The organism is Klebsiella sp. MISC125, from assembly GCF_051131775.1.
Lineage (GTDB): Bacteria > Pseudomonadota > Gammaproteobacteria > Enterobacterales > Enterobacteriaceae > Klebsiella.
The window spans coordinates 1,717,115-1,772,594 of sequence record NZ_CP180448.1 but is presented as its reverse complement, the minus strand read 5'-3'; the positions used below and the strand labels follow the sequence as shown (position 1 = coordinate 1,772,594).

Below are 55,480 nucleotides of genomic sequence, written 5' to 3'. Positions count from 1 at the left end.
GCTGGCGACTGCCCTGCACCGGTCACAGCGACGCGCAGCGGCATCCCCACTTTACCCATGCCAACTTCCAGTTCATCAGCCGTTGCCTGAATTGCGTGGTGAACGTTTTCTGCCGTCCAGTCGCTGATGGCCGTTAACTTATCGCGCACCACTTCAAGCGGTTGACGGGCAACCGGGCGCAGATGTTTTTTCGCAGCATCAGCATCAAACTCAGCAAAGTCTTCATAGAAGTAACGACAGCTCGCCGCCATCTCTTTCAAAGTCTTACAACGCTCGCCCAGCAGTTTCACCAGCTCAGACAGCTGCGGGCCGTTACGGGTGTCGATATTTTCTTGCTCAATGTGCCACTGTAAATGCGTCGCGACATATTCCGGAGCCAGTGAGTTGATATAGTGATGGTTCAGCCACTGCAGCTTTTCGGTGTTAAACGCGCTGGCAGATTTGCTCACCGCCCCCAGACTAAACAGCTTGATCATCTCTTCACGAGAGAAAATCTCCTGGTCGCCGCTGGACCAGCCGAGGCGCACCAGGTAATTCAGCAGCGCTTCCGGCAGATAGCCATCGTCGCGATACTGCATAACGCTGACCGCACCGTGACGCTTGGAGAGTTTCTTGCCATCATCACCATTGATCATAGAGACGTGCGCATAAATCGGCACCGGCGCGTTCAGCGCTTTCAGAATGTTAATCTGGCGCGGGGTATTGTTGATATGGTCTTCACCGCGAATCACGTGGGTGATTTCCATATCCCAGTCATCAACAACTACACAGAAATTGTAGGTCGGAGAACCATCGGTACGGCGGATTATCAGATCGTCCAACTCCAGGTTGCTGAATTCGATAGGACCGCGGATCTGGTCATCAAAAACAACAGAACCTTCCTCCGGGTTGGCAAAACGCACTACGCAAGGCTCGTCATCTGCGTGATGTTCGTGACCATGGCGGCAGCGGCCGTCGTAACGCGGCTTATCGCCTTTTGCCATCTGCTCTTCACGCAGGGCTTCCAGACGCTCTTTAGAGCAATAGCATTTATAGGCCGTGCCCGCTTCCAGCATTTCATCAATCACGGCGTTATAGCGATCAAAACGTTTGGTCTGGAAGTACGGACCCTCGTCCCACTCCAGGCTCAGCCAGTTCATGCCATCCATGATGGCTTCAATAGCTTCCGGCGTGGAGCGTTCAAGATCGGTGTCTTCAATACGCAGCACAAACTCACCGCCGTGGTTACGTGCAAAAAGCCAGGAATAGAGAGCAGTACGCGCACCGCCAACGTGCAGATAGCCTGTTGGGCTTGGCGCGAAGCGAGTTTTGATTTTCATGAATTGGCCTTACGTTTGATAAAGATGCCGACAGGCGGCAGTGTTCGTTGGATTTTATAGGGCAATATTCTAACACTGTGGGCTGATTCCTCAATGTTGTTGGTGTTTCAACGTCACGCTTTGCTCTTTTTGTTTATAAATCATGCGCCATAGATGAGTTCGCGATCGTTTTGTTTAATTTTACGACGAACAAACAAATTATTTAGAAAAGGCGTTGACTCATTTTCAACTCTCCCTATAATGCGACTCCACACAGCGGGGGTGATTAGCTCAGCTGGGAGAGCACCTCCCTTACAAGGAGGGGGTCGGCGGTTCGAACCCGTCATCACCCACCACTACTTAACGTAGTCTCCGCCGTGTAGCAAGAAATTGAGAAGTGGGTGATTAGCTCAGCTGGGAGAGCACCTCCCTTACAAGGAGGGGGTCGGCGGTTCGATCCCGTCATCACCCACCACTTTCTCGCCAGCTGGATTTATTGCAATAAAATGAAGTACCGAAGTGGGTGATTAGCTCAGCTGGGAGAGCACCTCCCTTACAAGGAGGGGGTCGGCGGTTCGATCCCGTCATCACCCACCACTTCGGGTCGTTAGCTCAGTTGGTAGAGCAGTTGACTTTTAATCAATTGGTCGCAGGTTCGAATCCTGCACGACCCACCAATGCAAAAAAGCGCCCTAAAGGCGCTTTTTTGCTATCTGCAATATACAAGATTCGAACCTGCTGCAGGTTCGAGTCGAACGAAGAGAGACAACGGAGCCGCCTGCGGCGACGGCCCGAAGGGCGAGCGAAGCGAGTCATCCTGCACGACCCACCAATGCAAAAAAGCGCCCTAAAGGCGCTTTTTTGCTATCTGCAATATACAAGATTTGAACCTATATGATGGTGCTACGCTTATCAGGCCTCCAGTAAGTTGTAGACCCGATAACACGTTCGCACCACCATCGACGACTTAATTACCCCGTCAACGCTTCCACTAGCTTCGTCAGCGCAAGCGTCGCCTGAGACTCTTCATAGACGATATATAAATCAGCGGGAATACGCTCCTCCAGCGGACGAAATACAACGCCAGGCCAATTCATCTGCGCATAGCTATCCGCGATTAGCGTAATACCAATCCCCATGCTGATCATTGCCAGAACCGTTTGTGGTTCCATCACTTCACGAACAATCATCGGCGAAAATCCAGCAGTCTGGCAAACGCGTTGCAAAAATGCCCAGTCGGTATGGATCGAGGGCATGGTGACAAAATATTCATTTCGCAATGCCTCCAGGGGAACCACATCATAGGTAGTCAGGTGGTGTTCTTCCGGCATAGCGACCAGAAAAGACGATTCATGCAAACGTAAACTGGTAAACCCTTCCGTTGGCTCGGTGGCCATCCGCCAGATTCCCGCATCCAGCTCTCGCCGTTCTAGTAGCGCCATCTGCATCGCAGGCATTTTTTCGCGAAACAGCACCTCGACATTCGGATTATCCTTTAAAAAACGGTGCATCACGGGGCGCATTTTCCCCCACATTGCCGTCCCCACTACGCCAAGCTCAATACGCCCTGCTCCACCGCGTCCAATTTGCTCAACCCTTGCCAGCGCCTGATTGGCACTAGCCAGCAGGCGGCGAGACTCTTCCATCAGGATCTTACCTGCATGTGTTAACACTACGCTGCGGGAGTGACGAACAAACAGTAACGTACCAAGCTGCTGTTCCAGTTCTTTAATGTGAATACTCAGCGGAGGTTGCGACATATTCAGGCGAGCAGCAGCGCGTCCAAAGTGCAGTTCTTCTGCGACGGCAAGAAAATAACGCAGTAACTTCAGATCGGTACGATATGTGCGTTCCATCAATAATGCGCTCCTGAAGCGAAGGATAGTACGCAAAGTTACCACACTGTATCGCAGAAAATGAAACGGCGGGCACAGAGTTCCCGCCGTTGTAGAGGGTTAGTGGGCCAGCGATCTCTGCGCCAGCTTTTCAGGCTCATGTTTGTACCTGAAGAACAGCGCAAAAATAACCGCTAGTACCAACGAATAAGCCGCGAACAGTAGCCAGATGGTTTGCCAGTCTTTCACTCCGTCAACAGAGAAGTAATCCACCGCCATACCGCTTAAGATCGATCCAACCCATGCGCCAACACCGTTCACCATCGTCATAAACAGCCCTTGCGCACTGGCGCGAATGTTGGAGCTCACCTCCTGCTCAACGAATACCGACCCTGAAATATTGAAGAAATCGAATGCGCAGCCGTAAACAATCATCGACATCAGCAACAGTACAAAACCAAACGGAGACGGATCGCCAAAGGCAAAGAAACCAAAGCGCAGCGTCCACGCCAGCATGCTCATCAGCATCACCGTTTTGATGCCAAAGCGTTTAAGGAAGAACGGTATGGTAAGGATAAAACCGACTTCCGCCATTTGCGACACAGAAAGCAAAATGGAGGGATACCTGACGACAAAGCTGTTGGCAAATTCCGGGTTACGGGCAAAATCGTGCAGGAACGGGTTACCAAAGACGTTGGTAATTTGCAGCACGGCCCCGAGCATCATCGCAAACAGAAAGAAGATCGCCATGCGCGGATTTTTAAACAGGACAAATGCATCCAATCCTAGTTTACTGGCAAGCGTTGTTGCCTCCTTCTTCTCAGCCACCGGAATCTTCGGTAGCGTGAACGCATACATCGCCAGCGCCAGCGAAGCGCCTGATGCGATATACAGCTGCGCACTGCTCAATTCCAACCCCATGAGACTCACCGTCCACATGGCGACAATAAAGCCAATGGTGCCAAACACGCGAATCGGCGGGAAGGCGGTAACTGGATCCTGTCCAGATTGCGCAAGGCAGGAATAAGAGACGCTGTTAGACAACGCTATCGTCGGCATATAGGCCATTGCGTTAATCAGCATCACCCAGAACATCGTATCCGGGTCGGTGACGGTGGTGGCATACAGCAGCACCCCGGCGCAGACCAGATGACAAAGCATATAAGCGCGTTCGGCGCGTAACCATTTATCGGCAATAATCCCCATAATGCCGGGCATAATAATGGCTGCCAACCCTTTGGAGCTATAAACCATCCCGACGTTTGCACCAGTAAAGTCGAGAGTGTTTATCATGTAAGAACCCAGGGTCACCAGCCAGCTTCCCCAGATAAAATATTGCAAAAACGACATGACCTTTAATCGGGACGCAATACCCATTTTTCGTTCCTTGCCGTAGAGATAGGGTAAGAGAAAGACCCCGTGTACGGGGTCATTTTTATTATGAATTTCAGGCCAGCTTACGTAAGAAACCGCAGATAAGGTTGATAAAATTCTGACGAGAAAGTTCAGCCGCAGCCAGGGTTTGCGCGTGGGATAATTTCACATCGCCCAGGCCTTCAGCCAGGTTGGTGATAGCAGAGACCGCGACCACTTTCAGGCCGCAATGGCGTGCAGTAATCACTTCCGGCACCACCGACATTCCCACTACATCACCGCCGATAATCTGCATCATGCGAATTTCTGCCGCCGTTTCAAAGTTCGGCCCAGGATAGGAAACAAACACGCCCTCAGTAAGCGGAAAGCCCTCTTCTTTCGCAACGGTCTGCAGTACGGCGCGGTAATCCGCATCATAGGCATTAGCCAGAGAGAAAAAACGGTCGCCAAAGCGTTCATCATTCAACCCGACCATCGGCGTGCCCGGCATGGTGTTAATGTGGTCGTTTAGCGCCACCAGGCTGCCTGGCCCCACTTCAGGACGCAGAGAACCCGCCGCATTGGTGCAAAACAGCAGTTCACAGCCCAACAGCTTTAAGGTTCGAATGGCATCGGTCATGATGGTCATGCCACGGCCTTCATAAAAATGTCCCCGACCTTTCATGCAGGCGACCGGAACGCCAGCCAGATGACCAAGCACCAGCTCTCCGGCATGTCCATGAACGGTGCTGACCGGGAAACCCGGCAGTTTCTCGTAAGAAATAGCCACTGCATCTTCAATTTGTTCCGCCAGGGCACCTAAACCTGAACCAAGAATAAACGCCACGCGCGGCGTAAAATCAGGCTTATAACCACGAATGATATCTGCGCTATACCAGGGATTCTGTGACAAAAGGGAGTGGCTCATGATAGATCCTTAAGGCTGAATAATCGGAAAAGTGTTGCGTACCTCTTGTTTATAACGAGAGAAGACAATCGTTTACCAATACACTTTCCCGTAATGATTGATATCCTTTCTATATTGATGGCATAAACCTCATTCAGATCGTTTACCTATCGATTATCAATAATTAAATATTGGTTTCACCATCTCCTTTTTGAATAAGATGTCGTCTGCTGTGGCCCACAGCAAAATAAAATAAACACCTACATTTGTATATTTCTGGTAGATGGAACACCCCATGAATAAAACGCTTATAAATTTAAGTTTTGCCGCCGCATTGGTTTTACCTCATACCGTACAGGCTGAATTTAAAGGTGGCTTCGCCAATCTTGGTCTGCATTACCTTGACTGGACATCACGCACGACAGAGAAGTCTGGCAACAAATCCCACAAAGATGATTTCGGCTATCTGGAACTTGAAGGCGGTGCAAACTTTAGCTGGGGGGAAATGTATGGATTTTTTGATTGGGAAAATTTCTACAATGGCCGTCATGACAAACCCGGTAGCGAACAGCGCTATACGTTTAAAAATACCAACCGTATTTATTTGGGCGACACCGGATTAAACCTCTATTTACACGCATACGGCACTTACGGTTCGCCCGATCGAGTGAATTTCCATGATGATATGTTTCTCTATGGTCTCGGATATAATTTCACCGGCAATGGCTACTGGTTTAAGCCCTTCATCGCCAAACGCTATACCGATCAAACATATTACAGCGGCGACAACGGTTATGTGTTGGGCTGGGTAGCCGGATATAGCTTTATGCTGGGTAGTGAAAAATTCACCCTGACCAACTGGAATGAATATGAATTTGACCGCGCTGCAACCTATGCTGCGGGCAACGGTGGTAAAGATGGTCTTAACGGCGCTGTGGCGCTGTGGTGGAATGCGACACCTCATCTGACAGCAGGCGTTCAGTATCGCTACGCGAAGAATAAGCTTGGGGAAACTTTTCTTCAGGACGGCATTATTTACTCCCTCAAATATCAATTTTAATCTTTTGCGCCTGCCTGAAGCGGCAGGCCGACTATATTTGATAGAGAGGATCTGCCGCACGGCATGCGGTCAACTCGCTGGCCTGAGACCTGACGACCTCCCACAACGCCTCTGCAGCAGTTGATAACGACCGGTTTTTGCGCCGCGCCAACATCAGTTGCCGTTCAACTACCGGCGTTAACCGCTTCACCTGCAAATGGCTTCCCTGAGGAAGCGGCAGGGCTAACGCCGGTAATATACTGATGCCAATTCCCGCTTCAACCATCGGAAATAGTGTCGCCGGATGGCCAATCTCCTGCACAATCTTCGCTTCAACGGAAAATCCAGCGAGCGCCGCATCGATAAGCGGACGGCTACCGGACGCATAATCCTGTAACACCAGCCGCTGCTGCTGTAGTTCCAGCCAGCCCACTGAATCTCGTTGGGCAAAAGAGTGATCATGGCGGCAAAGCAACAAAAACGGCTCCGCCAGTACCGTCTCGCACTCTAAATCGGTGGCGGCTCCAGGATCGATAACGATGCCAAAATCCACTTCTCCCTGGCGGATACTCTCCAGCACCCATTGCTGAGGGCGGTCGTGGAGAACAAAATCAATCTCAGGATAGCGTCGATTAGCGTATGCAATGCACTGCGGGATCAGGTGGGCAGAAATGGTCTGACTGGCGGCAACTCTGACAGTTCCAGTAAGCTGCTGCCCGACGCGTCCGGCCTCACGCAGCGTGCTATTCAATTCATCCAGCAGACGCTCCAACCTGGCTGCCAACTGTTGGCCCGCCTCCGTGAGCACCACTTCCCGGGTAGTTCGATCGAGCAGACGCACACCGGTTTGATGTTCCAGCTCTTTGACGCTATGGCTCACCGCCGACTGGCTTAGCCCGATATTCTCCCCTGCCCGGCTAAAGCTCCTGGCACGAGCGACTGTCACAAACACCTTTAACTGACGTAGCGAGTAATTCATCTCTTTTTTTCATGAATAGATGCAATAAATCGATTTTATTTCTCAAACTAAAGAAAGCACAATAGCCGCATCGATTTTCAGGAGCGTTTATGAAATTTTTCCGCATTCTTGATCCATTTACTCTCACCTTAGTCACCGTCGTCCTGCTGGCCTCCTTTTTTCCGGCACGCGGTGGGTTTGTCCCATTCTTTGAACATTTAACCACCGCCGCCATCGCCCTGCTGTTCTTTATGCACGGGGCGAAACTCTCCCGCGAAGCGATCGTTGCCGGAGGTAGCCACTGGCGTTTACACCTCTGGGTGATGTGCAGCACCTTTATCGTCTTCCCCGTCCTCGGCGTACTGTTCGCATGGTGGGCGCCAATAAACGTCGATCCAGCGCTGTACACCGGCTTTATTTATCTCTGCATTCTGCCAGCCACCGTACAGTCCGCCATCGCGTTTACCTCGCTGGCGGGCGGCAACGTCGCTGCGGCAGTGTGCTCGGCATCAGCCTCAAGTCTTCTGGGGATTTTTATTTCACCGCTGCTGGTTGGCCTGCTGATGAATTTGCATGGCGCGGGCGGAAGCCTTGAGCAAGTTGGCAAGATCATGCTGCAACTGCTGCTGCCGTTTGTACTGGGGCATCTTTCTCGCCCATGGATTGGCAATTGGGTGGCAAAACATAAAAAGTGGATCTCAAAAACCGATCAGACTTCAATCTTGCTGGTCGTTTACTCCGCGTTCAGTGAGGCGGTTGTGAACGGCATCTGGCACAAAGTGGGCGTCGGATCGCTACTGTTTATCGTCGTAGTTAGCATTGTTCTGCTGGCGATTGTGATTGCTATTAACGTCTTTGTGGCGCGCAAGTGCGGCTTCAATAAAGCGGATGAGATTACGATTGTCTTCTGCGGATCGAAAAAGAGCCTGGCCAACGGAATCCCGATGGCCAACATTCTCTTCCCGACCTCAATACTGGGGATAATGGTGCTACCGCTAATGATCTTCCATCAGATTCAGCTGATGGTGTGCGCCGTGCTGGCGCGTCGTTATAAGCGCCAGGCCGAAGCATTACAGGCGCAGGAAAAGACCCGCGCCTCTGAAGCTTAACGCGGGCGCTTAAGGGGCTGAACCAGATCGGTTAGCCCCTCGGTTTTAATCAACAAGGTTAGCGCCATCAGCTCACCAAGATGCCCGGCAGGAAATTGATCTTTACGGGCAAACCACAGCAAATACTCTTCCGGCACATCGATCAAACGACGCCCTTTATATTTGCCAAACGGCATTTCCGTATTGGCAATTTCTATAAGCTGGTCTTTATCCACGGGATTCTCCGAGCAGACGCACCATTTCAGCTTCATCTATCACCGCAATGCCCAGTTCCTGCGCTTTAGCCAGTTTGGAACCTGCCGCTTCTCCGGCAATCACCAGATCGGTTTTCTTCGATACGCTGCCCGCAACCTTCGCGCCCAGCGCGACCAGCTGCGCTTTAGCGTCATCGCGCGAGAGCTGGCTCAGGCTACCGGTCAGAACCACCGTTTTCCCGGCAAATGGGCTATCAATCTCTTCGGCATTGACCACTACCGGCGCGGGCCAGCGAACGCCTTCCTTGCGAAGCTGAGCGATCACTTCGCGATTACTCTCTTCAGCAAAGAAATTACGCACATGCGTCGCGACGACAATCCCAACATCCGGCACTTTTTGCAGATCTTCAATCGATGCCTGCTCCAGTGCCTCAATGGTGCCAAAGTGAGCGGCTAAACCTGCCGCAGTAGCCTCACCGACTTCGCGGATCCCTAACGCATAAAGGAAACGAGCAAAGGTCGTTTCTTTCGATTTTTCCAGAGCATCCACCACGTTCTGCGCTGATTTTGGCCCCATGCGGTCCAGTCCAGTGAGTTTACCCGGCGTCAACTGGAAAAGATCGGCTGGCGTATGGACGTACTCTTTCTCAACCAGCTGGTCGATGATTTTATCGCCCATTCCCTCGACATCTAACGCGCGACGAGAAACGAAATGTTTGAGCGCTTCTTTACGCTGAGCGCCGCAAATCAGGCCGCCAGTACAGCGCGTGACAACTTCACCTTCCACGCGTTCTACATCGGAATGGCAGACCGGGCAATGCGTGGGGAACACGATTTCACGGGTCTCTTCCGGACGCTCTGAAAGGACCACGTTCACCACTTGGGGAATAACATCTCCAGCACGGCGAATGACCACCTTATCGCCGATACGCAACCCCAGGCGGTCGATTTCATCCGCATTGTGCAGCGTCGCGTTGCTGACCAGCACTCCTGCAACATGGACCGGCTCCAGACGGGCAACTGGCGTGATGGCACCGGTACGCCCGACCTGAAACTCGACATCGCGTACAAAGGTCATCTGCTCTTGCGCCGGAAACTTAAACGCCACCGCCCAACGCGGAGCGCGGGCCACGAAGCCTAGTTGCTCTTGTAACGCCAGAGAATCAACTTTGATGACCACGCCGTCGATATCAAAGCCCAGGTTCGGACGATCTTCCTCAACTTTGCGATAGTAAGTAAGCACTTCCTCTGGCGTATGGCAGAGTTTTACGCGCTCGCTGACCGGCAGCCCCCAGGCCTTAAACTGCTGTAAACGCGCAGAGTGGCTCTCCGGCAGCTCACCGCCTTCCAGCACACCCACGCCGTAGCAAAAGAAAGTAAGCGGTCGCTTCGCCGTAATTCGCGGATCGAGCTGGCGCAAAGAACCGGCGGCCGCGTTACGCGGGTTAGCAAACACTTTCCCACCGGTGCGACGCGCCTCATCATTAATTTTTTCAAACCCGGCCTGCGGGAGAAATACCTCGCCGCGAACTTCCAGCCGCTGCGGAATATCGTCACCACGCAGCTTCAGGGGAATGGCGCGAATGGTGCGTACGTTGGAGGTAATATCTTCTCCGGTGGTCCCATCGCCTCGGGTCGCCGCCTGCACCAGAACGCCGTTTTCATACAGGATGCTAACCGCCAGGCCATCCAGCTTCAGTTCACAACAGTAAGTCAGATCATCAGTATTTTTCAGACGGTCCTGAACGCGCTTATTAAACGCAAGGAAGCTCTCTTCATCAAAAACGTTATCCAACGACAGCATTGGCACTTCATGGCGAATCTGGCTAAATGAGGCCAGAGGCGCAGCGCCAACGCGCTGAGTGGGTGAATCAGGCGTAATCAGTTCAGGATGTTGGGCTTCCAGTTCACGTAATTCACGCATCAACCGATCGTATTCCGCATCAGGAATTTCCGGTGTATCCATGACATGGTACAGATATTCATGATGGCGAAGCGTGGTTCGCAGTTCAGTCAGTTTTTGTTCGTTCGATTCCATATCACACCATCAATGATAAAAAACCCCCGACGGGCGGGGGTTCAGGATAAGTAGACGAAACTCAGGAAGATGAATCAGGCGTTGGCCTCTTTCACTTCGCGAATGCGGTCCTGGTATTCACGCAATTTTTGCGGCGTCATCATACGACGCTGATCGTCCAGCACGACACCACCAACTTCATCGGCAATGTACTGCGCGGATTGCAGCATCAACTTAAAGTTTTGCAGCTCATCGCCAAAGGACGGAACCTGCATAAAGATAGTGATCCCTGGCGTCATCATATCCGCCATGCTATCCGGATTGAATGTGCCTGGTTTTACCATATTCGCCAGGCTGAACAAGACCTGGCCGCTACCGTCAGGACTGAGGTGGCGATGGAAAATATTCATATCGCCGAATTTGAAGCCCGCTTGCTGGATGCTATTGATTAATAGCTCACCATTAAGCTGCGAACCATGGTGCGCGGCAACGTTCATCACAATGACCGTTTCTTTACGCTCTTTAGGCTGCGGTGCCGGCTGCGGTTCAGGAGCGGCCTGAGGTTCAGGTACCGGCTGCGGAGCGACTGCAGGTTGTTGAACCGATTGCGGCGCATGCTGAACTGGCTGCTGCACATGTTGAACAGGTTGCTGGGGCTGCGGCGGCACGGGCTGCTGTGTCGGCGCAACGTGATGCGGTTGCTGAACCGGAGCCTGTGTATGAACCGGCTGCTGATGTGGCTGCGGCTGATGAGATGGCTGCGGCGCACGAGCAGGCTCCTCCTGATGCACAGGCTGTTGCGCCTGACGCTCATAAGGCGGCTGATACTGGTGTTGCGGTGCCTGATGAGGTGCTTCATGCTCCCCATGAGCCCCATTCGGCGCGTGATTAACCCGATGAACCCGGACTTCACCAACGCCTTCAACATCGCCATCAAAGTCATCGCCTTCCGACTCTTCATCGTCGCGAGACTTCATACGTTTTAGTGGGCGATCGCGAAACATCGAAGAACGTTCTTTACGGCTGGTCCAAAAACCGTGCACCAGTAAAGCGATTATGGCGATCGCGCCAACAATGATTAATATCAGACGCAAATCCTGCATCATTATATTCTCTGTTGTTCTAACACCTTGCCACCACGGCAAACATTTACTCACTAAGAGTATTTGTCGATTACATCAAGTGCAAGTGCGTCTGGGGCTTTCACTACATAAAGATGAACTAAATCGTGCTTTTTGCTGTTTTTTCGAACATTTCCTAACTGGTTATTGTCTGCTAACCCGATAAAATATCCCGGCATTCAGTCTGGATGTCAAAAAAGGAGCATTGCCTGACTATGGTTTCATCATCCGCAACGACCCCGCGTAGTGGCGTCTATTATTTTTCGCAGGGCTGGAAACTGATCGGGCTACCGGGGATCCGTCGATACGTATTCCTCCCTTTACTCGTCAACATCATTTTGATGGGTGGAGCCTTCTGGTGGTTATTCACTCGCCTGGGTAGCTGGCTCCCCTCGCTGATGAGTCATGTACCGGAATGGCTGCAGTGGCTTAACTATTTGCTGTGGCCGATAGTGGTTATCTCCATTCTACTGGTCTTCGGCTACTTCTTCTCGACGATTGCCAACTGGATTGCCGCTCCTTTTAGCGGACTACTGGCTGAGCAGCTTGAAGCGCGCCTCACCGGCGCAACGCCTCCGGATGTCGGGGTTTTCGGCATAATGAAAGATGTGCCGCGCATTATGAAGCGTGAATGGCAGAAGTTTGCCTGGTATCTCCCGCGGGCAATCGTGCTTTTGATTCTCTATTTCATCCCCGGCATCGGCCAGACCGTTGCTCCCGTGCTGTGGTTCCTGTTCAGTGCCTGGATGCTGGCAATTCAGTACTGCGATTACCCTTTTGATAACCATAAAGTGCCGTTTAAAACCATGCGTGAGGCGCTGCGTACCCGCAAAGTAACCAATATGCAATTTGGTGCCCTGACCAGCCTGTTTACCATGATTCCGGTGCTGAATCTGGTCATTCTGCCAGTGGCCATTTGCGGTGCAACGGCGATGTGGGTCGATTGCTATCGCGACAAACACGCCATGTGGAAGTAATCCCCTCCTCTCTTCTTGCGGAGCGGCTTATGCCGCTCCTTATTACTTCTGGCTTGCCATTATTTCTCTTGCGAATATAGATATGCTAAATCCTTACTTCCGCATATTCTTTAAGCGGGTATGCTGAAGCCGTACTCCCAAATTTCATACAGTTAAGGACGGGCCATGAGTAAGATTTTTGAAGACAACTCCCTGACTATCGGTCATACGCCGCTAGTACGACTGAACCGAATCGGTAACGGGCGCATCCTGGCAAAGGTAGAATCGCGTAACCCGAGCTTTAGCGTGAAATGCCGTATCGGTGCCAATATGATTTGGGATGCCGAAAAACGCGGTGTACTAAAACCAGGCGTTGAGTTGGTAGAACCGACCAGCGGTAACACCGGTATTGCACTTGCCTACGTCGCAGCGGCACGTGGCTATAAGCTGACGCTGACAATGCCAGAAACTATGAGTATTGAGCGCCGCAAACTGCTAAAAGCGTTAGGTGCTAATCTGGTATTAACCGAAGGTGCGAAAGGCATGAAGGGTGCAATCCAGAAAGCCGAAGAAATCGTCGCGGGCAACCCAGAGAAATTCTTACTGCTCCAGCAGTTCAGCAACCCGGCCAACCCGGAAATTCATGAAAAAACCACCGGCCCAGAAATCTGGGAAGATACTGACGGTCAGGTTGATGTCTTCATCTCCGGAGTCGGTACCGGCGGTACGCTAACCGGCGTAAGTCGTTACATCAAAGGCACCAAAGGTAAAAAAGATCTGATTACCGTCGCGGTTGAACCCACCGACTCCCCGGTTATCGCCCAGGCGCTGGCAGGTGAGGAGCTAAAACCCGGCCCGCACAAAATTCAAGGCATCGGCGCTGGCTTTATTCCGGGCAACCTGGATTTGAAGCTGGTTGATAAAGTCGTTGCTATCACCAACGAAGAAGCCATTTCAACCGCACGTCGCCTGATGGAAGAGGAAGGTATTCTGGCCGGTATCTCTTCCGGTGCAGCCGTTGCTGCTGCGCTGAAGCTTCAGGAAGATGAAGCCTTTACCAATAAGAATATTGTGGTTATCCTACCCTCTTCAGGTGAACGCTATTTAAGCACTGCTTTGTTTGCCGATCTCTTCACAGAGAAAGAACTGCAACAGTAGTGCCAGCCTGTTAACATCGTGTAAAAAAGCACCTTTTCAGGTGCTTTTTTGTGGCACAGTTCAAATTTTTACCCCTCCTGGCATTGATTCACTTCGTTGGGTCTGGTATTTAACCAGCACATTTATTTTGATGCGCGAAATTATTCGGATTTGGATTTCCATAAGCTGAATCGATTTTATGATTTGGTTCAAGTCTTCCTTTCGCGGCATAATGTTTAATGACGTGGTAGACGTCAACGGCCTGAAGGTTCACGCGGCGATTCACTGCTGCTGGTGCCGGAGCCGGACACGTAATGCCGGCGCTAACGATACAGGCTAAAGTTTGGCCGTTAGGCTAAACTTTAGGTCCACAACACTAAACCTATAAGTTGGGGAAATATAATGTTCCAGCAAGAAGTTACTATTACCGCTCCGAACGGTCTGCACACCCGCCCTGCTGCTCAGTTTGTTAAAGAAGCGAAAGGCTTCACTTCTGAGATCACTGTTACCTCCAACGGCAAAAGCGCCAGCGCCAAAAGCCTGTTCAAACTGCAAACTCTGGGTCTGACTCAGGGTACCGTTGTGACTCTTTCTGCCGAAGGCGAAGATGAGCAAAAAGCAGTTGAGCATCTGGTTAAACTGATGGCTGAACTCGAGTAAGTTCACGGGTTCTTTTTAATATCAGTCACAAGTAAGGTAGGGTTATGATTTCAGGCATTTTAGCATCCCCGGGTATCGCTTTTGGCAAGGCACTCCTGCTGAAAGAAGATGAAGTAGTCATCGACCGGAAGAAAATTTCTGCCGATAAGGTTGATCAGGAAGTTGAACGTTTTCTGAGCGGCCGCACCAAGGCCTCCGCCCAGCTGGAGGTCATCAAAACCAAAGCTGGTGAAACTTTCGGTGAAGAAAAAGAAGCCATCTTCGAAGGGCACATCATGCTGCTGGAAGATGAGGAGCTTGAGCAGGAAATCATAGCCCTGATTAAAGATAAGCACATGACTGCCGACGCGGCAGCCAATGAAGTTATCGAAGGTCAGGCTATTGCACTGGAAGAGCTGGATGATGAATACCTGAAAGAGCGTGCGGCTGACGTACGCGATATCGGTAAACGTCTACTGCGCAACATCCTCGGCCTGGCCATCATTGATCTGGGCGCGATTCAGGATGAAGTTATCCTGGTTGCTGCTGACCTCACCCCGTCTGAAACGGCACAGTTGAACCTGGACAAAGTACTGGGCTTTATTACTGATGCTGGTGGTCGTACTTCCCACACCTCTATCATGGCGCGTTCCCTTGAACTGCCTGCCATCGTGGGCACCGGTAGCGTTACCGCTCAGGTGAAAAACGGCGATTATCTGGTCCTCGACGCGGTGAATAACCAGGTTCTGGTTAACCCAACAAACGAACAAATCGAAGAACTGCGTAATCTGCAGGCTCAGGTTGCTGAAGAGAAAGCGGAACTGGCTAAACTGAAAGACCTGCCGGCAATTACGCTGGACGGCCATCAGGTTGAAGTCTGCGCTAACATCGGCACCGTCCGTGACGTCGAAGGCGCTGAGCGCAACGGCGCGGAAGGCGTAGGTTTGTATCGTACTGAATTCTTGTTCATGGACCGCGACTCGCTGCCGACTGAAGAAGAACAGTTTGCAGCTTACAAAGCGGTTGCCGAAGCGTGCGGCTCTCAGGCCGTTATCGTTCGTACCATGGATATTGGCGGCGACAAAGAGCTGCCGTACATGAACTTCCCGAAAGAAGAGAACCCGTTCCTCGGCTGGCGTGCTATCCGTATCGCAATGGATCGTAAAGAGATCCTGCGTGACCAGGTACGCGCCATCCTGCGTGCTTCTGCTTTCGGTAAACTGCGCATTATGTTCCCGATGATCATCTCTGTTGAAGAAGTTCGCGCGCTGCGCAAAGAGATCGAGATCTACAAACAGGAACTGCGTGACGAAGGTAAAGCTTTTGATGAAGCCATTGAAATTGGCGTAATGGTAGAAACCCCTGCCGCCGCGACAATCGCTCGTCACTTAGCCAAAGAAGTTGATTTCTTTAGTATCGGTACCAATGATTTAACGCAGTATACTCTGGCAGTTGACCGTGGTAATGATATGATTTCACATCTTTACCAGCCAATGTCACCGTCCGTCCTGACGCTGATTAAGCAAGTTATTGATGCTTCTCATGCTGAAGGTAAATGGACTGGCATGTGTGGTGAGCTTGCGGGCGATGAACGTGCTACACTTCTGTTGCTGGGTATGGGGCTGGACGAATTCTCTATGAGCGCCATTTCCATCCCGCGCATCAAGAAGATTATTCGTAACACGAACTTCGAAGATGCGAAAGTATTAGCAGAGCAGGCTCTTGCTCAACCGACAACGGACGAGTTAATGACGCTGGTTAACAAGTTCATTGAAGAAAAAACAATCTGCTAATCCACGAGATGCGCGGCCCAAATTACTGCTTAGGAGAAGATCATGGGTTTGTTCGATAAATTGAAATCTCTGGTTTCTGATGACAAAAAAGACACCGGAACTATTGAGATTGTTGCCCCGCTCTCTGGCGAGATCGTCAACATCGAAGACGTGCCGGATGTCGTTTTTGCGGAGAAAATTGTGGGTGATGGCATTGCCATCAAACCTACTGGCAACAAAATGGTTGCGCCGGTAGATGGTACCATCGGTAAAATTTTTGAAACCAATCATGCGTTCTCTATCGAATCTGATAGCGGCATTGAGCTGTTCGTTCACTTCGGTATTGATACCGTTGAACTGAAAGGTGAAGGTTTCAAACGTATCGCTGAAGAAGGCCAACGTGTGAAAGTCGGCGACCCGGTTATCGAATTCGATCTGCCGCTGCTGGAAGAAAAAGCCAAGTCTACCCTGACTCCGGTTGTTATCTCCAACATGGACGAGATCAAAGAGCTGATCAAACTGTCCGGTAGCGTAACCGTGGGTGAAACCCCGGTTATCCGCATCAAGAAGTAATTCTTGCCGCAGAAGAATGGCGCCTCTAAGGGCGCCATTTTTTTATATCGTCGCTTTAAGCGGTCGATAGCATTTCTCTCTCGACAACACCCTCATGCCCTCCGGGGAGCTTTCCAGAATCCGCTTCTCGCTGTCAGAGACCAGCAAATCACACTGATATCCGCCAACCGCCCCAAACAGCGAGCTGACTTCGCAGGCATCTTCCAGCGCCTCACTGCCTGAGGTATCAAAATGCCCAACAACTCTTCCCAGCTGACGAACCACTAAACGGTAGCTCTTCATACTCCCTCCTCTGGCGGTGGAAGAATTAACTCATCACAACCCTGCTCATCAGTCCAGGTCATCACCGTCAGTACCCGCTGCGCAGCGGCACGCGCGGCATCGCTCAGCGGCATCCCGCAAACTAAACCGCTAACCAGCTCGGCGCAAAAAAGGTCTCCCGTGCCCTTCAGGTCCGTTTCAACACGCGGATGTTCCACCATCTCAACTGACTCTGCGCTAACCACCAACACGTTGATCGAGGAGTTATCTATTCCCGGCGCGCTGGTAATCACTACCCATTTCAGCGAATCAGATAACAGGCTGCGTGCAGCGATAATCGCCTCCTGCTGATTGTGGCAAGGTAGGCCGCTTAGCGTCTCCAGCTCAAACAGGTTAGGCGTGATAACCTGCGCCAGGGGCAGCAGATGGATGCGATATGCTTCGGGAATCTCCGCCTTGACGTAGATGCCGCTATCCACATCGCCAATGACCGGGTCGACCAGAATGCAAAGATCTGGATGATGCTCGCGGATGCGGCACAACCATTGCGCTAACCGTTCAATCTGCACTGCGCTGCCCATATAACCGGTGGTTACTGCTCGCAGTTCACGGAGTGCGTCACGCTCCTCCAGCGCCTTTAAATACCCGACAAACCACTCTTCCGGAATGACGCCGCCATAGTACGTATCATAATGCGGGGTATTGCTGAACAGCACCGTCGGCACTGCCATCACCCGCAGGCCGTGCTGCTTTATCGCCGGTATCGCAATGCTATTTCCGACGCTGCCGTAGACCACTTGCGATTGCACGGCCACAATATCGACCTGTAGCGCCCGGCTTTTATCGTTGAAGAGCACCGATTGTATTTCGTCTTGCTGGCCCATCCTTTCTCCTCCCGCTGGACAGCGGGTCATACTCTGATTATCATTCGTCCTATGCTAAAATTCATTTTGTCATAGGTCAATAATGTTTGTCGGAAAAACCGCTAGTGAGATCTTCGATAACGTCCGTCATCTGGTACAAAGCGGCGTATTAAAACCAGGCGATGTTCTGCCGCCGGTTCGCGAGCTGGCTACCAATCTCTCGGTTAACCGCAACACCGTCGCTTCAGCCTATAAGCGGTTAGTCACCTCTGGATTAGCCATCAGCCAGGGGCGTAATGGTACGGTCATCAAGACACACAATACTCTCCCCGAGCTTGAAGGGGGCGATCCCTCTTCGCTGTTGAAAGATATTTCCAGCGGCAATCCTGACCCTAATCGTCTGGCCGACATTAAACGCTACTTCAGCGCTATCGCAGCCACCCCACGTCTCTACGGCGATGCGGCAGTTGAACCGCAGCTTGCCGCCTGGGCCCGCACCTGGGTGAATAAAGACTTGGGCATAGACGCCGAGATTAACCTGGCCAGCGGCGCTATCGATGCGCTTGAGCGTCTGCTCTGCGCCCTGCTGTTGCCCGGCGATAGCGTAGCTATCGAAGACCCCTGCTTTCTCAGCAGTATCAACATGCTGCGCTATGCCGGTTTTAACCCTTCGCCAGTGCCGGTGGATAGTGAAGGGATGCAGCCCGCAGCGCTTGAAGAAGCGCTACGCAACGGCGCGCGGGCGGTCATTATTACCCCCCGCGCGCACAACCCTACTGGCTGTAGCCTCAGCGAAACACGCGCCCGGGCGATACGTGAAATACTTGCCCGCTACCCGCAGGTGCTGGTGATTGTCGATGACCATTTTGCGTTGCTGTCTGCGACGCCCTGGTACTCCCCACTTCCCACGGAAACTCAGCGCTGGGCGCTGGTACGGTCGCTGTCAAAAACGCTGGGACCGGATATGCGCCTGGCCATTGTCGCCAGCGATCCAGACACATCGGCGGCGCTGCGCCTGCGCCTGAACTCCGGCAGCCAATGGGTCAGCCATCTGCTGCAGGATCTGGTGCTGGCCTGCCTGAATGATAGCGCCTTTATGGCATCTTTAACGCAGAGCCAACACCACTATCGCCAACAACATGAAAAACTGGTCACCGCGCTCTCTTTGCGTGGACTCACCCATTTTACACCTGGAGACGGTCTTAACTTTTGGCTTCCCCTGGAGAAACCCAGTCAGCCGATTGCCCTACGTCTGGCGCACGCGGGTTGGCTGGTTCGTGAAGGAGAAACGTTCGGTGTTGGCACACCGTCGCACGGACTTCGCCTTTCGCTCGCCACGCTGAACGATGATGAAATCAATAAGCTCGCCGATGATTTATGCCAGGTATTACAACAACATTGACAGGAGTTAACGCTATGCAGATCCACTTTATTGTCCATGAAGTCTTTGAAGCGCCGGGAGCGTATCTGCATTGGGCGCAGGCGCGCGGCTACGCTACCAGTTGGTCACGCGTTTACGCAGGCGATGCACTGCTAGAAAATGCGGATGACTTTGATATGCTGGTTGTGCTGGGCGGCCCGCAATCGCCGCGCACGACGCTATCTGAATGCCCTTATTTTGATACCCATGCCGAGCAGCGCTTAATCGCCCGGGCGATTGCTGCCGGGCGAACGGTCATTGGCATTTGCCTCGGCTCGCAGCTGATTGGCGAAGCGCTGGGCGCGCCGGTGATGCAAAGCCCGGAAAAAGAGGTTGGTCATTATCCGATAACGCTAACCACTGCGGGCCTGCAGGATAGCAAACTCTCCCACTTTGGCCCTTCATTGGAGGTTGGCCATTGGCATAACGACATGCCGGGACTGACCCCGGAAGCGGAAGTGATGGCCTCCAGCGAAGGCTGCCCGCGGCAGATAGTGAAATATAGCGACCGGGTATATGGTTTCCAATGCCATATGGAATTTGATGCTGAGGTCATTGAGCTGCTGATTGCTCATTCGCAGCCAGAGCTCAGCGCCGCCAGAGGCAGACGTTTCATCCGCAGCGAACAAGAAATGCGCGGCTGGGACTACCGTGAGATGAATCAGAAACTGTGGACGTTTCTCGACAAACTGACGATGAATTAACCAAAAGCGATCGTTTTTCTTAAAGCTAAATCCCCTCACTGCGGAAAGAGTAAACTTTATCGCGAACAAACCACTATGGAAGGGACTCAAGATGAAGAACATTCTCTGCGCGGTAATGGCATTATTTCTTACACTTCCCGCCTTTGCCAAACTCAACGCTTATCAAGAAGCGCGCATTAACGCGATGCTCGACGCCCTGGGGCAAAAAAAGGATCTGATCTTCGTACGCAATGGCGATGCCCATACCTGCGAGGAAGCAGTATCACATCTGCGGTTAAAACTTGGTAATACCCGTAACCGCATCGATACCGCCGAGCAATTTATTGATAAGGTAGCATCATCGTCGTCTATTACTGGGAAGCCCTATATCGTCAGGATCCCTGGAAAAAGCGACGAAAACGCGCAGCCGTACCTGCACACCCTGATCGCTGAGACAGATAAAACGGTCACGGTGGAAAATCAATAGCTCACAAAAAGGGCCATCAGAGATGCACAATCCCAACCCGCAGTTAAAAGCCGCCATTGAAGCCTGCGATCGCGCCATCTCGCAGGAGGATTACGCCAGCCTGATGGAGTATTACGCTGAAGACGCCGCGCTGGTGGTTAAGCCAGGAATGGTAGTCAGGGGCAAAGAGAATATCCGCAAAGCGTTTATCGCCATCGCCGATTATTTTCAGCACCGGCTGGTGGTGACGCAGGGGAAGATGGAGATTATTGAAGGCGGCGGCAATGCGCTGGTGATTATGGAAACCCGACTGGATATCCCAACGGCGGAAGGCGGCACGACACAGGTCACACGGCGCGCAACCTATGTCTTTCGCCAGCAGGGTGAGCGCTGGCTATGTACCGTAGATAACTCCTACGGTACTGACCTGCTTGACGTTCCCGAGGTTTAAATCCCCGCGCCCTGGGCGAAGTGCTCTTCGCCAAAGACCCCGGTAGAGAGGTAGCGATCGCCACGATCGCAGACGATCGCCACCACCACCGAGCCAGGGTTTTCACGGGCAATACGTAATGCGCCCGCCACCGCGCCGCCGGAACTGACGCCGCAGAAAATACCTTCCCGCACCGCCAACATTCGCATGATGTTTTCCGCATCCTGCTGATGAATATCCAGCACCTCATCCACCAGCTGTGCGTTAAAAATTCCCGGCATATATTCGGCTGGCCAGCGGCGAATCCCCGGAATACTGCTCCCCTCTTCTGGCTGCAGCCCAACAATGCTCACCGCTTTATCTTGCTCGCGCAGAAAGCGTGAGACACCGGTAATGGTCCCGGTCGTGCCCATACTGGAGACAAAATGGGTGATTCGTCCGTCAGTCTGCTGCCAGATCTCCGGCCCGGTGGTGTTGTAGTGCGCGTAAGGGTTATCCGGATTATTGAACTGATCCAAAAGCTTACCTTCGCCGCGTTGGGCCATCTCCAGCGCCAGATCGCGCGCGCCTTCCATCCCCTGCTCTTTGGTGACCAGAATCAGTTCGGCACCGTAGGCGCGCATAGCGGCACGACGCTCCTGACTCATGTTATCCGGCATCAGCAGCTTCATCTGATAGCCTTTGAGCGCAGCAATCATTGCCAGCGCGATGCCGGTATTGCCGCTGGTCGCCTCAATCAGCACATCGCCGGGCTTAATCTCACCGCGCTTTTCGGCTTCAACAATCATCGACAGCGCAGCGCGATCTTTCACCGACCCCGCAGGGTTGTTCCCTTCCAGCTTGACCCAGATTTCGCTGCCGTTGTCAGGCGCAAGGCGTTGTAATTTCACCAGAGGCGTATTGCCAATTGTTTGTTCTAATGTATTCACGGTTTTTGCCCAATAAAAAGGCCGGGTGAGAGTTTACCCGGCCTGCAAACGTTCCCGAATGGCGACGCATTGCGTCTAACCCGGGCTACCAAATCCTGCCGTTGCGAAAACGGCGATAAACTTGCGGATCAAGCTATCAGGCCGATTCAGCCAGAGCAAGCTCCCCGCGTGGCTCGATACGTTCATTGCCGTTGTACAGGCGTGCATTTTGTAAGCCGACAAACAGGCGCTCACCGCGATACGGCGCGTCTTCTCCCTGCAGTACCACGGTCAACGGTTCGTCATACCACCCAAGAGGCTGAACAACTAATTGGGTGTAGTGGCCTTTGGGGCTGGCTTCCAGTACCTGTACCGGCAGCGGCGAATCAAGGCTGGTGCGACGGCTGATATCCACTTCCCACGGACGCAGGAACAGATCGACCGGCCCCTGGTATGCCGGGGTATAGCCTAACGGCCAGCGATGCGCGCCGACGTGGAACTGACCGCCGCGAATGGTGCCTTTCAGGCGGTTAACTTCGCCCATAAACTCCAGCACAAAGCGGGTGGCAGGCTCACGCCACACTAGGTCAGGCGCATCGGCCTGTTCGATATTGCCCTGGCTCATCACCACCACGCGATCCGCCACTTCGGTGGCTTCTTCCTGATCATGCGTCACAAATACGCTGGTGAATTTCAGCTCTTCATGCAGCTGACGCAGCCAGCGCCGCAGCTCTTTACGCACCTGGGCATCCAGCGCGCCGAAAGGCTCATCCAGCAGCAGGATTTGCGGTTCAACCGCCAGCGCACGAGCCAAAGCCACGCGCTGCTTTTGCCCGCCGGAGAGCTGGGCCGGATAGCGATCGGCCAGATGCGCCAGCTGCACCATTTCCAGCAGTTTGGTCACTTTTGCTTTAATACCGGCCGCATTTGGCCGTTCGCGCCTAGGCAGCACCGTCAGGCCAAAAGCAATGTTGTCGAACACCGTCATATGGCGAAACAGCGCGTAGTGCTGGAACACGAATCCAACTTTGCGATCGCGCGCATGCACGCGGCTCACGTCGGTGCCGTGAAAACGGATATGCCCGCTGGACTGATTCTCCAGCCCGGCAATAATACGCAGCAGCGTAGTTTTCCCGGAGCCGGACGGCCCCAGCAGCGCAACCATCTGTCCGGAGGGGATATCCAGTGAGATATCATTCAGCACCTGGGTGCGACCAAAAGACTTCTTAATATTGGCAATCTCAATGCTCATGATTTCCCTCCAGTTGCGCGCGTTTTTCCTGATTGGCCAAACGCCATTGCACCATACTCTTCAAAAACAAGGTCAAAATAGCCATTAACGTCAGCAAAGCCGCAGCGGTAAACGAGCCGACGGTATTGTAGTCCTGCTCCAGTAATTCAATTTGCAGCGGCAGCGATAAAGTTTCGCCGCGAATCGAGCCGGAAACTACCGACACGGCGCCGAATTCACCGATGGCGCGGGCGTTGGTCAGCACCACGCCGTAGAGCAGCGCCCAGCGGATGTTTGGCAAGGTAACGCGACGGAACATCTGCCAGCCCGAAGCGCCGAGTAAAATCGCCGCCTCATCTTCATGGCTACCCTGGCTCATCATCACCGGCACCAGCTCGCGAACCACAAACGGGCAGGTCACAAAGATGGTCGCCAGCACCATACCCGGCCAGGCGAACATGATCTGCAGGTTGTGCTCATCGAGCCAACCGCCCAGCGGGCCGTTAGAACCGTAAAACAGCAAATAGACCAGCCCCGCCACCACCGGCGAGACGGCAAACGGAATATCCAGCAGCGTCAGCAGCAGCTGGCGGCCCGGAAAAGTAAAGCGCGTCACCAGCCAGGCAAGCAGCACACCGAACACCAGGTTTACCGGCACGGTAATCAAAGCAATCATCACCGTCAGCCAGATAGCATGCAGCATGTCCGGATCGGCAAGGTTTTGCAGCACCGGCATCAGGCCTTTGCTAAACGCCTGCACGAAGATATAGACCATCGGCACAATCAGAATGAAGGCGGAAACCAGCATCCCGGTACCAATCAGAAACCATTTTCCCCAGTTAATACGGGGCGCGTCATAACGCTTCAATTGAGCAACGATCGCCATTAATGACCTACCACACGTCGACCAAAGCGACTTTGCAGGGTGTTAATTGAGAACAGTAGCAGTAACGATGCCGCGAGGATCACCGAAGCAATCGCGCTGGCGGCAGGGTAATCAAACTCCTGCAAACGAACGAAAATCATCAGCGAGGTCACTTCCGTTTTCCACGCGATGTTACCGGCGATAAAAATCACCGCACCGAACTCGCCGAGGCTACGGGTAAACGACAACGCAATCCCAGCCAGCAGCGCCGGAGACAGCTCCGGCAACACCACTTTGCGAAAGCTCTGCAGACGCGTCGCGCCCAGCGTTTCCGCAGCTTCTTCATACTCCGGACCCAGCTCTTCGAGCACCGGCTGCACCGTACGAACCACAAACGGGATGCTGGTAAAGGCCATGGCTACTGCGATACCCAGCCAGGTATAGGTCACTTTGATATCAAACTTCGCCAGCCACTCGCCGTAAAAACCGTTGACCGAGAATAGCGACGCCAGCGTCAGACCCGCTACTGCCGTCGGCAGGGCAAACGGCAGATCCATCAACGCATCCAGCAGAGTACGGCCCGGAAAACGGTAGCGCGTAAGGATCCACGCCATCAGGAGACCAAATATGCCGTTGAAAATCGACGCTACGAAGGCCGACAGCAGGGTGACTTTATAGGCCGCCACCACCTGGGGATTAGTGACCACATCCCAGTACTGAGCCCAGGTCATCTCAGAGAGCTGCATCACCAGCGCGCTCAACGGCAGCAGCAGAATCAAGCAAACAAACAGCAGGCTGGTGCCGAGGCTCAGGGTAAAGCCCGGCAGCACGCGCTTTGATGCAACAGCAAACATTACTTACGCCCCGCCGCCAGCAGTTTGTCCAGCTCACCGCCGCTGACAAAGTGGGTTTTCATCACTTCCGGCCATGATCCAAACTGGTCATCTACGCGGAACAGTTCAGTTTGCGGGAATTTATCTTTCAATCCATCCATCACTTTCGGGTTGTTCACGCGATAGTAATAGTCGGTAATAATTGTCTGCGCTTGTGGGCTATAGAGCCAGGTCAGGTAGGCCTTCGCCGCCTTTTCCGTACCGTTGGCTTTGACGTTTTTATCCACCCAGGCCACAGGGAATTCAGCCAGGATATTGGTTTTAGGAATAACCACCTCGAATCCCTGATCTTCGTACTGTTTGCGGATGTTATTCACTTCCGATTCAAAACTAATCAGTACATCGCCCAACCCGCGTTCCGCAAAGGTGGTAGTAGCACCGCGACCACCGGTATCAAACACTTCGACGTTCTTCAGAAATTGGGTCATAAACTGCTCGGTTTTGGCTTTATCGCCACCGTCAGCTTTGTCCGCGGCGCCCCACGCGGCTAAATAGGTATAACGCGCGTTGCCTGAGGTTTTCGGGTTCGGGAAAATCAGTTTCACATCGGAGCGCACCAGGTCATTCCAGTCGTGAATATTTTTCGGATTACCTTTGCGCACCAGGAATCCCATGGTGGAGTAAAACGGCGAGCTGTTATTCGGCAAACGGCTTTGCCAGTCGGCCGGAATCAGCTTGCCTTTGTCGTGCAGGATCTGCACGTCGGTCACCTGGTTATAGGTCACCACGTCGGCCTTCAGGCCTTGCAGAATCGCCAGCGCCTGTTTTGATGACCCGGCATGAGATTGTTTAATCGTCAGCTTATCGCCAGCGTTATCTTTCGCCCACTGCTGTTCAAACGGCGGGTTAAGGGCGGCAAACAGCTCGCGGGAAACATCGTAGGAACTGTTCAGCAGTTCCGTCGCCTGCGCCTGCGCAACCAACAGCACAGAAGCTGCCAGCGCCAGATATCCTTTTTTCAGTGATTTAACGGCCATTGCGCACCCTTATCAATTTGATGACTTTCTGGTGATCATCATATTTATAACGGTGATGAAAGGAGTAACGGTTTTATATACCGTTTGGCGATTTGGAAGTCGAAAAGAGAATAAGGACATGGGAAAGCATTTCTGAATTCGGCTTCCAGAATCGAAGTGTCATTATGACAAACCGTGGGTAAGCGGGCACTGTGCTGACATGAAAAATGCACAGATATTAGCTCGGTAGCTCAGACGTAGCTTAACGCCTGCGGAACGTCGACTGTGGTATTCACTCCGCGACCGTCGCTTTGCTCGCTATAAGTTTCGCCACCAGCATCCCGTAGGCCCCTATATTCTCGATTTTGCCTGCTGCTCAGTACGGCTGGCGATTGAGCTGGATGGCGGGCAACACGATGAGAGGAGTGTTTACGATGCCCGTCGCACCCGTTGGTTGCAGGGTCAGGGATGGCAGGTTTTACGTTTCTGGAATAATGAGTTTGAACATCATGAGGAGGCGGTGATGGGGAGGATACTTGAAGCACTTGAGTCGCCGATACTCCCACCCCGGCCCTCTCCCTGAGGGTGAGGGAGAAAGGCAGTCGGCGCTCGAGCTCACCAACAACGCCGATCGTTCCGTCTGCCGCGCTGAGGAAAAACTGTACTCACCCACAACGCCGATCGATCCCCTCTCCCCGGTGGGGAGAGGGTTAGGGTGAGGGGAAAAGTTTACAGTGCCTGCAACCTCTCCAGCGACGGCGCGAAGTAGTACCCGCCGGTCACCGGTTTAGTAAAGCGCAGCATCGCATCGCGCTTACCATCGGTATCGCCGAACATACTCAGCAACTGCTGCTCAATGTTGTACAGGCGCGCGCAGTAGGCACAGAAGTAGAGACCATGAACGCCGCTGGCGGTACCGTACGGCAGGCTCTGGCGCACAATCTTCAGGCCTTTACCATCTTCCTTCAGATCAACGCGGCTCAGGTGGGAGGTTTCCGGACGATCGTCGCCGTCAATCTCTTCGTTGGCTTCTTTGGTCCGACCAATCATCATTTCCTGGTCTGGAACACTCATGCGGTTAAGCTGTTTGAGGTTATGTTCCCAGCGCTGAACGAAAACGTAGCTGCCGCCTGCATCAACGCCATCTTTGATAACGGCGACTTCACGGCGCGTCTCTTCACCCGCCGGGTTTTCGGTGCCATCAACAAAGCCGCTCAGGTCGCGCTCTTCAATCCAGCGGAAGCCGTGAACCTCTTCTTTGATATCAATAACAGCGCCAAACGCAGCCATTGCCGCCTGAGCGACAGAGAAATTCACCTCATGCTGTGCGGACAGAATATGAATTAGCACATCATACTGAGTTGACGGCGCCAGACCTTTACCATAGACCGGGAAGTCTTTTAACTCTTCCGCGCCCACGCCGCCGCTCAGCTGACGCCAGACGTTATGGCCAAAAGCAACCACCGCCCCCAGCTTAGCATCCGGATATTTCGCCTCAAAAGTAGCTAACTTATCGGCAAAAACCTTGCTGGCTTCACGCAGTGCATCAACGTCGCCTTTAACATTCGCTTCAATCCAAATCGCCGCACGGCAATGTTCCGGCAAAATGCCGCTCTGAACCTGAGACATCGCTCCTCCTGAAATTATACAGCCACAACGCTGTGGCCTTTTTAAGGTGCTATTGTACTCGCTTTTTCAGGACGTCGAATCACTTCAGATCAAATTAGCGACGCCAGATAATCTCGCTCACCGGCCAGTTCTTCAGCGTGTCGTCAGAAGGCATCAGCTCTTCAGGCCCGCTCCAGTTACCAGTGAATACATAGCTGATGTGCTGGCTGCCTTTGGCTTTACATTCCACAACCGTGCCGCTGTCATGATGGCCTTTCTGGCAGTTGCCGAAAGCTTTACTGTAGATGTCGCTAAACGGTGTGCCTATTTTCACGCCGCTGGCGGCTTCGATATTGCTATCGCGCACGTTGATACGGCTGATGGTGCCGCTCTCACCGTTGATGGTCAGCGCGACCTTGTCATCTTTTAACGCTTCGAAATAGCGCACGATGTTGCCATTGGCGGTTTTCATGCCGCTGCGCAGGCGATAGCTGCTGCCAAGCGCATCGCTAATGGCCTGCTCGCTCATCGGCGTCGCGGCGGTCAGGTTGCCCACGCCCTGCTCGGTAACCTCCGTTGAGGAACCAAACCAGTTCCACGGATAGGCCGCTGACCAGTTGACCGCGCTCATTGTTGAGCAACCGGTTAAGACCAGCGGTAATGCGCAGAGAAGTAAACGTCGCGATTTCATGACTCAGTCCTTTCTTATTAATTCAACGCATGTTGGAGTACGCGATCGGCAAAAAGTGCCCTTAAAGCTGTTCGTCACGAAAACAGGCTTTCAGCCGACGACTGCTCAATAGCCACCAGAGCGCGTAAAGATCCGCCGCCAACAGGGCAATGGTCACCGCCGAAGGTGATTCACCGCTCAGCCACAGTAACGGCTGCCAGACCAGCAGCAATATTTGCGAGAAGACCAGCAGCCAGCGCATCAGCGGCCAAAGCCGAGGAAATTTTTGACGGTGTCCGCTGACGACAAACGCCAGCACTGCCGGAATACCGGGCAGCAACCCCAGCCAAAAATTATCATAATTCGGATAAAACAGATTCAGCAGCGCATCGCCTTGTTGACGCGACGCGCCTGCCATCAGAAACAACACCCACGTCCGCGCCTGCAACAGCAGCACGCACCAAAAAAGGAACGGCAAACGCAGGCGACCATGGCTATCAAAATCGGAGGGGATAAATTCAGTATTCTTCATCTTCAATTAAGCGTTTACCGAGGCACAGCACGTCCGAATGCTCATAGCCGAGCCGCTCGTACATCCCCTGAACCACGTCGTTATCTTCACGTATCATAATGTTGATTTTTGGACAGCCGCGGGCAATCAGCTTTTTCTCCAGCCGGTTAAGCAACGCATTCGCAATGCCGCGACCACGATATTCAGGGTGCACGCCAAGGTAATAAGCCGACCCGCGATGGCCGTCATAACCACCCATTACCGTGCCGACGACTTCACCATTAACCTCGGCAACCAGGAACAAGCTGGCATCGTGGTTCAGCTTACGTTCAATATCCATTTCCGGATCGTTCCATGGCCGCAGGAGATCGCAACGCTCCCACAGGGTAATCACCTCTTCGAAATCTTGTTGGCGAAAAACGCGTATCTCCATGGTATTCCCCACCATTAACGGTTAAAAACAGTGATTATGGCGCGATTGCGCGCGATAGCCAATATCAGGCGCAATGAGCCGCAAAAAATGGCATAATATGACTTTGTCATGTATTGAAATGAAAAGTAAAACAATTCTTATTTTGAATGGTCGTATCAGAAAACACGATACGATATAACATTGGTTACCACTTGTTTGCAATTCAGGCCGAATGAGCACTTTTAAACCCTTAAAAATACTTTCTTCGCGCCGCCAGGTGCTGAAAGCCGGGCTGGCAGCAATCACCCTTTCAGGGATCGCCTCACAGGCCAGCGCGAAAGAACAACCGTTAAAAACATCTAACGGTCACAGCAAACCCGCCGCGAAGAAAAAAGGCGCTAAACGCGTCGTCATGCTCGACCCGGGCCATGGCGGCATTGATACCGGCGCAATTGGCCATAACGGCTCAAAAGAGAAACACGTTGTCCTGGCGATCGCTAAAAACGTGCGCAGCATTCTGCGCAACAACGGCATCGATGCGCGACTGACGCGCAGCGGCGATACCTTTATTCCGCTATACGACCGCGTAGAGATAGCCCATCAGCACGGTGCCGACCTCTTCATGTCGATTCACGCCGACGGTTTCACCAATCCGAGCGCGGCCGGGGCCTCCGTGTTCGCCCTTTCCAACCGCGGCGCCAGTAGCGCCATGGCAAAATACCTCTCCGATCGTGAAAACCGTGCGGATGAAGTCGCTGGCAAGAAAGCGACGGATAAAGACCACCTATTGCAGCAAGTGCTCTTCGACCTGGTACAAACTGATACCATCAAAAACAGCCTGACGCTCGGCTCGCATATCCTGAAAAAGATAAAGCCGGTGCATAAGCTGCACAGCCGCAATACTGAACAGGCGGCGTTCGTGGTGCTGAAATCGCCATCGATTCCGTCGGTACTGGTAGAAACTTCATTTATTACCAATCCGAATGAAGAAAAGCTGCTGGGCACTACCGCGTTCCGGCAGAAAATCGCCACGGCGATTGCTAACGGCATTATTAGTTATTTCCACTGGTTCGATAACCAGAAAGCCCATTCGACGAGACGTTAATGAAACCCGACGCGCAGCAGGTAAAAGCATTCCTTCTTCAGTTGCAGGACACTATCTGCCAAAAGCTGAGCGCCGTTGACGGCAGCGATTTCGTTGAAGATAGCTGGCAGCGGGAAGCCGGCGGCGGCGGGCGCAGCCGGGTGCTGCGCGACGGCGGTATCTTTGAGCAGGCAGGCGTGAACTTCTCGCATGTACACGGCGATGCGATGCCAGCTTCTGCTACCGCTCATCGCCCTGAGCTGGCGGGCCGCAGCTTCGAAGCCATGGGCGTGTCGCTGGTGGTGCATCCGCGCAGTCCGTACATTCCCACCAGCCATGCCAACGTGCGCTTCTTTATTGCGCAAAAACCGGGCGCGGACCCAGTGTGGTGGTTCGGTGGCGGCTTCGATTTAACCCCCTATTACGGTTTTGAAGAAGATGCCGTTCACTGGCATCGTACCGCCCGTGATTTATGCCGCCCATTCGGCGAAGAGGTTTATCCGCGCTACAAAAAATGGTGTGACGATTATTTCTTCCTCAAACATCGTAATGAGCAGCGCGGTATCGGCGGGCTGTTTTTCGATGATTTGAATACCCCGAATTTCGACCATGGTTTCGACTTTATGCAGGCGGTTGGCAACGGCTATACCGACGCATATTTACCGATTGTCGAGCGACGTAAAGAGATGCTCTGGGGCGAGCGCGAGCGCGATTTTCAACTCTACCGTCGCGGGCGCTACGTGGAGTTCAATCTGGTGTGGGATCGCGGCACCCTGTTCGGCCTGCAAACCGGCGGACGCACCGAATCCATCCTGATGTCGATGCCTCCGCTAGTCCGCTGGGAATATGATTATCAGCCGGAAGCGGGCAGCCCGGAGGCGGCGCTCAGCGAATTTATTCAGGTAAGAGATTGGGTTTAATTTACCGATCTGTTTATTAAAAGCCTCCTTCCCCGAAAAAATAGCCAAGTGGAAAAGTTGACGATATTTATCGTGACCACTTACACGGAAAAAATCGGATAACAGCCTGCTGCTGTTAAGCTTTCACCGCGGTACAGTAGGCGTTCGACATATCTGATATGGAATATTTACCGCATGGACGAGCGAATTCCCTGCAAAAACCCGCAATGCTCACATCACATTCTGCCAGCGACGGCTGCCCGCACGGAGGGTTATTGCATGCCCTGCGTCAATGCGCGCTATCGGCAAGAGCAGGAAGAATATATCCGGAAAAACAGAAAAACGATCGATGCGTTCAGCGGTATTAGCGACCCTGTTGAAATGCTTAAACTCGTTCATGAGCCCCGGGAACACGATCCGTTAATCGAATGGGTCCCCTGCCCCATTCCAACCGATGAGCTTTACAAAAAGCTCTCCGCTGATGAATGCCGCTACATGGCCGATTATGCAGAAGATTTATTTGATTCTGGTTACGAGGATGATGCACAGGAAATTGCTCTGTGCCTGGCGGCATTTACCCGGGCAAATCTGGATAATTTCTTACGCCTGGTAATAAATGAAGAGGAACTGGAGCTAGCTTCCCCCCTGCCTTTTCACCGCGCGCCGCCTGACGTACGCGATGCGCTTTTGCAGAAGGTTGAAACCGATGCCGAAAACCGTGACGGCATTCTTTGCGCACTGGCCTGGATTGGCGATGAGGTTGTCGTTGAGCGTTTTAACCGATGGCGTCAGGAACCACCTTCGTGGAGTGCTTCACTTTATGTCCTCCCTCATCACTATGCTCACCAGGCAGGATGGGAGCTCGCTGAAAATGGTAGCAGGCGCGATCTTTACTTCTCGCAATGTACCCATCTGGTAAAACAGGCGCCTAAACAACCTGCCGTTTTTCGCGCCGTCACAGAATATGGTGAGAACTGCCCGCACTGCTCCCTGCCGCTGATCAATCTGTTTGAGGTTGCGCCGGGCGCCGTCGGTCTCAGCGCGGATTGCTGGCCAGAGAAAATTCGTATTCTGATCTGCCAGTGCTGTACGGTATATGACACCGTTTTCGCGACACTGGATCCCCAGGGTCAGCCGCGATGGTTCGAAAAAAATGCGATCTCGGCGCTGGCGGTGAAGAACTCCGCCGACTGGATAACGCTCCCGCTTGATATACTGCATCCTGGCGAAACGCGCTTGCCGCTGTTCGCCGCCGATCCCAATTTACCCACGACCTTTTCACAGCTCGGCGGTCATCCGGCCTGGGTTCAGGATGCGGAATATCCAAAATGTCCAACATGCGCGCAAACGATGATGTTCCTCGCGCAGATAAGTTATGAAGATATTGAGGAATACGCCGAAGGGATGCTTTACGGGTTTATCTGCCCCACTTGCCGTACAACGGCGACATCTTATCAGCAAACATAAACGCTCAACCTCATAACCTGATGACAAAACTGTTTTGAATATTGTGCCCGCGTTTCTGCCGGGCGGCGGCTAACGCCTTGCCCGGCCTACGGATTCACAGCCGTCTGCAAGCCAATAGCCGCCTGCGGGTTGCTGACTAAAAATAGACAAACGTTCACGGTATATTGCCCTTACTAGCTACGGGCTTGATGTCATACGCGGATCTCGTAGGCCCGGTAAGGCGCTAGCCGCCACCGGGCAATTGCCGAAACGCGCACGTTGTCAGCAACCGGAGAGCCTGCCCACCAACATCAAACGCACTGGCGCATCCTTTGATGCAGCGTCAGCGACGGTTTCTCGGCAAATAGCTGTTGATAATCGGTGGCGAACTGTCCCAAATGCCAGAATCCCCACTGCATCGCGGCATCTTTGACTGTCGCGCTTTGCGACCACGGGCTAATAAGCTCCCGACGTACCGCGTTTAAACGAATGCGCTTCAGCCACGCGTTCGGGCCAATCCCCAGAATGGCGTGAAAAGCATTTTGCAGCGTGCGGCGGCTAACATGCAGCTGATTACATAAGTCGAGAACGGTCAGCGGCTCCGACATATTCTCCAGCACATACTCTCGCGCCCGGGATAGTAGCCGTCGATAGCTTTGATGGCTGATGCTCTCGGCGGTGACCATCGGCTGCGCCTCTTCCAGCATCGCCCCCATCGCCAACAGCAGATTATCGCCCAGAACTTTGCGCACCGCAGGCTGATGAAGATTGTCCGGACTCTCGCTAAATGTCGCCAGCGCCTGCTGCACAAAGCCCCACAGCGCGGCTTTATGCTGCTCTTTCACCTCCAGCGCCGACTGGTTTCGCAGCATATGCAGCACTCTTTCCGGGTGATGCAGGAAGCTGGCCTGACGGGAAATGACATCCTCGGAGATAACCACCCCCAGAATGGTGTAGTCATCCGGCGTACTTAATTCGAATTCCGTTCCGCCGGGCCGGGTGGCGATTTCAGCGCTACCAATACACTGCGAACCAATAAAGCCCTGCTCACCGCGCGTCGCCGGAATTCCGAACCAGAAGGAATTCGGCCACACCAGGCAGGATTGGCGCAGCGCCAGACCGGTATACTCACGGAACACCTGAATATCATCGAGAAGAATCTCAGTGAACTCACCGTGGAATTGCCCCGGATGCAGCTGATCGTAAATCTGCTGCCAGGCGGTAATCGTCAGAGCGTGCTCATAAACATCGGTAGTTCGCCGCTGGTGAATATTATCCACTTCCACCATCGGCGTAAGTTTAACGTCTTCGGGTAATGCTTCATGATAAAGATGGTGCAGGTTTGCCGGTTTTTTCTTTTTCATGATCTTTTGAGCCGGGAACCCTGTCGCGCTCCCGGCACCTCCGACTGGTTAATTTTTTAAGCGATAGCGACTACTGCGTTTACGCAACGCCCCGGCAGAAAAGAGCTGCTCCAGCGCCTTTCTGGCTTCTTCAAGCGACCAGCCGAAATGCGCGGCCACCTCCCCTGCAGTCATTCCCTGACGCACCGATGTCAGCAGCGCCACCAGAGCTTCTGATGACTCTGTCGTTGCAGGTGCCTCCGGCGTTTCCTGCTGGCGTTGAAAGCCGCTAATCAGCCGCTGGGTATCCTCTTCCGGTCGGCCAATTTCCCGGCGGCTAATAACACGACCCGTGCGCTGTGCAGCAGCACTTCCGGCATCCAGCGCCGCACGGCACGCCGCCAGATCGCCTTCAATCACCAGCGTCAGCCTCCCGGGGTCGAGAACTTCATGGCTGAGTAGACGCACGTTGGCCGCTTTCAGCATGGCATCCGCTGCGTCAACGGCGGCAACCATGCCATCCACTTCCAGTAATCCCAGCGCGTTGATCATCACAGCCCCCTTACGCGCGCTGGATTGGATGGCGGGCTATATCCAGAACGGCATCGGTAAAGGCGTTGCAGGCGGCTTTACAGGCAGCCTGGCTCCCGGTCAGAAACGCCGCCGAATAGTTGGTTTCTGACGGCGGTGGCACGTAGGTCACCAACTGAACGTCCGCTGATTTCAACGCCGCATCGATACCAAACGTCGCTTCCAAAGGCGGCGCGACCAGATAAGCCAATGGGTCGCCCAGCGCGATGCCTGAAGTCGACGAGAGATACGAGCCGGTGCGCGAAACTACATGTGCGAGGAATGCGGTATCTTCAGCGTCGTTCGCCCACTGAAACGCCGCACCGCCTTCAATATGCGCGACCATCGCATCCAGACCGGCGCGAACCTCCGCCGGGTTAGGGCCGCCCAGCATAATCAGCACTTCCCCCGCTGTCGGCGAAGGACCGTGAGCCGCGCCAGCGTACAGAGAACGGCCATAAACCACTTCAACCATTGCCTGTTTTGTCGCTTCGTCAGCGGCAATATAAGTCACGTCATCAGAATCTGCCGTGATGAGTCCGAGGCTACGTATATGTGGCGGTAATTTAAGTTCGCGCGCGAAACCGTCATTCACCGAAGCAATCACGCGCATGGCCGTCACAGAGGGGCGAATTAAATCTAATGCAGGCATGATGCCTCCTTAACGAGTCATGTTGATGCCGGAAGCCTTCTGCTCCAGCATGCGTTTGGCCAAATCGACAATCACCGCGGCCGCTTCTACCGGCGGCGTACCGCCCTGGTGAATATTCGAAATGCAGGTACGATCCGCTTCGACGGTAGTCGCCACGCGCGGAGAGTAAACGGCGTAGCAGGAGAGGCTTTCCGACTGCCCTAGCCCCGGACGCTCACCCACCAACAGGACAACGACTTTCGCACCGAGAATTTCGCCAATTTGATCTTCGATTTTGACGCGCCCGTAGCGCACAAAGAACGGCGTGCCGACCTTCAATCCAGCTTGTTTCAGGCCCGACAACAGCGGCGGCAGGATCTCTTCATAGTTGACGGTGATCGCGTCGGTCGAGAGGCCATCGGAAACCACCACCTGCACATCCGGGCTCATGACGCACTGCGTTTTAAGCGCTTCAATCGCTTCAGCACTCAGGCGACGACCCATATCCGGGCGCGTCAGGTAGAGGTTTTTGTCGCTAATTTCTGAACGCACCTCCAGCAAGCCCTGGGTTTTCACCCACTCTTCCGGCACCTCTTTCAATACCGTATCTTTGGAACGCGAATGGTCGGCAAGAAAGCGCAACAGCGCGAGGGTGCGCGGGCGTGGACCGGCACGACCGGTACAAACGCGCGCCACGGTGCTGCGCTTGAGCTCGGCCAGCACTTCCGCACGATGCGGCTGCTGCACGCCAATCCAGGCCTTGGCTTCAGGCGAACCTAAATCCAGTTCGCAACTCTCCGCGGCAACTTCACACTGGCTGGCGCACTTCGTCACCGCAGCCTGCGGCGCTGCCGCCGTGGTTTGCGGTTGTCCCATTGACGCCATCACGCTACGTACAATTTCTTCAATCTGCTTTTGATCCATCATGTGTCATCCCCGCGTCATCAAAAGAACAGTGACGGATCGCCCGCCCGTTTGGTCAGGCGACCGTTTGCCATAATGCCCATGGTTTCCAGCCAGCGTTCGAACTCCGGCGACGGCCGTAAATTCAGCAACTGACGGACGGTGGCGGTATCGTGAAACGCGGTGGTCTGATAGTTGAGCATGATGTCGTCGCCGAGCGGCATGCCCATGATGTAGTTGCAACCGGCGGTGGCGAGCAGAATCATCAGATTTTCGTTGAGGTTCTGGTCGGCGTCAGCGTGGTTGGTGTAGCAGCAGTCGCAGCCCATCGAGATGCCGCTCAGCTTGCCCATAAAGTGATCTTCCAGACCCGCGCGGATAATCTGCCGGTCGTTGTAGAGATACTCTGGCCCGATAAAGCCCACCACGGTGTTAACGAGGAACGGATCGTAGTGCCGCGCCAGACCGTAGTTACGTGCTTCCATCGTCACCTGATCGGCACCGAAATTCGCGCCAGCCGACAGCGCCGAGCCCTGCCCGGTTTCAAAGTACAGGCAGTTTTCCCCGGCGATACGGTTGAACTCCGCGCCAACCGCGCGCGCTTCATCGAGCATCGCCAGCTCCACGCCGAACTCTTTTAAGCCCTTCTCACTGCCGCAGATACTCTGGAAAATCAACCCGCCCGGCGCGCCGCGACGAATCGCTTCGATCTGGGTGGTGACGTGCGCCAGTACGCAGCCCTGGGTCGGGATATTGAATTTGTCGATAACGCCGTAAACGGTATCGAGCACGCGGGTCAGGTTCTCCACGTCGTCGGTGACCGGGTTAACGCCAATCACCGCATCGCCCGCGCCGAAGGAGAGCCCTTCGTAGATTTGCGCGGCAATACTTTGCACATCGTCACGGGTATCGTTCGGCTGCAGACGGCAGCTAAAGGTGCCCGGCAGGCCGATGGTAGTGTTGGCTTTTTTGATCACCGGCATTTTCTTCGCGCCGTAGATCAGGTCAGCGTTGGAACTGATCTTCGCCACCGCCGCCACCACTTCGGAGGTCAGCCCTTTGCGCACAAACGCGATATCGTCGCTGGTCACTTCGTCGTTCAGCACGTATTCGCGCAGGTCGCTGATGGTCCAGTTCTTAATACGGTTATAGGCGGTTTCATTGACGTCGTCCTGAATCAGGCGCGTCACGCAGTCTTCCTCGTAAGGGATCACCGGGTTATTACGAATATCGGCAACCGTCATATCGGACAGCACCTGCTTCGCCGCCACACGCTGCTGCGAACTCTCCGCCGCCACGCCCGCCAGCACATCCCCCGAACGCAGTTCGTTGGCTTTAGCCAGCACCTCTTTTACATCCTTAAACTGATAAACATTGCCGAACAATGTGGTCTTTAGTTTCATAAGTCGTTCCCTCAGGAAGGAAATGCGAGTGATTTCACCGTCACCGGCACAACCGATCCGCCAAAAAGAGGCGTACCAATGTCGATATAGTCCCCCGCCCGGACGCTCACCTCATCGATGACCGCCAGCGGGAGTTGTTGTAACTGCGGGCGCAGCAGCATGCCCAGCGCCTTGCCAAAATCCTGCTCGGCTACCACCAGCAGGGGATGCGGATTGGGAAAACGCGCGATAAAGGCGACAAGCGCGTCAATAACCGTGAGCAATGCGGCGTAGCGCACCGGAAGCGATGCGGGAAGCGCCAGCACGTAAGCATCGGTTTGAGGATCCAGATCGAGCTGTACCAGCGCCTGCTGCCAGGCCGTCACGAGGTCAGCAGACTCAAGCGGGATCGCCACCGGCAGGTTACGAATCGGCAAAGCGACATCGTCCAGCCAGATGGTGCTGCCGGAGAGCGACAGCGTGTGCGCTCCCGCGCCAATCACCGTGGCGCGCACGGTTTGCGCTGGAAACTGCACATTCATTTCGCGCAGGCGCGGATGCTCATGCAGCGCCATCGCCAACAGCGGCCCAATATCAGAAAAACAGAACGGATCGGCGGGCTGGTTGCGGTAGCACTCTCCCACCCCGCCGGAAAGGGTAATCACATCTGGCTTCTTATCGGCGGGCAGCAATCCGGTCTGCATCAGCTTTTGCGCCAGTGGAGAGAGCGTGCCGTCGATAACCTCGACGATAAGCGCCGCCATCCGTCGCGCCACCTGAATCAGCTGGGTTGCATTAAGCGAACGGGCATCGGTGCCAGCGCCGAAAACCTCATCGACAATCCTCTGCCCCGGCTGATGAGCGTGAACCACGCGCCCTTGCCCATCGGTCTCCAGCAGACGACCACCGACGTTCAGGCAGGCTGTACCGCTGACTTTTCCGGCATCAAACAGGGCGTAGTTCGAGGTACCGCCACCGATGTCGATGTTCAGCACCCGACACAGGCGCTGCTCCGACAGGGTTTGCGCCCCGGCGCCGTGACCGGCAATCACCGACTCCAGATGCGGACCGGCGCTGGCAACCACAAAGTCCCCCAGCGACTGCGACAGCGTCATCACCGCCGGGCGCGCGTTGCGGGTTTTCGCGCTTTCCCCGGTGATAATGATTGCCCCGGAGTCCACCGATTCAGGCGCAATGCCTGCGGCCTGATACTGGGCCAGAATCAGCGCCTTAAGTTCAGCCTCCTTCAGACCGCCCTGCTTATCGACGGGGGTAAAGAAGACCGGGCTTTGCCAGCTAATTTCGCGTTTGATGAATTCGTAGCGCGGCACCTGCGACACCGCCGCACGGTTCACCAGCTCAAGGCGCGAAAAGATCACCTGGGTGGTGGTGGTGCCGATATCGATACCGACGCTCAGCAGCTGGCGCGTGTTCACGATTGCGCCTCCGCTTCGGTTTCTACTGGTGCAGAAACGTTTTCATCTTTCGGTACCAGCATCATCGCCACGCCAATTGCCGTCACGCCGCCGATCAGCTTGCCGACAATCATCGGGAAGATCATGGCGTTCATATTGGCGGCGGCGAAGCCTAAGTGGTCGCCCAGCGCAAAAGCGGCAGAGACCGAAAACGCGCAGTTGATGACTTTGCCGCGAGTATCCATGAGCTTCATCATGCCGAACATCGGGATGTTGTTGGCCAGCGTCGCGACCATACCAGCAGCAGCGATATTGTTAACTTTCAGCAGATTGCCGACGCGCATCAGCGGTTTTTCAAACCAGCGGGTCAGCAGCAATACCATCGGATAGGCACCGAGCAGTACGCAGGAGATGGATCCGATAACTTCAATGGCGCGCATCACTTCGCCGGGCTTGTCGTCGGCCGCCATAAAGATAGGGTCAAGACCAGGGATCAGATCCCAGCCAAGCAGGAATTTGATCACCGCAGCGGCAAGTCCGATGGTGATCAGCGCCACGAGGAACTTGGCGAAGATCTGGAAGCCGTTGATCATTTTTTCCGGAATAAACTTCAGCCCCAGCGCCACCAGCGCAGCGACAATCAGCACCGGGATCATGTTCATCAGGATCAGCGCGAAGGTGAACTCAACCGGCTGGCCGTTAACCTCAACACCGGAGTACATCGCAATCAGGCCACCCGCAATACAGCCGATCGGAATGGTGACAATCCCAGCCAGTACGCCCAGCGCCAGATAACGACGATCGGAGGGCTCGATAATGCCGAGCGCGACCGGTATGGAGAACACAATGGTTGGCCCCATCATGGAACCCAGAATCAGGCCGGAGTACATCCATGCCGCAATGTCGCCGCCCGCCAGCTCTTTGGCGAGGAAGAAGCCACCCATATCACAGGCCAGCAGCGTCCCGGCGAACATCGATGGGTTTGCACCGAGCATTTCATACAGCGGAATAATCACCGGCCCGAGCAGATGCGCCAGTACCGGAGCCAGCGCGGTCATACCGACCATCGCCAGGCCCAGCGCGCCCATCGCCATAAAGCCTTCTTCGAACTGACTGCCGGATCCCTCGATACTTTTACCTATCTTACCGAGGAAGCGCGCCGAGCCGCCGAACTGCGACAGGATCCTGTCCACGGCGGCAATCAGCATAAAGAACATCATGATGTACATGATGATTTCGTTAATTCCCATAGCCCTTACTCCCTGTCATTTATGATTTGTAGATACTGTGAACACCTGGAACTCTTGAGTGATATGCCGGTGTTGTAGCCCGGACAGGCGCTACGCGCCGCCTCCGGGATAACCCTCCAGCTCGCATCATTCCCGGTGGCGCTTCGCTGACCGGGCTACGGGGTCACCGCAATCCTGTACTCCGGGAAATCGCATCATTGCGCCGCCGTATACAGCTGGATAATCTGCTCCTGGTTGGCGGTTCGCGGGTTAGTACGCAAACAAATATCCCCCAGCGCCGCCTGCGCCCATGCACTGAAGTGTTCAGGTAACGCTCCGGCATCCGAAAGCCGTTTGGTCAGGCCCACCTCGGCAATCAGCTCGCGTACGGCAGCAATTGCGTCGTGGTGATCGGTTTTCTTGCCGGTTAGCGCCCGGCCGATATGGCTAAAGCGTTCGCGGCACACCATGCGGTTAAATTCCATCACCGTCGGCAGCAGCATGGCGTTGGCCTGGCCGTGCGGAATGTGCAGCGCCGCGCCAGGCTGGTGCGCCATCGCGTGGCATAAGCCCAGACCGGCGCTGGAAAAAGCCATCCCGGCCATGCACGAGGCAAGCAACATGCTTTCGCGCGCAGCGAGATCGTGGCCGTAGCCCACCGCTTTCGGCAGCGACTGGGCAATCATCGCAATCGCGCCAATCGCCAGGCTGTCGGTGAACGGCGTCGCGTTGAGCGCGCTGTAAGCTTCTATGGCATGAGTCAGCGCATCGATACCGGTCATCGCCGTCACGTGAGGAGGAACACCTTCAGTCAGCGCAGCGTCAAGAATCGCCACGTCCGGCATCAGAGAAGCATGCGCCAGCACCTGCTTACGTCCGCTTACCGCATCGATAATCACCGTCACGTTGGTGGTTTCGGAGCCGGTTCCGGCCGTTGTCGGCACCGCAATCAGCGCCAGGCGCGGGCGCAATGCGCTGGTTTCGGTCATGGCGCTCAGCGTCTGATCAGGGTTGGTCGCCAGCAGCGCGACCGCTTTTGCCGCATCCAGCACTGAACCGCCGCCAAAAGCCACTACGCCGTCGCACTGCGATTCGCGCAGTTGCGCCACCGCCGCACAAACGTCGGTAATGCACGGCTCACCCAACGGACACGGCCAGACGGTCATCGCCACGCCTTTCATCGCCAGACTGCGTTCAAGCCCGGCGGTCATTCCCGCTTGATGCAAAAAACTATCAACCATCACGAACAGATGGCTCAAACCGCGAGTTTGCGCTTCCTGCCCGCAGGTGCTGAGCGCGCCGAGGCCGCACAGCGTGACCGGCGGTACGCTAAAGGTTTTTACGCGTTGCAGATTCAGGGTATCGAATGCCTGAAAGAGCGCCGTCTGCAATTCAGCTTGCATAGATTCCCTCCGCTTTCTCTCTCCCGCTGCTGGCAATTGCCAGCGGGGTCATAAACAGGCTGTGCTGAGGCAAATGCACCTGCAATTCCGGGAAGCGCTTGCGAAAAAGCGCATCCACGCCCGGCTGCATACAGGAGCCGCCCGCCAGCCATAAATCAGCAATTCCCTGCCCTTCAATATGGTGAGCAACAATCTCAGCCATCTTTTCGTATACCGGCTTCACCACCGGCCAGATCTCCTGAGCGTTGCTGCGCTTGTACTGCTCCGCTTCTTCCAGTTGAATACGGCGGTTTCCGGCAAGCGTCAGGGAGATGTGATGACCACCGGTGGCTTCGTCGGCGGAGTACGTCACCTCGCCTCGTTTGACGATAGCGATGCCGGTGGTACCGCCGCCGATATCCACCACGCCCGCGTTATCCAGTTGCAGCAGATCCGCCACCGCGGTCGGTTCATCCAGCACATGGCTGACTTCCAGCCCGGCGGACTCCAGCACATTGATCGAAATACGCGGATCGGTGCCCGGCGGAAACGAGGTCGCCGCGTGGGTAAAGCGGCAGCCAAGCTGCTGTTCGAGGGTGTCGAGATGGCGGCGCACGATGGTGACGGCACCGAAGAAATCCCAGACGATGCCGTCACGCACGACGTCAGCCCAGTCCAGGCACACCGCCACCGGCTGCCCTTCGCTGTCGACAACCATCGACACCACGTCGCAGGTGCCTAAATCCACGCCCAGCCACAGCGGTGATTCACTGGCGGCAGGCGTCTGATTACACAGGGCTGCCGCTTTTTGCAGTCTGGAGGTGAGCCAAAGTTGTTCGTCGTGCGCCATCTCTTTCACTCCTTATACGATGCGGAACGCATCCACCAGCACACAGCGCCGCAGGCGAACAAAGGTGCGCGCACTGGTCACCCCTTCCCCGGTTGGCGTGGTGATGGTCATGGTGGTCCAGCCTTCACCGCCCAGTCCAAGCCCGGCAATGCACGGTCCGTTTTTAACGAAAATGCTGGTGTCGATGGCGTTGGCCATTTGGTTCATGTTGTCGATATTGCGCGAGTGCATCGCCGCCGTGTGATGGCAACCGCCTTCAAGCTGGACCGCCAGGGCGATGGCCTCTTCGACGTTGGCGACCCGCACCACAGGCAGCACCGGCATCATCAGTTCGGTCACCGCAAACGGATGGCTGGCTGAGGTTTCAACGAACAGCAGGCGCGTTTGCTCCGGGACGTTCAGACCGATGGCCGCGGCAATCTTGCCCGCATCGCGCCCGACCCAATCACGGCTGACGGTGCCTTTGCCGCGCTCATCGACATTTTTCAGCAGCACCGGCTGGAGCTGCTCGGCCTGAGCGGGAGTCAGTTTCACCGCATGTTGGCCTTCCATCAGGCGCATCAGCTCATCGGCGACGCTATCAACCACAATCAGCACTTTTTCATCGGCGCAGATGATGTTGTTATCAAACGACGCGCCTTTGACGATGGACTGCGCGGCGCGCGCCAGGTCGGCGGTCTCATCAACCACCACCGGTGGGTTACCGGCTCCGGCAGCAATCAGGCGTTTGTTGGTATGCTTGCGCGCGGATTCCACTACCGCTTCGCCGCCGGTGACGACCAGCAGGCCGATGCCGGGGTACTTAAACAGCCGCTGGGCAGTTTCGATATCCGGGTTCGCCACGGTGACCAGCAGGTTTGCCGGGCCGCCCGCCGCAACCACCGCCTGATTAAGCAGGCCGATCGCGCGCTGAGAAACACCTTTCGCTGCCGGATGCGGCGCAAAGACTACGCTGTTGCCAGCGGCAATCAGGCTGATGGCGTTGTTAATGACGGTCGCGGCCGGGTTGGTGGACGGTGTTACCGAAGCCACCACGCCCCACGGCGCGTTTTCAATCAGCGTCAGGCCGTTATCGCCGGTCAACACCTGCGGGGAGAGACACTCCACGCCCGGCGTACCGCGCGCCTGAGCGACGTTTTTGGCAAATTTATCGTCAACGCGTCCCATGCCGGTTTCAGTCACGGCAAGTTCTGCTAATTCCTGGGCGTGTTTTTCGCCCGCTTCACGAATGGCATGAATGGCAAGCTGGCGCATCGCCACGCTCTTCAGCCCCTGTTGGGCAACTTTCGCTGCCGCAACGGCGTCATCCAGGGAGGCAAAGACGCCCATTTCATGAACGGCGCCAGCAGGCTGACTGCTGTCTTTCATCTTCAGCAGTACCGCTTTGATGACCTGTTCAATATCCTGTTGATTCATTTTCTTATGCCCTATTTGTGAAAGATCACCTGACCACCAGCCACCGCTTCATCGACGATGCCAATCACGCACAGGTCGACGGGAGAGGATTCACGCGCATGCGCCTGGCGGGCTGAGCTACCGCTAACCAACAGCACCCACTCACCGGGCCCCGCGCCAATATTGTCGATAGCGACGGCGCTCTGCCCGTCGGGATTACCCTGGGCGTCAATCATTTCCACCATCAGCAATTTGTCGTGCGCCAGTCCCTGATGGCGGACGGTACAAACAATTTGTCCTGTGACGATTGCCAGCTTCATATCCGCCTCCGTGGCTTATTTCAGGTAAAGCAGTTCCCTGCCCTCCGTAGAGAGCCATTTGCAAAAGGGAGAACGTGACGCCAGCAGGTGACGTCACAAAGAACGGTTACAGGTTGCTGCTATCGCCTTTAAAGCTGATCGGGAACACTTCTTCCAGATCACCATGCGGACGCGGAATAACGTGTACCGAGACCAGCTCGCCAATGCGCTGTGCCGCTGCGGCACCGGCATCCGTCGCGGCTTTACACGCCGCCACATCGCCACGCACCATGGCAGTACACAGGCCGCCACCGATCTGCTTCACGCCAACCAGCTTCACGCGTGCGGCTTTAACCATTGCGTCAGAAGCCTCAATAAGCGCAACCAGGCCCCGGGTTTCAATCATTCCTAATGCTTCCATTGTGTTTTCCTCTTAATCAAAGGGGGTCCAGAACGGGACCTATACAACGAGTGTTTGCGAGTCGTTTACCCGATTCGCGTCAGTCTGGCGCGGCACGGCTGCCACTAACGCCAGTTCGATAATTTCCTGCACGCTACAACCTCGGGAGAGGTCGTGAAGCGGCGCGGCAAGTCCCTGAATGAGCGGCCCAACGGCGCGATAGCCGCCCAACCGCTGGGCGATTTTGTAACCAATATTGCCCGCCTCCAGCGATGGGAAGACCATCACGTTCGCATTGCCTTCAAGCGGGCTGGCGGGCGCTTTTTGCGCGGCGACATCCGGCACGAAAGCGGCATCAAACTGCAGTTCGCCGTCCACCATCAGCTGCGGCGCACGCTGGCGGACGATCTCGGTCGCCTGCTGTACGTTGGCAACATTGGGGTGGCGGGCGCTGCCGTTGCTTGAGAAAGACAGCATCGCGACGCGCGGCTCCTCGCCGGTAATGGCTCGCCAGGTGTCGGCGCTGGCGATAGCGATATCCGCCAGCTGCGCCGCCGTCGGTTGCGGCACCACGCTGCAATCGGCGAAGCCTAATGCCGGTCCGATGTACTGCGGCAGCATCAGGAAAATCGACGACAGCGTTTTGCAACCCGGCAGCAGGCCAATAATCCGCAATCCAGCGCGCAGCACATTCGCCGTTGACGAAAGATTGCCAGCAATGCACACATCGGCCTTACCCGCGCTGACCATCGCGGCGGCGAACATCAGCGGGTCATTGAGTTTTTCCAGCGCATCCGGCGGCGTTTTCTCTCCGGCACGGGCCAGCCAGCGCTCGGCAAACGCTTCGCGCATGGACAGATTGCTGTGCGGGTCGATGACCTGAATACCGTCCATCGGCACGCGGTGGCTGAGCGCAAACTGGCGCAGAGCAAACGGACTGGCGACCAGAATCGGCCTTGCCAGCCCCTGCTGTTGCAGGTAGTGCGCGGCCTTCAGCACGCGAACATCCAGCGCGTCCGGAAAGACCACCCGAGCGGGTGAACGCAATGCAAGTTGGCGAGCGCGTTCAATAATCATTGCTCCCCTCCCAGGCGTTGTTGTATTTGGCTAACGGTGAGCGGATGCTTCGTGACGCACAGAATCATCATCACGTAGACGGTACTGGAGAGGCGGTTTAGCGCTTGCAGAATGTCCGGGCGCAATACCTCAAAACTGCGGCTAATAAAGACCTGGGCGGCAACCGTTTCAGCCTCACGCACCTTGGTACGCAACAGATTCAGCAGCGCGGCATCCCGCCCGTGGCTGGCTTCCGGCACCAGATGATCGTGGTCGAGATAGCGCAGCGGCTGATGGGAAAGCCGGTGCAGCTCATCTTCGTTCAAGCCGACGATGGACTGCGCCGCCAGCGGTTCATCCATGGCGTCGGCACGCATAATGTTGCCCAGACGCGAACGAATATCCGCCAGCCACGGCTGCCACGGTTCCGCCAGTTCGATTTGCAGCCACACCGCCAGTGCGATAGTGCTGTCGAGCACCGCGCGAAAGCCCAAACGCGGGTCGCTTTTGGCGACCATCTTGTCTGCCGTCAGATGGGTCAGCGTATCGGGCTTTTTCACCACCGGCTGGCGACACAGCTCGCAGCACGCCTGCGGGTGCGTTTCGCTGCTGGTTAAGCCATGTACCGGCTGCGGCTGCTGTTGCTCATCATCAACAAACAGGCTTCCCTGCTCGTCGATAAACTTGATGCGCAGACGGCGGCTTTCCAGCAGTTCCCGAGCTGATGGCGTCAGGCGAGCATCGGCGGGCAGATGAATCTCTGCTCCTTCGCTGAGCGTGTGGTTTGCTCTGAGCCAAGCTTCGGTGATGAAATCTTTCATAGCGATTGCCAGTTCGCAGGCCAGGCAACGTACAGGAAGCGCACGCTCGACGGAGTGCCGAACTCGATGCTCGAACCTTTCGGAATAAACATCACGTCACCAGCTTTGGCAATCATGGTTTCGCCTTCATGGCGCACGTGCAGCTCGCCCTCCAGCACCATATCAACCTCGTCGTAATTCAGCGTCCACGGGAAAAAAGCGTTTTCCCACTGCATAAACCCGGCGGCCATGCTGCTGCCGTCCTGGTCGGTGACTAAGTCCGTTAAGCCGACGCAGTGCGGTTCAGCACCGTCGAAGCGGCCAAACTTGACGCTGCTGCCGTCAATGACTTTTACGCCACCTTTGCCAGTGACCGATTTAAAGCTGGGCTGCATATCGCCCTGCGCCAGCGACTGTTTCTCCTTCATCACCTTGTCCATCAACTGCGCGACCAGACTTTCGGTAAACTGTCCTTCCGGCAGCTGCGCGATGATGGTTTCACGAATGCGCTGGCTTTCGGTTTTCTCCTCTGCCACCGGTGCCGCCACCGCAGGTGTGGATTCATCGCATTCGGTAATGGCGACGCCCAGCAGATCCGCAACTTCGCGGGCCTCCGGGGTGATGATGCTGGCGCGCAGAACAATCGATATCTTCTGTTCACCACGTGCGTGGGCCGCACGAATATCGTTAGCTGTGATGAGTTTCTTCACCTGCCCCTTCCTCCTTTTGGCTGAGCTCTGTCAGATAATCCACCAGGTGCTGTACGCTTTGCGGGTCGTGGCCGTTGAGTTCAAAAATCGGCTCCTGAAACCCCATTGCGTGAAGTAACCGCCGCGTTGCGGCAACGTCGGCATCCGGCATATCCGTTTTGCTGATTGCGGCGATTTGTCGTTTACTGGTGCCGATATCCAACAGCCCGGCAGGTAAGCGACTCTCTTTGTCATTGGCTGCATGGACATAAATCAGCGTGTCCACATCCTGTAGCGTGGTAATTAACGCGTGATACCAGCGCGGATGACTGAAATATTCCCCTGGCGTGTCGATATCGCCACTTTCATTAAATTCCACGGCCTGCGTTTTCCTGGCGAGGGAATAATTCCCCTGCAACGCGTTAAATAGCGTTGTTTTCCCCGCGCCCACCGTACCGACAAATGCAATACGTTTCATCGCCGCCTCTAATTAGCTTTTTGTTAACTCGCAGAGGGTATAATTTAATAATCTGCCCAGTCCGCTAACCGTTTGCAGTAGCGCCTCTTCTACCGCGCCAACCGAACCATAGATAACCAGCGCGCCGCTAAATCTGTCGAGAAAACCGATATGCACATCGGCGGCCTTCATCGCCAAATCACCAGCGATCATGGCGGTTTCTCCAGGGGTCAAGGTCATAATGCCGATAGCGCCGGATTCGGGAACGCCGATCTTTTTCGCCAGTTCCTCGCCAGGGTGCGCAATCAGATGCGCCAGCGTAACCTGCTTTCCTGGTACAAATTCCTGAATGATGCGTTCTTTATCCATGGCTCACTGCTCCGCTAAAATCTGGGCTCATGGTGACAAGATTTTGCTGGAGTAAATAACAAAATTCGGCAAGCTGATTTAAAAGGTGAGGTAGATCACTAAGAAAATAAAATAAAAATAAGGGCTAAAAATCAGGGTGAGGTGATTAATTAATGCGGGGAGAGTGTGCGTATAAAAAATGCCGCATGAAGGATTTCACGCGGCATCATCATTATTTTTCAAACTATTCTTTTGTCACCGCAGGAGCCTGGTAGCCGCCCCCCAGTGATTTCATTAGCTGAATATTCTGGATAACCCGCTGGGTGTCCAGGATGAGCAGCGATATCTCTTCCGCCAGAACGGGAAGTCGGGCTTCGGTTGCCTGTAAGCGGCTTCCCAGACCACGTTTAAAGGCGGCCTCAGCGGCAGCCTGCGTATAGCGCATCGCCTCAACCCGGTCCAGTTGCATCCCACGTTCTTCATTCAGCGTCTGCAAACGCGTACCGTTAATCGCAACATCGCGCACGGCGTCGAGCACCTGTTGATTATAGCGTTCAATCATCATGTTACTGGCGGCCCGGGTGTGCTGCAGGTTGGCATTGAGACGCCCGCCATCGAACAGCGGCAGGCGCAAGCCAGGAATGAAGTTAATCTGCTTGCTGGTACTTTTAAACAGCTGGTCGAGATGAATTGCATCCAGGCCAAAGAACGCTTTGATATCGAAACTCGGATAGAACAACGCGCGAGCGGCATCCACCTGGCTTAGCGATGCCTGCACGTACCAGCGCATTGCCTGTAAATCAGGACGCCTGGCGAGCAATTCATACGAGAGCGTTGATGGAAGACCGGTTTGTATCTGCGGCAAAGCAATCGGCTTAATGTCAGGTAAATCGCTGGCACCGGCACCGATCAGCGCCCGCAGCGACTCACGCGTTTCTTTGATTTGCCCTTTTACCGCCGCGATCTGTTTGTCCACCGCCAGCATCTGCGCTCTGGCGCCGTGGTACGGCACCTTCGCTTCCAGCCCGTGGGCGACTTTGCTCTGGTGAGCTTTCACCGCGAAATCAATAACGTCACGAGTTTGTTGCAGCAGATCAAGCATCTGATAGCTGGCCTGCATGCTGTAATAAAGCTGCGCTACGCCAGCGCTGAGAGACAGCTCAACCGCCGCCGTCTCAGCAAGCGCGGCGTTTTGCGCGCCGATGGCCGCCGCCACCGCTGAACGATGCACGCCCCACAGATCAAGATCCAGACCGGCAAACAACCCCACCGTCGCTTCAGTGTAGTAAGGGCCATCCATACCGAGCTTTGGCGCATCCATCGCATAAGGGCTAAGGAAGCCGTTGGCCGAAACCCGTTGCCGGTTGACCATCCCTAATGCGGCAACCTGGAGCCGCGATCCGGCCTCTAACAGATCGGCCTGCGATTGTGACTGCTCTTCGCGCAGTTTCGCCTCAGCCAGCGTATGCGAGCCGGAAAGCGTGCGCTGAATAAGATTGTCCAGCTGCGGGTCGTTAAACTGACGCCACCATTGCGCCTGCGGCCACCCCTGGCTGGCGAGATGAATGTCATCAGCCAGTTTGATTTGATCGGGCTGAATAGACTGATGCTGGGCAGAATCTTTGCGTATCAGCGCGCAACCGGTGAGCGCTGTGGTGCTGGCAAGAATGCCGCAAAGTAGTAATCGCGGAAGGTTACTGGTCATAGTTGAGAGACTCCTTGCACCGGCTCTCTGGCTGGCGAGTGATCCGTGTGGGTCCAGTCGGGTAAACGGATCATCTGCTGCATGACGCATTGCTCCTGTTTGTCTAACCCGGATAATTTTTCCAAAGAGGAGGATGAGAGCGCGATATCAGGAGGTGAACTCGTGCCGCTCGTCAGGCCCTGCGCGTATTTTTCTAACGCATCGGCAAAACGGGCCGCTCTCGCCTGCTGCGCTTCATCGTCCAGCATTCCGGCATGCTCCCAGGTCGTTTCCCAGGCATAAAGAATTTCTCGCCCCTGGTGAATAACCTGCTGGCCGTAATTAACCAGCCTGATGCGCTCATCGGCATCCAGATGACGCTCTAATGCCACCCGCTCGCAGATTTCCTCGCAGCCGCTGATGGTTGCCAGAAAACCGATGCGCAGTTGCAAATAGTTGCGCTGAGCCACCGCATCCTGCTGGCGCGGAATACGCATAAGCTTGCTGAGTATCCCCAGCGCGCCCGCCAGCTTTTTCGGCAGCACGCCCGCTTCGCTTTCTGGCCAGATGAAGGTGTAGACAACGGCTGAAACCGCAGTACCAATCAGGATCCCAATGGCACGATCGCGTACTTCAACCAGGTCGTAGATCGGCCCGAATGCGTTCTCAAGCGTTGCCAGTGCGAAAGTGACGACCATCTGCGTACCGATGTAGGACGAGCGTTCCGAGCCGGTGGCAATCCACGCGCCAAGCAGAAATATCGGTGTCAGAACACACAATAATTCAACAATACCGTCTAGCCAGGGCATGATAAAAATCGTCACCAGCAGCGCTAACATTGCGCCACATAGCGCACCGCCAAAGCGCAACACCATTTTCTGATACGACGAAGCAATACTGGCGTTCGCCACAATAATGCAGGTCAGCATACAGGTGTGGATGCCTTCCCAATCGACGCCGGAATAAAAGACATAGCAAATCATGCATGCCAGCAGCGTTTTCAAGGCATAGCGGATATAGACCGGGTTGGTAAACGCATCGGCAGCCATTGACGGCTGCTTCGCTGGCGGGGTTGGCGGCGTGTCGGGATCCATATGTCCCAGCTGTAGCAACATCTGGCAGAGCGTTTGCAGACCACACGCCTGCGCGACGGCACTCTCGTCAGCGCTGAGATGCCATTCACTACGCCAGGGTTCACCCTGAGCAATCGCATTTTGCAGCCCGGCAATTTCACCGCGCAGCTTACTGATTAACTCGCCAGTTGCCTTGTCGCCGGGTATGGCCGAAATATCAAAGCGGTTAAGCGTGGCATATATCCAGGTCACCGTTGTGACACATGTCTGCCACCAGGCGCTTCTTGCGCGCCAGTCAGCATCATCAGCCATGTAAAAGACGTTAAGCTTTTGCAGAGCCAGCGCTTCTTTCTCAATGTTTTTTTCTGCCAGAGGCGGAACGGAGGACGTCAAATGGCTAACCGCGTCATCCAGCCTCTCACAAAGCACCGTGCGCATCTGCTGAACTGCCCGGCTGGGAAACCACAAAACGCCGGTCAGCACCATCAGCAAGGTGGGATAGAGGCCAACCACGATACACCACAGCGTTAAACGCAGTACGATATCCGGATAATCGAGCATCCCCGGAAAGGTTTGGCCATATACCGCCACAATGGCAACGGCGAAAAAGACCAGGCCCAGGCGATGGGTGCGCATCATAAACATGCTTCCCAACACAATCAGGCTGGCAATGCCCATGCGTAGTAACGGATAGCTGTAGGTCCATTTGTAGATCAGCAGCAGGCTGCAAATTTCAAGCACGGTGGCGACCACAAACAGAATCGCCACAAATTTGGTATAAAAGGCGTTGGACTGAATACCGTAAAACAGCACCGCCAGCGATATTGCCAGGAATGGGATTTCAAAGGTCATTGAAACCAGCACCACCACCAGGCAATTCACCCATAGCAGCATCGTCTGATGGGTCCGCCCCGGACGCCGCTCGCTTAGCTCCTCATGAAAGAATGCCAGCAACCGGACCCATGACATCGGTAAATAATTGAGGGCGCGCATTATTGCGGCTCGAGCGTTGCGACAGCCGAAGCGCCAATACGAAACATCTCTGCGTCCGGTTTATCCACCATAATTTTCACCGGAAAACGCTGTGCCACGCGGACCCAGTTAATTGAGCGGGATACGTGCGGTAATCCGCCCAGCACAATGCCGCCATCATCGGGCAGCACCCCGTAGCCAATCGAATCTACTTTCCCCTGGAAGGTTCTGCCAGAATCGCTCATCAAATGAATAGTTGCGGGAACGCCCGGACGAATATTTTTTAAGTCCGTCTCGCGAAAATTAGCGATGACATACCACTGGCGTGTGTCGATCAGGGTAAATACGGGCTTCATTGCTGAAGCAAACTGGCCTACGGACGTTTTCAGAGAAACTATCCGTCCATCAAAAGGTGCGCGAACAATCGTCATATCCAGATAGAGCTTAGTCAGGGCGATATCAGCCTGTACAACCTCACGCTGGGCTACCAGTGCGTCAACTCCGCTCACGGCGCTGGCCGCCTGCTGTGCCTGGAGTAAAATAGCATTGAGATCGGCCGCGGCGGCCCGCTGCGCCGTTCTGGCGCGGTCAACATCTTCCGCCGAGACAAAGCCTTCCGATAACAAAGGCTCGGTGCGGCGCAATGTATCGCCCGCCTGTTTTGCCGCGGCGCGCGCTTTTGCAACTGCCGCCTGAACGGAATCAGCACCGTATTTTTGTGCATCTACGCTGCGCTGGGTCAGCATAATCTGCTTATCAAGCGCGGCAAGCGCGGCTTCAGCCTTCGCCAGATTGGCTTGATACTGGCGCGGATCGATGCGGAAAAGCAGATCCCCCTGCTTGACCGGCTGGTTATCTTTTACCGCTAGCTCGACAATGCGCCCACTGACTTCGGGTACAACGTCAATGGTATCCGCAGCGGCATAGGCATCATTTGTTGACGGCGAACTGTCCACTCGCCAAATCACAAACACCAACACGACCAACGTCAGTAGTACCAGAATCAAGGCCGGTATTTTTTTACCCGGCGATTTTTTCAGTGAACTTTCCATGAGGGCATCTCAACATGAATTAAAAAAATACCAGCCAGAACAGCATGGAGTAGAGGACAAAAAGGCTGGTATACACAATAGCGGGGAATCCCGGCCGTATATTTCTGTAAGTAATCAATCGCCGGGTGAGCAATGTCAGAAGAACGCCCATAATAATGCAAAATAGCCAACCAGGATAATAGGCGCCGATAACGGGAATAGCAGGCGACAGGGTACATCCTGTTAATAATATCGCTGGTGTAAGCCAGAAAAATCTTTCTATTTGCGTCACAATACGGGATTTAAATGTTTGCATAATGAAATACATCCTGTTTATTGCGAACAATATCCTGAGTGAATGTAAAGTATCTTAAGAAGGTAAAAGTATCGCTATCCATTACTGATAGTAAACACTTTTATCAACTCACCGCATTCATAACTTATATTTTTCATCTATCATTTAACCAAATGCATTCAAAAATCAAATGATTAAATATTTTAAACAGCTCACAGCCAACTTCTCTCTCCATGATATTACCGCCCTATAGTGCCATAATGGACGATATCGGGATGTATTATTCTGAATTTACGCTTCGACCTCAATAAATTCTCAGGTGACATGGTTGAATGTTATTATCATCAATACAAGCATTGCCTGCCGCCACTTCTTAGCGAGGTGTCACAGGACATCGAAAAATAGTTTTTAAGGGTTAGCGCAATATGCCTCAAAATATACCAACTCGAGCCTTTCATGCTATGGCGAAACCCAGCGGGTCAGACTGCAACCTGAACTGCGCTTACTGTTTCTATCTCGAAAAACACGCGTTATATGACGATGTTCCACAACCTCGCATGAATGATGCGATGCTGGAGCATTATGTCCGCGATTATATTGCCTCATGCGATCCAAAATCAGAGGTGGCATTCACCTGGCAAGGTGGCGAGCCGACGCTGCTGGGACTGGATTTTTACCGTCGTGCTGTCGCCCTTCAGGTCCAATATGGTGCCGGACGGCAGATCAGCAATAGTTTTCAAACCAACGGCGTGCTGTTAGATGATGAGTGGTGCGAGTTTTTTGTACGCCATAATTTCCTGATTGGCTTATCGCTGGACGGGCCTGAGGATATTCATAACGAATACCGCCTGACGAAGGGTGGCCGTCCGACGCACAAGCTAGTGATGCGTGCTTTAGCGCGGCTTCAGCAGCATGGAGTGCAGTATAACGTGCTGGCCTGCGTGAATCACCACAGCGCCCGGCAGCCGGAGAAAGTGTACGAATTTCTCGTCGCCAGCGGCATCGAGTTTATTCAGTTCATCCCCGTCGTCGAGCGTCTGGCCGATGCATCAGCGCAGCAGTCTGGCCTGACGCTACGCTCGCCCGGCGAAACCTGCGGGACGTTAACATCATGGTCGGTACAACCTGAAGACTATGGTGCATTTCTTTGCCACGTTTTTGACCGCTGGGTTAAGCGCGACGTAGGTAAAGTTTACGTCATGAACATTGAGTGGGCATTCGCCAGCTTCGTTGGCGCGCCCGGCGCGGTCTGCCATCACCAGCCAACCTGCGGTCGTTCCGTGGTTGTCGAGCATAATGGCGACGTTTATGCCTGCGATCATTACGTCTACCCGCAATATCATTTAGGCAATATCTGCGAGCAAACCTTTGCCGCGATGCTGGACTCAGCAAAACAGGTTGATTTCGGTAAAGATAAATACGCCACTCTGCCCAATCAGTGCCGTCAGTGTTCGGTGCTAAAAGCCTGCTGGGGCGGATGTCCAAAGCATCGTTTTGCGTTAACGGAAGAGGGCAAACCGGGATTGAATTATTTGTGTGCCGGGTTTCGCCGCTATTTCCAGCACTTACCGCCATATCTGAAGGCGATGGCCGATCTGATGGCGATGGGCCGCCCGGCCAGCGATATTATGCATGCCCATTTACACCATCGCAGAAAAGAGAAATAAAATAACCGGCTTCATAAGAAGCCGGTTATCCACTGAATACAACTTAGAGTTTAATCTGCACTTTAGGTGGGTATTTTTTCAGAATTTCCATGTAGTTATGGACTTCATCCTGCAAAGGTACCCCCATCGGAATATGGCGTACGCCGACGCTTTCATCTTCCTGCGGATTGGTATAGAGGTTAAATATCATGGTCCCCGCCGTTTTCATAATTGCGCCGGTAAACCCGCCCTGATAGCCGGTTTGCGTGAAGGCGAAAGGCTGCTGGATAAGCAGATGATATTTAAATTCATCGATACGAACCGCCGAAAGCTCGCCATTGAGGAAGTAGTGTTCTGCTTTACGGTTTGACTGTCCGTCTTTACCTATAAAGAAAGATGCCTGGTCAACACCATCAATAAAGGTTTTTTCAGGCACCAGTTTCGCCAGCTCCGCGCCCGGATGGCCTGCCAGTGAAAGGCTGGTCGGGAACAAATCCGCCAAATCCACAATCCCGTCGGATCTACGCGGTTGGATCATTCCCTTCCAGTAAACAAACGTCGGCACGCGCACCCCGCCTTCCCACGTTGAGCCTTTCGCGCCACGGAACGGCGTGCGGCCATGTGGCGGTACTTCCGCTTCCGGGCCGTTATCAGAGGTGAAGACGATCAGCGTATTATCCAGTTGCCCGCTGGTCTCCAGCGCTTTGTACAGGTTGGCAAAGACGTCATTCATCTCCACCATACAATCGCTGTAGGAAGTGCGTGCTGGCGAGCGCCCGGCATAATGGGCATTCGGATAGTTATCAAAATGGCAGCCGCGCGTTCCGTAATACAAGAAGAACGGCTTATCTTTTTTCGCCATGCTGTTGATAAACTCAACGCCGTACTTCATCCAACGCTGGTCCAGATCTTCCATATACTTCGGCGTGATTTCGGCGACAGCTTCCTGCTTGCCTCCGCGTACCGCATGGACATCATTTTTATCGAACGGCAGATTCTGAATATACTGGCTACGGGCAGGACTTAGCGCCACTTCCGGGTTCACATTCGGATCGCGCCATTCGGTGTACATATCGGAAACGGAGTTAAAACCGCGAAAATCGTCAAAACCGACGT

General features: G+C 54.4%; 56 protein-coding genes, 4 tRNA genes, 1 other RNA gene and 1 pseudogene (2 of these 62 cut by a window edge). 21 read left to right on the top strand and 41 right to left on the bottom strand.

The annotated features are described in order from the left end of the window. Positions 1–1,319 carry the 5' portion of a glutamate--tRNA ligase gene (gene gltX / locus ACMYSL_RS08475; RefSeq protein ID WP_112212923.1) on the bottom strand. 100 nt of this gene lie to the left of the window's left edge, so 1,319 of the gene's 1,419 nt are visible here — the first part of the coding sequence; the start codon lies at positions 1,317–1,319; its stop codon lies off the left edge, out of view. A 259-nt stretch (positions 1,320–1,578) separates the two neighbouring features. Here gltX and ACMYSL_RS08470 point away from each other — a divergent pair. From ACMYSL_RS08470 to ACMYSL_RS08450, 5 genes are all read left to right on the top strand, one after another. Further along, a tRNA-Val gene (locus ACMYSL_RS08470) sits at positions 1,579–1,654 on the top strand. Between the two features lie 43 nt (positions 1,655–1,697). After that, positions 1,698–1,773 (top strand) — tRNA-Val (locus ACMYSL_RS08465). Between the two features lie 46 nt (positions 1,774–1,819). Beyond that, positions 1,820–1,895 (top strand) — tRNA-Val (locus tag ACMYSL_RS08460). Between the two features lie 4 nt (positions 1,896–1,899). Beyond that, positions 1,900–1,975: transfer RNA gene (locus ACMYSL_RS08455), tRNA-Lys, on the top strand. A 29-nt stretch (positions 1,976–2,004) separates the two neighbouring features. Beyond that, a non-coding RNA gene (locus ACMYSL_RS08450) (RtT sRNA) lies at positions 2,005–2,130 on the top strand. Between the two features lie 139 nt (positions 2,131–2,269). Here the strand turns inward: ACMYSL_RS08450 and ACMYSL_RS08445 are convergent. The 3 genes from ACMYSL_RS08445 to xapA all read right to left on the bottom strand — a co-directional run bounded on the left by ACMYSL_RS08445 (position 2,270) and on the right by xapA (position 5,414). Continuing rightward, positions 2,270–3,154, bottom strand: a complete 885-nt coding sequence (locus tag ACMYSL_RS08445; protein WP_434662190.1) for a LysR family transcriptional regulator — start codon at positions 3,152–3,154, stop codon at positions 2,270–2,272. A gap of 99 nt (positions 3,155–3,253) precedes the next feature. Further along, positions 3,254–4,510 (bottom strand): nucleoside permease, encoded by a 1,257-nt coding sequence (locus ACMYSL_RS08440; RefSeq protein ID WP_304252550.1) that lies wholly within the window; start codon positions 4,508–4,510, stop codon positions 3,254–3,256. A gap of 70 nt (positions 4,511–4,580) precedes the next feature. After that, entirely contained in the window at positions 4,581–5,414 is an 834-nt protein-coding gene (gene xapA, locus ACMYSL_RS08435) for a xanthosine phosphorylase (RefSeq protein ID WP_112212920.1), read from the bottom strand. Between the two features lie 274 nt (positions 5,415–5,688). Between xapA and ACMYSL_RS08430 the strand changes: the two genes are divergently transcribed. Then, complete coding sequence (locus tag ACMYSL_RS08430) at positions 5,689–6,453, top strand: outer membrane protein OmpK (RefSeq protein WP_182240215.1); 765 nt, start codon at positions 5,689–5,691, stop codon at positions 6,451–6,453. A 31-nt stretch (positions 6,454–6,484) separates the two neighbouring features. Here ACMYSL_RS08430 and ACMYSL_RS08425 read toward each other — a convergent pair whose 3' ends face one another. Beyond that, a complete protein-coding gene (locus ACMYSL_RS08425) occupies positions 6,485–7,411 on the bottom strand; it encodes a LysR family transcriptional regulator (protein ID WP_434662188.1) in 927 nt (308 codons plus the stop codon). 89 nt (positions 7,412–7,500) lie between these two features. On the opposite strand from ACMYSL_RS08425, the gene ACMYSL_RS08420 reads away from it, so the two are divergent. After that, entirely contained in the window at positions 7,501–8,499 is a 999-nt protein-coding gene (locus ACMYSL_RS08420) for a bile acid:sodium symporter family protein (protein ID WP_181485402.1), read from the top strand. Here ACMYSL_RS08420 and ACMYSL_RS08415 read toward each other — a convergent pair. The 3 genes from ACMYSL_RS08415 to zipA form a co-directional block, all read right to left on the bottom strand. Then, entirely contained in the window at positions 8,496–8,714 is a 219-nt protein-coding gene (locus tag ACMYSL_RS08415) for a DUF3820 family protein (RefSeq protein WP_110272204.1), read from the bottom strand. The genes ACMYSL_RS08420 and ACMYSL_RS08415 overlap by 4 nt on opposite strands. Continuing rightward, entirely contained in the window at positions 8,707–10,731 is a 2,025-nt protein-coding gene (gene ligA, locus ACMYSL_RS08410; protein ID WP_434662187.1) for an NAD-dependent DNA ligase LigA, read from the bottom strand. The genes ACMYSL_RS08415 and ligA overlap by 8 nt, the downstream gene beginning before the upstream one ends. A gap of 74 nt (positions 10,732–10,805) precedes the next feature. Then, complete coding sequence (gene zipA, locus ACMYSL_RS08405) at positions 10,806–11,816, bottom strand: cell division protein ZipA (RefSeq protein WP_167492733.1); 1,011 nt, start codon at positions 11,814–11,816, stop codon at positions 10,806–10,808. Between the two features lie 230 nt (positions 11,817–12,046). On the opposite strand from zipA, the gene cysZ reads away from it, so the two are divergent. The 5 genes from cysZ (at position 12,047) to crr (ending at position 16,908) form a co-directional block, all read left to right on the top strand. Next, positions 12,047–12,808 (top strand): sulfate transporter CysZ, encoded by a 762-nt coding sequence (gene cysZ, locus ACMYSL_RS08400; protein WP_112212915.1) that lies wholly within the window; start codon positions 12,047–12,049, stop codon positions 12,806–12,808. A gap of 165 nt (positions 12,809–12,973) precedes the next feature. Continuing rightward, a complete protein-coding gene (gene cysK, locus ACMYSL_RS08395; RefSeq protein ID WP_181485398.1) occupies positions 12,974–13,945 on the top strand; it encodes a cysteine synthase A in 972 nt (323 codons plus the stop codon). Between the two features lie 381 nt (positions 13,946–14,326). Further along, the gene (gene ptsH / locus ACMYSL_RS08390; protein WP_002913505.1) at positions 14,327–14,584 is read left to right on the top strand and encodes a phosphocarrier protein Hpr; all 258 of its coding nucleotides are present in this window, start codon (positions 14,327–14,329) and stop codon (positions 14,582–14,584) included. A 44-nt stretch (positions 14,585–14,628) separates the two neighbouring features. Further along, positions 14,629–16,356 carry a phosphoenolpyruvate-protein phosphotransferase PtsI gene (gene ptsI / locus ACMYSL_RS08385; RefSeq protein ID WP_181485397.1) on the top strand — a complete coding sequence of 576 codons (1,728 nt, stop codon included), beginning with the start codon at positions 14,629–14,631 and terminating at the stop codon, positions 16,354–16,356. A 42-nt stretch (positions 16,357–16,398) separates the two neighbouring features. Beyond that, positions 16,399–16,908 (top strand): PTS glucose transporter subunit IIA, encoded by a 510-nt coding sequence (gene crr / locus ACMYSL_RS08380; RefSeq protein WP_000522253.1) that lies wholly within the window; start codon positions 16,399–16,401, stop codon positions 16,906–16,908. 42 nt (positions 16,909–16,950) lie between these two features. Here the strand turns inward: crr and ACMYSL_RS08375 are convergent, their stop codons facing one another. After that, positions 16,951–17,190 (bottom strand): cytoplasmic protein, encoded by a 240-nt coding sequence (locus tag ACMYSL_RS08375; RefSeq protein WP_434662175.1) that lies wholly within the window; start codon positions 17,188–17,190, stop codon positions 16,951–16,953. Then, on the bottom strand, positions 17,187–18,053 hold the full coding sequence (gene pdxK, locus ACMYSL_RS08370; RefSeq protein ID WP_287858931.1) for a pyridoxine/pyridoxal/pyridoxamine kinase: 867 nt from the start codon (positions 18,051–18,053) through the stop codon (positions 17,187–17,189). The genes ACMYSL_RS08375 and pdxK overlap by 4 nt, the downstream gene beginning before the upstream one ends. An 82-nt stretch (positions 18,054–18,135) precedes the next feature. On the opposite strand from pdxK, the gene ptsJ reads away from it, so the two are divergent. The 4 genes from ptsJ to ACMYSL_RS08350 all read left to right on the top strand — a co-directional run bounded on the left by ptsJ (position 18,136) and on the right by ACMYSL_RS08350 (position 21,052). Beyond that, the gene (gene ptsJ / locus ACMYSL_RS08365) at positions 18,136–19,434 is read left to right on the top strand and encodes a transcriptional regulator PtsJ (RefSeq protein ID WP_434662173.1); all 1,299 of its coding nucleotides are present in this window, start codon (positions 18,136–18,138) and stop codon (positions 19,432–19,434) included. Between the two features lie 14 nt (positions 19,435–19,448). After that, positions 19,449–20,156: a type 1 glutamine amidotransferase gene (locus ACMYSL_RS08360; protein ID WP_434662172.1), complete on the top strand. Its 708-nt coding sequence runs from the start codon at positions 19,449–19,451 to the stop codon at positions 20,154–20,156. Positions 20,157–20,247: 91 nt separating this feature from the next. Further along, complete coding sequence (locus ACMYSL_RS08355; protein ID WP_304252572.1) at positions 20,248–20,622, top strand: YfeK family protein; 375 nt, start codon at positions 20,248–20,250, stop codon at positions 20,620–20,622. A gap of 22 nt (positions 20,623–20,644) precedes the next feature. Further along, positions 20,645–21,052, top strand: coding sequence for a YybH family protein (locus ACMYSL_RS08350; RefSeq protein WP_182240235.1), 408 nt, complete (start codon positions 20,645–20,647; stop codon positions 21,050–21,052). Here the strand turns inward: ACMYSL_RS08350 and cysM are convergent. The 5 genes from cysM to cysP form a co-directional block, all read right to left on the bottom strand. After that, on the bottom strand, positions 21,049–21,960 hold the full coding sequence (gene cysM, locus ACMYSL_RS08345; protein ID WP_434662169.1) for a cysteine synthase CysM: 912 nt from the start codon (positions 21,958–21,960) through the stop codon (positions 21,049–21,051). The genes ACMYSL_RS08350 and cysM overlap by 4 nt on opposite strands. 136 nt (positions 21,961–22,096) lie before the next feature. Further along, complete coding sequence (gene cysA / locus ACMYSL_RS08340) at positions 22,097–23,191, bottom strand: sulfate/thiosulfate ABC transporter ATP-binding protein CysA (protein WP_181485391.1); 1,095 nt, start codon at positions 23,189–23,191, stop codon at positions 22,097–22,099. Next, positions 23,181–24,056 (bottom strand): sulfate/thiosulfate ABC transporter permease CysW, encoded by an 876-nt coding sequence (gene cysW / locus ACMYSL_RS08335; protein ID WP_110272190.1) that lies wholly within the window; start codon positions 24,054–24,056, stop codon positions 23,181–23,183. Before cysW ends, cysA begins: the two co-directional genes overlap by 11 nt. Continuing rightward, positions 24,056–24,889, bottom strand: a complete 834-nt coding sequence (gene cysT, locus ACMYSL_RS08330) for a sulfate/thiosulfate ABC transporter permease CysT (RefSeq protein WP_434662167.1) — start codon at positions 24,887–24,889, stop codon at positions 24,056–24,058. Before cysT ends, cysW begins: the two co-directional genes overlap by 1 nt. Next, positions 24,889–25,905: a thiosulfate/sulfate ABC transporter substrate-binding protein CysP gene (gene cysP, locus ACMYSL_RS08325; protein WP_434662165.1), complete on the bottom strand. Its 1,017-nt coding sequence runs from the start codon at positions 25,903–25,905 to the stop codon at positions 24,889–24,891. The genes cysT and cysP overlap by 1 nt, the downstream gene beginning before the upstream one ends. A 229-nt stretch (positions 25,906–26,134) precedes the next feature. Here cysP and ACMYSL_RS08320 point away from each other — a divergent pair. After that, a pseudogene (locus ACMYSL_RS08320) lies at positions 26,135–26,467 on the top strand (endonuclease domain-containing protein); the annotation flags it as partial. Between the two features lie 146 nt (positions 26,468–26,613). Here ACMYSL_RS08320 and ACMYSL_RS08315 read toward each other — a convergent pair. From ACMYSL_RS08315 to ACMYSL_RS08300, 4 genes are all read right to left on the bottom strand, one after another. Beyond that, positions 26,614–27,513: a Dyp-type peroxidase gene (locus ACMYSL_RS08315; protein WP_434662164.1), complete on the bottom strand. Its 900-nt coding sequence runs from the start codon at positions 27,511–27,513 to the stop codon at positions 26,614–26,616. A gap of 94 nt (positions 27,514–27,607) precedes the next feature. Then, complete coding sequence (locus ACMYSL_RS08310) at positions 27,608–28,183, bottom strand: RpoE-regulated lipoprotein (protein WP_434662162.1); 576 nt, start codon at positions 28,181–28,183, stop codon at positions 27,608–27,610. A 61-nt stretch (positions 28,184–28,244) separates the two neighbouring features. Next, complete coding sequence (locus tag ACMYSL_RS08305) at positions 28,245–28,694, bottom strand: DUF2919 domain-containing protein (protein WP_434662161.1); 450 nt, start codon at positions 28,692–28,694, stop codon at positions 28,245–28,247. Continuing rightward, the gene (locus tag ACMYSL_RS08300; protein WP_004104360.1) at positions 28,681–29,106 is read right to left on the bottom strand and encodes a GNAT family acetyltransferase; all 426 of its coding nucleotides are present in this window, start codon (positions 29,104–29,106) and stop codon (positions 28,681–28,683) included. Before ACMYSL_RS08300 ends, ACMYSL_RS08305 begins: the two co-directional genes overlap by 14 nt. Positions 29,107–29,317: 211 nt before the next feature. Between ACMYSL_RS08300 and amiA the strand changes: the two genes are divergently transcribed. The 3 genes from amiA (at position 29,318) to ACMYSL_RS08285 (ending at position 32,535) form a co-directional block, all read left to right on the top strand. After that, on the top strand, positions 29,318–30,190 hold the full coding sequence (amiA, locus tag ACMYSL_RS08295) for an N-acetylmuramoyl-L-alanine amidase AmiA (RefSeq protein WP_182240247.1): 873 nt from the start codon (positions 29,318–29,320) through the stop codon (positions 30,188–30,190). After that, positions 30,190–31,089, top strand: coding sequence for an oxygen-dependent coproporphyrinogen oxidase (hemF, locus tag ACMYSL_RS08290; protein WP_434662159.1), 900 nt, complete (start codon positions 30,190–30,192; stop codon positions 31,087–31,089). The genes amiA and hemF overlap by 1 nt, the downstream gene beginning before the upstream one ends. A 174-nt stretch (positions 31,090–31,263) precedes the next feature. Beyond that, positions 31,264–32,535: a DUF1963 domain-containing protein gene (locus tag ACMYSL_RS08285; RefSeq protein WP_434662158.1), complete on the top strand. Its 1,272-nt coding sequence runs from the start codon at positions 31,264–31,266 to the stop codon at positions 32,533–32,535. Between the two features lie 290 nt (positions 32,536–32,825). On the opposite strand, the gene eutR is transcribed toward ACMYSL_RS08285, so the two are convergent. From eutR to ACMYSL_RS08180, 21 genes are all read right to left on the bottom strand, one after another. Beyond that, complete coding sequence (gene eutR, locus ACMYSL_RS08280) at positions 32,826–33,878, bottom strand: HTH-type transcriptional regulator EutR (protein ID WP_181485382.1); 1,053 nt, start codon at positions 33,876–33,878, stop codon at positions 32,826–32,828. 48 nt (positions 33,879–33,926) lie between these two features. Next, positions 33,927–34,409: an ethanolamine utilization microcompartment protein EutK gene (gene eutK, locus ACMYSL_RS08275; RefSeq protein ID WP_110272181.1), complete on the bottom strand. Its 483-nt coding sequence runs from the start codon at positions 34,407–34,409 to the stop codon at positions 33,927–33,929. Between the two features lie 10 nt (positions 34,410–34,419). After that, on the bottom strand, positions 34,420–35,079 hold the full coding sequence (eutL, locus tag ACMYSL_RS08270; protein WP_110272180.1) for an ethanolamine utilization microcompartment protein EutL: 660 nt from the start codon (positions 35,077–35,079) through the stop codon (positions 34,420–34,422). Positions 35,080–35,088: 9 nt separating this feature from the next. Continuing rightward, on the bottom strand, positions 35,089–35,982 hold the full coding sequence (gene eutC, locus ACMYSL_RS08265) for an ethanolamine ammonia-lyase subunit EutC (protein WP_182240877.1): 894 nt from the start codon (positions 35,980–35,982) through the stop codon (positions 35,089–35,091). A 20-nt stretch (positions 35,983–36,002) separates the two neighbouring features. Beyond that, positions 36,003–37,364: an ethanolamine ammonia-lyase subunit alpha gene (gene eutB / locus ACMYSL_RS08260; RefSeq protein ID WP_112212898.1), complete on the bottom strand. Its 1,362-nt coding sequence runs from the start codon at positions 37,362–37,364 to the stop codon at positions 36,003–36,005. An 11-nt stretch (positions 37,365–37,375) separates the two neighbouring features. Continuing rightward, positions 37,376–38,779 (bottom strand): ethanolamine ammonia-lyase reactivating factor EutA, encoded by a 1,404-nt coding sequence (gene eutA, locus ACMYSL_RS08255; protein WP_434662155.1) that lies wholly within the window; start codon positions 38,777–38,779, stop codon positions 37,376–37,378. Continuing rightward, complete coding sequence (eutH, locus tag ACMYSL_RS08250) at positions 38,776–40,008, bottom strand: ethanolamine utilization protein EutH (RefSeq protein WP_434662153.1); 1,233 nt, start codon at positions 40,006–40,008, stop codon at positions 38,776–38,778. The genes eutA and eutH overlap by 4 nt, the downstream gene beginning before the upstream one ends. 194 nt (positions 40,009–40,202) lie before the next feature. Further along, positions 40,203–41,390 (bottom strand): ethanolamine utilization ethanol dehydrogenase EutG, encoded by a 1,188-nt coding sequence (eutG, locus tag ACMYSL_RS08245; protein WP_182240255.1) that lies wholly within the window; start codon positions 41,388–41,390, stop codon positions 40,203–40,205. Continuing rightward, positions 41,380–42,219 carry an ethanolamine utilization protein EutJ gene (eutJ, locus tag ACMYSL_RS08240; protein WP_434662151.1) on the bottom strand — a complete coding sequence of 280 codons (840 nt, stop codon included), beginning with the start codon at positions 42,217–42,219 and terminating at the stop codon, positions 41,380–41,382. Before eutJ ends, eutG begins: the two co-directional genes overlap by 11 nt. A gap of 12 nt (positions 42,220–42,231) precedes the next feature. Further along, positions 42,232–43,635 carry an aldehyde dehydrogenase family protein gene (locus ACMYSL_RS08235; protein ID WP_182240259.1) on the bottom strand — a complete coding sequence of 468 codons (1,404 nt, stop codon included), beginning with the start codon at positions 43,633–43,635 and terminating at the stop codon, positions 42,232–42,234. A gap of 11 nt (positions 43,636–43,646) precedes the next feature. Next, entirely contained in the window at positions 43,647–43,934 is a 288-nt protein-coding gene (eutN, locus tag ACMYSL_RS08230; RefSeq protein WP_110272173.1) for an ethanolamine utilization microcompartment protein EutN, read from the bottom strand. 106 nt (positions 43,935–44,040) lie between these two features. Further along, a complete protein-coding gene (gene eutM, locus ACMYSL_RS08225) occupies positions 44,041–44,334 on the bottom strand; it encodes an ethanolamine utilization microcompartment protein EutM (RefSeq protein ID WP_110272172.1) in 294 nt (97 codons plus the stop codon). A 39-nt stretch (positions 44,335–44,373) separates the two neighbouring features. Then, positions 44,374–45,390 (bottom strand): phosphate acetyltransferase, encoded by a 1,017-nt coding sequence (gene pta, locus ACMYSL_RS08220; RefSeq protein WP_142513057.1) that lies wholly within the window; start codon positions 45,388–45,390, stop codon positions 44,374–44,376. Then, positions 45,387–46,190 carry an ethanolamine utilization cob(I)yrinic acid a,c-diamide adenosyltransferase EutT gene (gene eutT, locus ACMYSL_RS08215; protein WP_182207516.1) on the bottom strand — a complete coding sequence of 268 codons (804 nt, stop codon included), beginning with the start codon at positions 46,188–46,190 and terminating at the stop codon, positions 45,387–45,389. The genes pta and eutT overlap by 4 nt, the downstream gene beginning before the upstream one ends. Beyond that, on the bottom strand, positions 46,187–46,879 hold the full coding sequence (eutQ, locus tag ACMYSL_RS08210; RefSeq protein ID WP_142513059.1) for an ethanolamine utilization acetate kinase EutQ: 693 nt from the start codon (positions 46,877–46,879) through the stop codon (positions 46,187–46,189). Before eutQ ends, eutT begins: the two co-directional genes overlap by 4 nt. Beyond that, positions 46,857–47,336, bottom strand: a complete 480-nt coding sequence (gene eutP / locus ACMYSL_RS08205) for an ethanolamine utilization acetate kinase EutP (RefSeq protein ID WP_110272168.1) — start codon at positions 47,334–47,336, stop codon at positions 46,857–46,859. Before eutP ends, eutQ begins: the two co-directional genes overlap by 23 nt. A 12-nt stretch (positions 47,337–47,348) precedes the next feature. After that, the gene (gene eutS / locus ACMYSL_RS08200; RefSeq protein ID WP_110272167.1) at positions 47,349–47,684 is read right to left on the bottom strand and encodes an ethanolamine utilization microcompartment protein EutS; all 336 of its coding nucleotides are present in this window, start codon (positions 47,682–47,684) and stop codon (positions 47,349–47,351) included. A 223-nt stretch (positions 47,685–47,907) separates the two neighbouring features. After that, complete coding sequence (locus tag ACMYSL_RS08195; RefSeq protein WP_434662148.1) at positions 47,908–49,368, bottom strand: MdtP family multidrug efflux transporter outer membrane subunit; 1,461 nt, start codon at positions 49,366–49,368, stop codon at positions 47,908–47,910. After that, complete coding sequence (gene mdtO / locus ACMYSL_RS08190; RefSeq protein WP_434662146.1) at positions 49,365–51,413, bottom strand: multidrug efflux transporter permease subunit MdtO; 2,049 nt, start codon at positions 51,411–51,413, stop codon at positions 49,365–49,367. The genes ACMYSL_RS08195 and mdtO overlap by 4 nt, the downstream gene beginning before the upstream one ends. Beyond that, on the bottom strand, positions 51,413–52,444 hold the full coding sequence (gene mdtN / locus ACMYSL_RS08185) for a multidrug transporter subunit MdtN (RefSeq protein ID WP_182240267.1): 1,032 nt from the start codon (positions 52,442–52,444) through the stop codon (positions 51,413–51,415). The genes mdtO and mdtN overlap by 1 nt, the downstream gene beginning before the upstream one ends. A 19-nt stretch (positions 52,445–52,463) precedes the next feature. Then, complete coding sequence (locus tag ACMYSL_RS08180) at positions 52,464–52,739, bottom strand: YtcA family lipoprotein (RefSeq protein WP_434662145.1); 276 nt, start codon at positions 52,737–52,739, stop codon at positions 52,464–52,466. A 404-nt stretch (positions 52,740–53,143) separates the two neighbouring features. On the opposite strand from ACMYSL_RS08180, the gene ACMYSL_RS08175 reads away from it, so the two are divergent. Further along, a complete protein-coding gene (locus ACMYSL_RS08175) occupies positions 53,144–54,385 on the top strand; it encodes an anaerobic sulfatase maturase (protein ID WP_434662144.1) in 1,242 nt (413 codons plus the stop codon). A gap of 43 nt (positions 54,386–54,428) precedes the next feature. On the opposite strand, the gene ACMYSL_RS08170 is transcribed toward ACMYSL_RS08175, so the two are convergent. Further along, on the bottom strand, positions 54,429–55,480 hold the 3' portion of the coding sequence (locus tag ACMYSL_RS08170) for a sulfatase-like hydrolase/transferase (RefSeq protein ID WP_434662143.1). 601 nt of this gene lie beyond the right edge of the window; only the last 1,052 of its 1,653 coding nucleotides appear in the window; the start codon falls outside the window, past its right edge — the gene reads right to left on this strand; the stop codon is at positions 54,429–54,431.

Bases quoted from the DNA above. Each gene is read 5' to 3' on its own strand.
- cysT (WP_434662167.1), bottom strand. From the start codon at position 24,889: ATGTTTGCTGTTGCATCAAAGCGCGTGCTGCCGGGCTTTACCCTGAGC.
- ACMYSL_RS08440 (WP_304252550.1), bottom strand. From the start codon at position 4,510: ATGGGTATTGCGTCCCGATTAAAGGTCATGTCGTTTTTGCAATATTTT.
- ACMYSL_RS08310 (WP_434662162.1), bottom strand. From the start codon at position 28,183: ATGAAATCGCGACGTTTACTTCTCTGCGCATTACCGCTGGTCTTAACC.
- hemF (WP_434662159.1), top strand. From the start codon at position 30,190: ATGAAACCCGACGCGCAGCAGGTAAAAGCATTCCTTCTTCAGTTGCAG.
- cysW (WP_110272190.1), bottom strand. From the start codon at position 24,056: ATGGCGATCGTTGCTCAATTGAAGCGTTATGACGCGCCCCGTATTAAC.
- crr (WP_000522253.1), top strand. From the start codon at position 16,399: ATGGGTTTGTTCGATAAATTGAAATCTCTGGTTTCTGATGACAAAAAA.
- ACMYSL_RS08360 (WP_434662172.1), top strand. From the start codon at position 19,449: ATGCAGATCCACTTTATTGTCCATGAAGTCTTTGAAGCGCCGGGAGCG.
- ACMYSL_RS08350 (WP_182240235.1), top strand. From the start codon at position 20,645: ATGCACAATCCCAACCCGCAGTTAAAAGCCGCCATTGAAGCCTGCGAT.
- eutB (WP_112212898.1), bottom strand. From the start codon at position 37,364: ATGAAACTAAAGACCACATTGTTCGGCAATGTTTATCAGTTTAAGGAT.
- eutM (WP_110272172.1), bottom strand. From the start codon at position 44,334: ATGGAAGCATTAGGAATGATTGAAACCCGGGGCCTGGTTGCGCTTATT.
- ACMYSL_RS08430 (WP_182240215.1), top strand. From the start codon at position 5,689: ATGAATAAAACGCTTATAAATTTAAGTTTTGCCGCCGCATTGGTTTTA.
- ACMYSL_RS08355 (WP_304252572.1), top strand. From the start codon at position 20,248: ATGAAGAACATTCTCTGCGCGGTAATGGCATTATTTCTTACACTTCCC.
- pdxK (WP_287858931.1), bottom strand. From the start codon at position 18,053: ATGGGCCAGCAAGACGAAATACAATCGGTGCTCTTCAACGATAAAAGC.
- eutR (WP_181485382.1), bottom strand. From the start codon at position 33,878: ATGAAAAAGAAAAAACCGGCAAACCTGCACCATCTTTATCATGAAGCA.
- cysA (WP_181485391.1), bottom strand. From the start codon at position 23,191: ATGAGCATTGAGATTGCCAATATTAAGAAGTCTTTTGGTCGCACCCAG.
- eutL (WP_110272180.1), bottom strand. From the start codon at position 35,079: ATGCCTGCATTAGATTTAATTCGCCCCTCTGTGACGGCCATGCGCGTG.
- mdtN (WP_182240267.1), bottom strand. From the start codon at position 52,444: ATGGAAAGTTCACTGAAAAAATCGCCGGGTAAAAAAATACCGGCCTTG.
- ACMYSL_RS08300 (WP_004104360.1), bottom strand. From the start codon at position 29,106: ATGGAGATACGCGTTTTTCGCCAACAAGATTTCGAAGAGGTGATTACC.
- ACMYSL_RS08425 (WP_434662188.1), bottom strand. From the start codon at position 7,411: ATGAATTACTCGCTACGTCAGTTAAAGGTGTTTGTGACAGTCGCTCGT.
- eutJ (WP_434662151.1), bottom strand. From the start codon at position 42,219: ATGGCGCACGACGAACAACTTTGGCTCACCTCCAGACTGCAAAAAGCG.
- ACMYSL_RS08235 (WP_182240259.1), bottom strand. From the start codon at position 43,635: ATGAATCAACAGGATATTGAACAGGTCATCAAAGCGGTACTGCTGAAG.
- pta (WP_142513057.1), bottom strand. From the start codon at position 45,390: ATGATTATTGAACGCGCTCGCCAACTTGCATTGCGTTCACCCGCTCGG.
- ACMYSL_RS08375 (WP_434662175.1), bottom strand. From the start codon at position 17,190: ATGAAGAGCTACCGTTTAGTGGTTCGTCAGCTGGGAAGAGTTGTTGGG.
- ACMYSL_RS08285 (WP_434662158.1), top strand. From the start codon at position 31,264: ATGGACGAGCGAATTCCCTGCAAAAACCCGCAATGCTCACATCACATT.
- ACMYSL_RS08175 (WP_434662144.1), top strand. From the start codon at position 53,144: ATGCCTCAAAATATACCAACTCGAGCCTTTCATGCTATGGCGAAACCC.
- zipA (WP_167492733.1), bottom strand. From the start codon at position 11,816: ATGATGCAGGATTTGCGTCTGATATTAATCATTGTTGGCGCGATCGCC.
- eutT (WP_182207516.1), bottom strand. From the start codon at position 46,190: ATGAAAGATTTCATCACCGAAGCTTGGCTCAGAGCAAACCACACGCTC.
- ACMYSL_RS08420 (WP_181485402.1), top strand. From the start codon at position 7,501: ATGAAATTTTTCCGCATTCTTGATCCATTTACTCTCACCTTAGTCACC.
- eutK (WP_110272181.1), bottom strand. From the start codon at position 34,409: ATGATCAACGCGCTGGGATTACTGGAAGTGGATGGCATGGTTGCCGCC.
- eutG (WP_182240255.1), bottom strand. From the start codon at position 41,390: ATGCAAGCTGAATTGCAGACGGCGCTCTTTCAGGCATTCGATACCCTG.
- amiA (WP_182240247.1), top strand. From the start codon at position 29,318: ATGAGCACTTTTAAACCCTTAAAAATACTTTCTTCGCGCCGCCAGGTG.
- eutP (WP_110272168.1), bottom strand. From the start codon at position 47,336: ATGAAACGTATTGCATTTGTCGGTACGGTGGGCGCGGGGAAAACAACG.
- ACMYSL_RS08315 (WP_434662164.1), bottom strand. From the start codon at position 27,513: ATGTCTCAGGTTCAGAGCGGCATTTTGCCGGAACATTGCCGTGCGGCG.
- cysP (WP_434662165.1), bottom strand. From the start codon at position 25,905: ATGGCCGTTAAATCACTGAAAAAAGGATATCTGGCGCTGGCAGCTTCT.
- ACMYSL_RS08180 (WP_434662145.1), bottom strand. From the start codon at position 52,739: ATGCAAACATTTAAATCCCGTATTGTGACGCAAATAGAAAGATTTTTC.
- xapA (WP_112212920.1), bottom strand. From the start codon at position 5,414: ATGAGCCACTCCCTTTTGTCACAGAATCCCTGGTATAGCGCAGATATC.
- ptsI (WP_181485397.1), top strand. From the start codon at position 14,629: ATGATTTCAGGCATTTTAGCATCCCCGGGTATCGCTTTTGGCAAGGCA.
- ptsJ (WP_434662173.1), top strand. From the start codon at position 18,136: ATGTTTGTCGGAAAAACCGCTAGTGAGATCTTCGATAACGTCCGTCAT.
- eutS (WP_110272167.1), bottom strand. From the start codon at position 47,684: ATGGATAAAGAACGCATCATTCAGGAATTTGTACCAGGAAAGCAGGTT.
- ligA (WP_434662187.1), bottom strand. From the start codon at position 10,731: ATGGAATCGAACGAACAAAAACTGACTGAACTGCGAACCACGCTTCGC.
- ptsH (WP_002913505.1), top strand. From the start codon at position 14,327: ATGTTCCAGCAAGAAGTTACTATTACCGCTCCGAACGGTCTGCACACC.
- ACMYSL_RS08195 (WP_434662148.1), bottom strand. From the start codon at position 49,368: ATGACCAGTAACCTTCCGCGATTACTACTTTGCGGCATTCTTGCCAGC.
- cysZ (WP_112212915.1), top strand. From the start codon at position 12,047: ATGGTTTCATCATCCGCAACGACCCCGCGTAGTGGCGTCTATTATTTT.
- mdtO (WP_434662146.1), bottom strand. From the start codon at position 51,413: ATGCGCGCCCTCAATTATTTACCGATGTCATGGGTCCGGTTGCTGGCA.
- eutN (WP_110272173.1), bottom strand. From the start codon at position 43,934: ATGAAGCTGGCAATCGTCACAGGACAAATTGTTTGTACCGTCCGCCAT.
- cysK (WP_181485398.1), top strand. From the start codon at position 12,974: ATGAGTAAGATTTTTGAAGACAACTCCCTGACTATCGGTCATACGCCG.
- eutH (WP_434662153.1), bottom strand. From the start codon at position 40,008: ATGGGAATTAACGAAATCATCATGTACATCATGATGTTCTTTATGCTG.
- ACMYSL_RS08445 (WP_434662190.1), bottom strand. From the start codon at position 3,154: ATGGAACGCACATATCGTACCGATCTGAAGTTACTGCGTTATTTTCTT.
- eutC (WP_182240877.1), bottom strand. From the start codon at position 35,982: ATGGATCAAAAGCAGATTGAAGAAATTGTACGTAGCGTGATGGCGTCA.
- ACMYSL_RS08305 (WP_434662161.1), bottom strand. From the start codon at position 28,694: ATGAAGAATACTGAATTTATCCCCTCCGATTTTGATAGCCATGGTCGC.